Genomic DNA, 57,671 nt, shown 5'->3' with positions numbered 1-57,671 from the left:
CCATCTTGTCAGCAACGATCGCAACTTTACTAATAAAGCCAAAGGCTTCTACAAAATCACGAAACTTAAAGTTTTTTTGTAACTTGCCATTAACCACAGCCCAACCCGCTAGTTGAGCGATCGCTGACGAAATCTCGACTTCAGATAACTTGTTAATTGCCATAGTTAATTGCCATAGTTAATTGCCGTGAATTATAGATAAAGATGAGTGGCGGCGCGAAGCGCCGCCACTCATCTTTGGAGTTTTATGTCCTAAGCAAATTGTTAGGGTTTAGCTACTTAATTTATTAGTTTTTAATGGGTTGATCACGATACCACCAAGAGAGAATCTGCACCCAGTTCCAGCCATTTTCAGCCATCTGTTGCGTCATTTCTTGATCGAGGTGTTGCCCGTCAGAGACAGGCATATATCCACCACCCCAACTAATCCAGTTGCGGGGAAGACGGGCGCGGTAATAACCCTTAAATCCTGGGCGAAGCATATAGCCCGCCGTGGAAGCAACCGCCTGATCGCTACGACTGTGAATTAAGGCGATCGCTTGCCCTGTTTGGGGGTCGAAACGATAGAAGCCTTTATATACCTGATCGCGCGTATCGCTGACTAGATCGTAGGGAGCCTCGCCCCATTTGCGCTGCCTTTGGGTATTAACAGCATAACTACGAGCAGCCACTGCTTGCGCCATTAATGCGTCCATATGCCAACTGGCAGGCATTTCACTGGGAACCACGCTACGAAGATATTCCTCAAGGGAGAGTACGTTAACAGCGATCGCCTTATTATTCCAAGCACGAAGTTCAATTTCACCTGGATAAAGATTACTGCCAACCTGCACCAATCCGTTATTGCTAGGGGTAATGCGATATGCCGAGGTAAGCGGTAACGTATACCATTTACCAGGATCGAGACGACGGCTCGCTTGTCCTGAAGTTTGTAGAGTTGCTGGTTGGGTCACAGCTACAGACATTTTAGAGCCATTTTCCTCTCTGACCAAAACCCTCAATAAGTTTGCGGCAGCAGCTTGTGAAACTCCTGCAACAATTACCAACATCAAGGACAAAATCAGCGTGTACATCCCTTTGGAGAAGTGTTTCATCATTTAGTTAGTCACTCACACCTGTAATCAAAGAATGTAAAATTGTTTATATGAGTTGGGCATTCAATATTAAGGCTTTTTAAGATTAGCCCCGAATAACCAGATAGTTTAGCAAAACAACTTGATTTTGATAAACATTATTTCCGCATACTTATACCAGTTTTTGCATGAAATTATCGAAATTAATGTATTAATTTTTTGCATTAATTTTTTGCTAAGCACCTCAACACAATTAAAATCCAGACCTAAAATCTGCGGCGCACGCTGCGCGTGCGCCGCAGATTTTAGGTTTTTTAGATTTAATTAAGCCCACTTAAGTAGCTGGGCATAATTAAAAAACATAACTAAAACCTATAGCGCACGCTGCGCGTGCGCTATAGGTTTTAGAGTTTTATATTTAATTGTATCCAGTTGCTTACTTAATAATTTTTTGCAACCATCGCCCAACCCAAGAATACTAGAGAATACTAGAAGCCACACTTTGTACCGTAACGTCCTTTGGTACATAATGGTAATAAGGGAGAGCAAGCGAGTGGTTGCGAAATCTGACTCAAAAGTCATTGCAAAATGTTTTTGAGTATAGGTTTTGAGGAAAGTCCGGGCTTCCATGAAGATCAGGCTGCTGGATAATGCCCAGTGCGAGCGATCGTGAGGATAGTGCCACAGAAAGATACCGCCAGTTGAGAGATCAACTGGTAAGGGTGCAAAGGTGCGTTAAGAGCGCACCAGCAGAGTCGTGAGGCTCTGGCTCGGTAAACCCCAGTTGGAAGCAAGGCGAGAGGATATAGGTGTTGCGATCTTCAGTCGATCCTATGTCCGTTGCTTAATGCGATTATTTAGCGAAAGCTAGGCGATCGCCATTGAGTGTGTGCCGCATGAGGTGTTTGGTAACAAACATCCCAGATAGATAACCGCTAGGGTAGTTGATAAAACTCCCGAAACAGAACCCGGCTTATGTCTTACTCTCCCTATTCAAATTAACGATGAATTACAACGATAAATTATCTAGATCAAGAGGTCAGGGGCTATGGTATTTGCCTCGCCCTCTTGAGCGCAGATCTTAACCGCAGTTATGTCCATGATCTGTCCATGATCTTTTAAAACCCTAAAAACTGCGGCGCACGCGCAGAGTGCGCCGCAGTTTTTAGCTTAAGTTAACCATGGTCAGAATGCTTGATTTCTAAAGCCTTGCGCCAATCGACCTCAAAATAGTGACGAGATTTTGCGTTTATTGATTGAAATTAACCTTGAAAATCTGGTACATCTAGAAGTCTGAATGAGATCGCCAGATCGCCTGAATCATAAATTTAAGCTGCATTTGTTCTTACGAACCTTTTTAACTAGAGTAATCAAACTATGGGAATTGCTCCCAACCACTCATCTCTGCTCCCTAAAACGACCCATCGCATTTCCCGAAAGTGGTCTGGTAGAGCGGTTATAGGAATTACCTTTGTTTGCCTAATTTCCTCCCTCAGCATTCGCTTTTATTCTGAGCCGAGGTTAGACATTGGCACTTTTGTCGATCAAGATTTGCGATCGCCTAAAAGTATCGAAGCAACTGACATCGAAGCAACTAGACAGGCTAAGGAAATAGCCAAACAGCAAGTAATTCCTGTCTATCGCAGCAATCCTGAGTCGGATGCTAGTGCTGTTAAGCATCTTGAAGAACTATTGCAGGTAGGGGACAACTTACGCATATCATCAGGGAATTTACCCTATGTCGATCGCCAAATTCTTAGCGATGACGTACAGCGATATCTTAGGAGGATTTCCGAGCCTGAGTGGGTGCAGTTACAAGATAAAGCCAATAAACTTGCTACTAATGTTAGCAATCAGGGCTCGATATCAAGTGCGATTACCAGTGCAATCAATAGAGACAAAGAGTCACCTTCCGTAGCCTTAGCCGAGTTAACGACCTATAAACTCAATGCGCTCCCTCAAGACTACCAAAGGCTCCTCAATAAGATAACTGAGGTTCGTAGAGCCTATGCGATGACTCAGGATAAGGCGGCAAAAGGTCCCGAAATGTTTCGCGATCGCCTCTTAGAAATGTCCAATGAGGAATGGGAAAACTGCAAGAAACTAACGCGACAAGCCTTGCTTGAGGTACAGTCCGCAGGCATTGTCGCGGGATTGCCCGACGATATGCTCTTAAAACGCCTTACCAATCTGAGCAATCTGCCCACCAATGAAGATCATCGCATGATGGCGATCGCCCTAATTCGTTCCGCAGTTAAACCCAATCTAACCATTGACTATGTTGGTACAACCGAAAGAGCGATCAAAGCCTCCGAATCTGTCCAAACTCAGCGAGTGGCTCTGCAAGTTGGGGACTTGATCGTTAAAGGCGGCGAAAAAATTACGGAGCGACAGTTTGTCATTTTAGACGAACTCAAAATGACCCAAAGACAGGTCAATATTAAAAGGTTAGTTTTACTGACCTTAACCACAGCACTTGCTTTCGGCATCTTTGGCTATGCTAACCAGCGATGGCAATATTTACTAAAGGTCAAACTCCATGTCAAAGATCTGTTAGCGCTAGGCATAGTCTGTACGGGTAGCACCCTTGCCACCGTCATTATGGCTCCCAATATGCTCGTATTTGTGCCCTTAGCGAGTATGGGCTTAATTATTGGCAGCTTTTATAGTTCGCGGCTAGCACTCCTAATTACTTTGCTGATATCAGGTTTATTAGCGATCGCTATCAGTGCCAATCTATTATCCCTCGCGCCTGTATTAGTGGGCGCAATTGTTGCAGCCGCAATCACAAATCGCCCTTTAACGCGATCGCACCTTGCCGCCACGGGGCTCTTAGTCGGATTTTTGCAAGCATTAGTATATATTGCGATCGCGATTATCGCAGGATCGACTCCCCCCGTACTGATGGCGATTACTGCACTTCAGTACGCATCGGGAGGCATCATTGCCGCGATCGTTGCCCTCGGCGCAATTCCCTACCTTGAGCATATTGCCTACGCCTTAACTCCATTCCGTCTAGCGGAGCTAGCCAACCTCGATCGCCCCCTGCTGCGCCTCTTGGTAACGGAAACCCCTGGTACTTTTCAACATACATTATTTGTAGCTAATCTTGCCGAAGCTGCCGCCCGCGAACTGGGTGCAGATACTACTCTAGTCAGAACGGGTACGCTCTATCACGATATTGGTAAAACCCTGCGCCCAGAGTATTTTATTGAAAATCAAATGGGACAACCCAATCCCCATGACCTTCTGAACGATCCTTGGGAAAGCGCCCAAATTGTGAAAGAGCATGTTTCAGGCGGCATAAAACTCGCTCAGAAATATCACCTTCCTGAAATGCTGCAAGCCTTTATCCCCGAACATCAGGGAACGATCGCAATTACCTACTTTTATTGCCAAGCCCAAAAGCGATCGGATCGAGTCTATGAGTCAGATTTTCGTTATGTTGGTCCCATTCCCCAATCTCGCGAAACGGGAATTGTCATGCTGGCTGATGCCTGTGAAGCAGCTTTGCGATCGCTTGGAACAGACACCACCCTCGAAGCCGCCAAGAGCCTGCTTATGAGAATCTTTGAAACCCGCTGGAATGATGGTCAACTCAAAGACTGCTCCTTAACTTGGGAAGACTTAGACCGTATTGCCCCCGTATTTATTAAGGTCTGGCAAGAGCGCAATCATGGCAGGATTAAATATCCCAACCTAGCGAACAAACTCGATCCGTCGGGTTCTGCCTTGCCCGATCATCTTTGCGAAACCAATAATGTAGAAACATCGGCAAGTCAAACTACGGTTCCCAAAAAGATAGCCTTAAAATAATTAACCATCTAGCTATCTCTTATACCAATTCCCAAAATGGCGTTGCCATTTTGGGAATCTCAAAACCTTACTGGGTTTGATGTTTAATACCAAATCACAAAATGGCTACGCCATTTTGTGATTTTAAAACCCTTACTTGGTTTGGTTTTCAATTCCCAAAAGTGTAGCCATACTTTTGGGAATTGGCATAACTCACAAAAGTGTTGTCATACTTTCGTGAATTGGTATAGCGATCGCCAAATGTACTAGGATATAAACCCCAAGAATTGACTGGCGGCGCTTCGCGCCGCCAGTCAATTCTTGGGGTTTGATTTGTCCTAATTCAAGTGACTGTAGCTATATACCAAATCACAAAATGGCGTAGCCATTTTGTGATTTTAAAAGCCTTACTGGGTTTGGTTTTCAATTCCCAAAAGTGTAACCACACTTTTAGGAATTGGTATTAGCTGAACAGTGGCATGATTGCCAGCACAAATTTCCAGAAATCATCTTTTGGGGGTTAATTTACCCTAACTAACTCAAGCATTGATATAGCAATAAAAAAGATAATAGGACAAATCAAGCCCCTAAAAGACAAGTTACGGCGCGAAGCACCGTAACTTGTCTTTTAGGGGTTTACATTCTAAATAACTCTTTCGTTACGATAGATAAAAAAGAAATTATTTTTAAATACTAAATATAAATGCTGAATACAAATACTGCGTATAAATACCACACATAAATACCACACATAAATACTGCGTATAAATACTCACTTGGATACCAAGTAAAGCATTTTTATTGTTTTTTATATTTTCTTAATTATTAAAGCGTTTGATTTCCATTTGTAAATATCCTAAAAAGATTGTTAGCAAAGCATTACAGAAGTCAGTTAAGACATTATTAAATTCAAACGGGGATGGGGATCGCTGAAATAGCCTCTAACAATGAACTTGAGCGCAATTTATCCTCAATTATCAACCTGACATAATTTAATTATTAATAGATTTTTATATTAAGTTTGGCAAAGTCAGACTAAGACCTATGAACTCTTCAGACAATTCGGTTACAGCTTGTCGATTGTGTCAACATTACAGTCCTGAAGGTCGGAGAGGGGGATTTTGTGGAAAATTAGATGTTCCTGTAAGCCCATCGTGGGAGGCATGTAGCTTAGCAGCTCATCCCTTTGAACCGTCATGGCAATCGATGAACAATTTCAATGCACTTTTGCATGATTCATTACATGATTCATTGCATGAAAAGATTGAGATCAGCTGCGAAGAAATGACCGATCTCCAAAATATACAGGGTCAAATGCATGGTCAAGTGCATGGTCAAAATATTCACGAGCGATCGCTTAGCTTGTCAGACTATTAGGATCGGCAATTAAATCGATAATCATTTATCTTCTTGTTTACATTTTTGAGATCTTCAATCAAATCTTCACTACTAAATAAGTCAGGAATTAATATCTTTATCGTATAAATCTTTTAACTCTTTTTTAGAAATACCAAATATTAAATCCCAATATTCAATATTTAAAAGATGTAAAATTACTGATATGTAAAATTACTAAGTCAGTCGTGATACAGCAATCCTAAATGGTTTGTGGAAGCGTCCCCCAAAAAAGGGGGACGCTTCCACAAACCCAAAAATCTACAAATGATTTAGGACTGCTATATTGAGTATTCAGCTAATTAATACCAAAGCTCAAAATGGCTACGCCATTTTGAGCTTTGGTATTAATTAGCTAGGTTTGGTCTTTAATTCCCAAAAGTGTTGTCACACTTTCGTGAATTGTTATATAGCTTCCGCCAACTGTATCAGGACATAAAACCCCAAAGAGAGTTGCCGCGCTCTGCGCGGCAACTCTCTTTGGGGTTTTGATTTTGTCCTAACAAAACTGGCGGCAGCTATAAGTGGACTTGATTAAATATAAACACCTAAGCCCTGCGACGAACGCGCAGCGTTCGCCGCAGGGCTTAGATCTGGATTTTAATTAATGTGAGTTTGGGATAATTTGAAACAAGCTTTGAGAAAGGGTTTGCTCCGCAAACCCTTTCTCAAAGACCAAGAGTAAAAGCCTTGCTTAGCAAGGCTTTTACTCTTGGTCTTTGGTTAACCAGAGCATCCCGATTGCTAAGTCGCTCCCCAGTAAATTTACACTCGTAAATTTACTGTGATATTCTTTATTAACTAAGAATTTGTAAACCTAATTTTCACAGGTCAAACGTGTTAGCAAGGGTTTGGAGTGCAGCAATTTTAGGGATCGATGCCATCCAAGTGGGGGTGGAGGTAGATGTATCGGGAGGACTGCCTGGAATCACTTTAGTAGGATTACCAGATACCGCAGTTCAAGAAAGCCGCGAACGGGTAAAAGCAGCTATCAAAAATGCAGGTTTCGCCTTCCCAATGCGAAAGATTGTTATTAATTTAACCCCTGCCGATCTTCGCAAAGAGGGACCGATTTTCGATCTACCAATTAGTATTGGCATCCTTGCCGCTTCGGAACAGGTTAATCCCCAATTATTAGGTGATTATCTATTCTTGGGTGAGGTTTCCCTTGATGGCTCACTACGTCCAGTCTCAGGAGTCTTACCGATCGCTGCCGCCGCCCAACGTTTAGGGATGATGGGGATCGTCGTACCCAAGGAAAATGCCCAAGAAGCAGCCTTAGTTAAGGGACTAGCTGTATATGGCTTACAAAGTATTACTGAAGTTGGCGATTTCTTAGCTAATCCCAACAAATATGAGCCAGTGGTCATCGATTCTGAACTGAAATGGCATGACAGCGACTTTAAGCTCGATCTGAAAGATGTAAAGGGACAGCAACATGCCCGCCGCGCTCTCGAAATAGCTGCTGCTGGTGGACATAATCTCATTTTTGTCGGACCTCCGGGATCGGGAAAAACCCTTTTAGCAAGACGATTGCCCAGCATTCTGCCCAACATGAATTTTGATGAAGCCCTAGAAGTGACCAGAATTCACTCTGTTGCGGGACTATTAAAAGGTAAAGGACTTGTCAGCGATCGCCCCTTTCGTAGCCCCCACCATTCCGCCTCAGGTCCATCCCTAGTCGGTGGCGGTAGCTTTCCCCGTCCTGGAGAAATTACCCTTGCCACGAACGGAGTACTTTTTTTGGACGAGCTAACAGAATTTAAGCGGGATGTCCTAGAATTTTTGCGCCAGCCTCTAGAGGATGGATTTGTCAGTATTTCCCGCACCCGTCAATCGGTTACCTTTCCAGCGCAATTTACCTTGATCGCTAGTACAAACCCTTGCCAGTGCGGATATTATGGCGACTCGGTGCAGCCCTGTACTTGTACGCCACGACAGCGCGAACAATATTGGGCAAAGCTCTCTGGACCTCTAATGGATCGCATCGATCTACAGGTAACAGTTGCTCGGCTCAAACCCGAAGAAATGACGCGATCGCCTGAAGGGGAGGGCTCCAGTGCCGTTAAAGAGAGAGTACAAGCATCGCGAAAAATTCAACAGAGTCGGTTTCAGCAAGAAATAAAAATCAACTGTAACGCTCAGATGCAATCTAGACATCTACGCCAATGGTGCGTACTGGATCATTCTTCGCGGGAGCTTTTAGAAACCGCCATTAAGCGTTTGGGTTTATCAGCCAGAGCCACAGACAGGATCCTCAAAGTATCCCGAACGATCGCCGATCTCGCCCATGCCGAAAACATTCAGCTTGCCCATGTCGCGGAAGCGGTTCAATACCGCACCCTTGATCGAGTTACTTAAAAATTTTGAAACGGGCGTTGAGAAAGGGTTTGCTACGCAAACCCTTTCTCAACGCCCAAGAGTAAAAGCCTTGCGTAGCAAGGCTTTTACTCTTGGGCTTTTACAATTTGCTAGCTTAACCCGAACTGACGTTATACCAATTCACGAAAGTGTGACAACACTTTTGTGAATTAAAAACTAAACCCAGTAAGGTTTGGAGATTTCCAAAATGGCGTTGCCATTTTGGAAATTGGTATTAATACAGTTAATATCGATGGCGATCGGGAAAAGTCTGATTTCACAAGATGAATAAAAATTCTTTGGCTTTAATGAGGGCACAAAGCACTATACGTGCTATTTTGTGACTTGACTTTCGGCTCTAATCTAAATCTCTAGAAAGGAGAAGACTAAGATATGAACAGTTAGATAAAAAATTAACCGCTAACTTAAAATTAAGATGGGCAAAGCACAATGCCAATCATTTAACCCTAATATATTCGTTTGGTGAGTTGCTAGTGGAAGAATCCTATCGGGGCATTCATGTATGAGTACAGTTCTGGTGGTTGAAGACAGCGTGACACAGAGAGAAATGATTGAGGACTTACTTAAAGGCAGTGGTCTAAATGTTAAGACAGCAGGCGATGGTGTAGAGGCTCTTGAGCAAATGCAAGGTAGTTGCCCAGATATCGTCGTCATGGACATTGTCATGCCCCGCATGAATGGCTATGAGCTATGCCGTCGCATTAAAACCGATCCCAAAACCGAGCGCGTTCCTGTCGTGATGTGTTCGTCAAAGGGTGAAGAATTTGATCGCTATTGGGGAATGAAGCAAGGGGCTGATGCCTATATAGCTAAGCCCTTTCAGCCTCAAGAGTTAGTTGGCACTGTAAAACAGTTATTACGAAAAACTTAATAATTTCACGAAGAATGCTAAAACTATGAACAATTCTTGATTATTTAAGGGCTGTTGGTTAACATCAATACCTTAAGATTTTTTCAATATTTTTCGATGTTTTATTTCCAAGGTTTTATTTTCAAAGTTTTTTTCCAAATTTTGAAAATATGTAAGACTTCCTAGACTCGCTATTAAAAATTGCTATTTTGCAAGGTAGAGATCCTCAAATTATGGTAGGAAACCAAGAATTCTTCCCTGGCATCGGACAGGATCAAGCAACTGACTTCGATCAAGGTATTGAAGCTCCAGAGGGTGAGCTGCATTTAAGATTTTTTGTAGCTTCTGGAATTGAATTTGCTTTACCTGCAATTGGGGTCAGTCAAGTTTTAGAATATGCGCCAGATCGCATAAATCCGATGCCTAATGTCTCCCCCCTATTGCTAGGTACAGTGAATATTCGGGGTAGAGTAGTGTGGGTAGGCGATCTCGGTCAGTTCTTGGGAGAAACTCCTCCCGTGAATACGGATCGAGCCGAAATCTCGATTATTGCCATTGAGGATCAGGGCATGATGTTAGGCTTAGCAGTAGAGCAGATTGGTGTAATGGCTTGGCTTGATTCTTCAAAACTCAATGTATCTAGAAATAGCTCTGACAGTATGGCTCCGTTTATCAAAGGTGAGTGGATAATGGAAGACAGCGAGCCGTTAAAACTGCTAGATCAAGTCAATATTTTGAGATCGGCGCGGTGGGCATCCTAGGCAAAGTCGATGCACTATATGTAGATGCACTATATGTAAATGACATAAAGCATGGCTAGGCACAAAATATTAAGAAAGTAATTTCAAAATGATTTCGCACAAATGGCAGAGATTTTAGGGATTTTAGGAGAAAGCAAATGGCCTCTAGTACGCAATACCAAAAAGAATACGAAAAAGCTTCCTTAGCCTACATGCAGGGAGACTACAATCAAGCTGGGAAATTGACACAAGAGCTTGTTAAAGCTTGCCCTAGCGATCCGATGTATCGTTTACTCCATGCCCATATCAATCTCGCCCTAGAGCGCTATCAGGATTCAATTGGCGAATACCAAACGGTTTTGCAGCTAACTGACGACAATTCAATTTTGGAGTATGCCCATAGTGGTATTGCGGCGGCTAAAGAAAGATTAGATATCAATGATGATAGTTACAATCTTGGAGCCTTAGGAAGCGCTAACGATGATTTTAGTAGTAACCAGTACGGTTACGAAAGCAATCGATATAACCAGTCAAACCAATCCACCTATATGCAGGGTTCTTGGTCAAGTAATGACAGTGGTGGACAAAGTAGTGGTTCGGGGAGTTCAGAAGATTTTGATTTTGAGGATTTTAGCTCTAACTCTTCACTGAATGGCTCTAACCAGTATAGCTATGGTGCAGAAACTCAAATTACGGGTGACTCGGGATTTAGTTCTAGCTATAAACCCAGTAGCCCCTCGGGTAGCCTAAACGCCGATACCGATGTAGTCTTTATGGATGAATTTGATGACTTTGATGATATTAGTGAGTCATCTTTTTCAAGTTCTTTCGGCGAATCCGATGCAACTCAGATGGTGTCTGACCGATCGCTAAGTGATTTTGGCGGTCAGGACTTTACTACCTCTTCTAGTCGTAATACCACCTCGGTAGCCAGTCAGGACATCGCGACTGCAAGGTTTAACCAATCAGAAAATGAAGCAGAGCTATTTGGGCTGGGGAATATCAATACGCCCGTTGGAGCCAAGCGTGGTGGCGTGGATATTGTCACCGAAGCCTCCGACCAAGGTGGATTGTTTTCTCCCTTTGACAATATGCCCCTCAAAACTAAAGGGCTAGTCACCGCGATCGCCGCAGGCGTAGTGGCTATGGTCGCCGCAGGTGTGGTTACTAATTTTGCAACAGGCACGATCAAAGACCAAGGACAACGGGAACAGGTGCGCAATACTGGGTGGATGATGGCTGGAGCCGCCGCCCTAGCAAGTGGTGCGATCGCTTGGGGCTTGGGCAAACGTTCCACCCGACTAATTGACCAATCGACCACCAACTTGCAAGCGCAGTTTGAAGCCGTAATTCGCGGCGATATGAGCCCCCGTGCAGTGGTTTACAGCGAAGATGAGTTTGGTAGATTGGCAGCTAGCTTTAACCAAATGATTCAATCGATTGTATCTAACACCAATGAAGCGCAACGGAAAGCTGCCGAGCAAGAACAGGCTAAAGAAGATCTACAGCGTCAGGTAATTCGTTTACTTGATGACGTAGAAGGCGCGGCAAGAGGTGACTTGACCGTACAGGCTGAGGTAACCGCTGACGTACTCGGCGCGGTGGCGGACTCCTTTAACCTGACCATTCAAAACCTGCGCGAGATCGTTAACCAAGTAAAAATTGCGGCGCGTCAGGTAAACGAAAGCTCCCGCGAAAACGAAGCATTTGCCCGCAGTTTGTCATCGGACGCATTGCGGCAAGCCGAAGAATTGAGCGTGACCTTAAATTCAGTACAGATGATGACCGAATCCATTCAACGGGTAGCCGAGAGCGCCCGTGAAGCCGATCAGGTTGCTAAGCTCGCCTCTGAGACTGCGATTAAGGGCGGTGACGCGGTAGAACGTACCGTAGCAGGTATTCTGGACATTCGCGAAACGGTTGCCGAAACGACAAGAAAGGTAAAGCGTTTGGGCGAATCTTCGCAGGAAATTTCCAAGATCGTTGGTTTGATTTCCCAAATTGCTTCCCGTACCAACTTACTCGCGCTTAACGCTAGTATTGAAGCAGCACGGGCAGGTGACGCGGGAAGAGGCTTCGCGATCGTTGCGGATGAAGTACGCCAATTAGCGGATCGGGCGGCAAAAGCTTCTAAAGAAATCGAACAGATCGTATTGCAAATTCAGAGTGAAACCAGTAATGTGCAACAAGCGATGGAAGTTGGTACTCAACAGGTTATCGATGGTACAAAACGTGCTGAACAAGCCCGCCAGTCCCTTACCGATATTATCCAAGTTTCCCATCGCATCGAAACCCTCGTGCTATCAATTACCGAAGATACGGTCAAACAAACCGAGACATCAAGAACCGTATCGCAAGTTATGCAATCAGTTGAGTTGACTGCCCAAGAAACTTCGCAAGAGTCTCAGCGGGTGTCAGCCTCTCTACAAAATCTAGTAGGTGTTGCACGCAGTCTACAGGATTCAGTAGAACGATTCCGCGTTGATTCGGGTGATAAAACAACGGGAGGTCGTTAGGATTATTACCTCTAGCTCTAGCTACTCACACCCTAATCTTTGAGAGGATTCTGTCATGAACTCGGAACAACAACAGCAGCGCATCATGGGTTACTTCATCGAAGAAGCCCGAGAACATCTTCAAACAATTGAGCAAGGCGTTTTAAACTTGCAAGAAATCCTAGATGATTCCGAATCAATTAACGAACTTTTTCGGGCAGCGCATTCGATTAAGGGAGGAGCTGCCATGTTGGGTGTGGGGAGCATCCAGCATGTAGCCCACCGCTTAGAAGACTTTTTCAAGATCCTCAAGGAAAATTCACAGATAAATGTTGACGAGCGCTTAAAAAGCTTGCTACTGGCTGGTTTCGATCCTCTGTCAGAACTCCTTGAAGAATTGCAAGGGGGTTACAAAATATCCGACGAGCTAACTGCTGAAACCAATAATCGTGTTAAGCCTGTATTTGCCGAGTTAGAAGCCTATCTCAATCAGTTAGTCACCGAGGTAGATGGTGAAGTATCTACCCAAACACCTGCCCAAGCACCTACCCAAACGTCTAGTCAAAAAGTTCCAGAAAAAGCAGTTGCTCCCATAGAGCAACCCGATATTGTCTCCCAAAGGTCGATATTTCAAAAGGAAGTTACGACCAAAATGCGAGATATGTTGCAACTATTCCGCTCGGCGGATACGCCTGAAAGCCGATCGCAGTTACAAACGGTTTGCAATTATTTTCAAGAAGTTGGCAATAACTTTGATCTGCGAAATTGGACTAATTTGGTCATCCAGATTAAAAATGCGATCGCTCAGCCTAATAACTCCTACAGAACCCTCGCGCCAATTTTAATTAGAGAATTAAAGGAAGCTCAGGATTTAGTACTTGATAATCGCGAAGCAGAAATTGCGGTCTCCTCCCAGATTCAAAGTCTATTGCCCTATAGATTTTCTGAACCAGAAGATGACGAGGTCAGCACAATCTTCACGACTGCCTCTGGAGATATTGATTTTGATGACGAGCCCATAGCTGAGGATCGGTCGATTGCCGATCATGACAATATAGCTCGCGACCTCAATCCCATTGATATCGATCTGTTTGCCGATGATACTAGTGAAGTCAATGAAGAAATATTCGATCTGTCTGAGGTCAATGAAAGCCAAATCGATCAGATAGATTGGATGGATGGTGAATATGAGGTCGCCGAAAATCAACATATTGATGGACCAAAAGTAGGGGCTTCAGAGTTGAAGTCCTTGGCAATTCTCTTTGAAAACGACGACATTGACTTTGATGCTGCTTGGGAAGACATCGAATCCAATGAAACAAATATGTCAAACCAAGGAGTCACAAGCTCATCTGACAATCGCGATGATTTTGCTGACCTACTTGGCAATGCTTCTAGTAATGATGATGAGACAATCCCCAATTTAAATAATAAGGAATCTAGCATCGATCAATTGTTTGGTGATTTTTCCACGGAAGACTCAACTGCTGAAATTAGGGCTGAAGAATCTGAGGACTCCCTCTTCCCATCTGAAGACTCCCTCTTCCCAGACGATCTAGACGGTGCATTAAACCAAGTTACTGATAACTTCTCAGAATTTGAGACAGATGCTGAAGATGCTCGAACAAGTCAAGCGAGTATAGAGGAGCTATTTAGCAATGATTTTGGCAAGGCCACCGATCAAGATGAGCAGTTTGATAGGGACTTAGGGTTAGATCTTTTAGAGCAAAACGACAATCCTCAAATCGAGAATAACCTACCAACTAGCGATCGCCTTGACCAAATCGATCAGATTGACCTATTTGATGACATTAACATTAGTGAGATTAATACTGATGATATCGATTTTTACGATTTATCAGAATCATCTGCTGAGCAATTAGACGATCTTAGCGATAGCTATCTTAGCGATCATAATCTTATGATTGATGCTCAGGATGAATCCGACTCTCTCTCTAGTGAAGAATATTTTGCCGAGATTGCCAGACAGGAAAATGCCCTTGCGAATGGTAATGATGATGATGGTTCTATAGAGCCATTTGCTTTGACTTTTTCTGAAGAAGGGATGACCTTACTGGAGGATCCCTTTGCAATTGATGAAAATCTTGATGGAGTTTTGTTAGGTGATTCCACATCTGAGCCTCCTCAAGAGGCAAAATTGCAGAGCAATGACACTGATCCCCTCGATACTACTGGATTAAAGATATTTGACGAACTCGGCTTCGATAGTGATGAGTTGGATGAATCAGTAACATTCAAAGAAGATGTTAGAAGTCATGACTCTTCAACATCGATGGATGAAGAAACTAACGAAGATCTGGGTGGCTTCTTTGCAGGCATTTCCGATTTAGATGATACGAATCAAGCAATCACGAATTTAAGTGAAACTGTCAATGCTAACAATATCGATGCTACTAGTAACGATGATATTAGTAGTGAAGAGGGCTTAGAGAATTTCTTTGATGGTATTAGTACCGATAGTGCTGATGCTATAGACACTGATATTACCGATGATATTAGTAGTGAAGAGGGCTTAGAGAACTTCTTTGATGCTATTAATACCGATAGTGCTGATGCTATAGACACTGATGTTACCGATGATATTAGTAGCGAAGAGGGCCTAGAGGACTTCTTTATGGAATCAGCCAATAATGCTGATCATAATGAGATATCTAATCTTTCTGATGCCATTGATGAATTTAGCCAGTTGGATAGCGACGACAATTTAGATGATTTCTTTGCAGCTAACAACTCTTTCGATAGTTCTCTCGCCGCCGATCCTTTGGTAGATGATATTCCCACGGACGAGCCAGCACAAGATTTGGGTGATCGCACAGAAGATAACTTTAGTCAGCTAGATCAATCCGAGCAACTAGATGATGATTTCTTTGTTAATTCGGAACTCAGTTCCGAATCTATTAGCTCTGAATCTATTGGAGATCTTGGCGATATTACTGTCGATCGTGCTGAGCAAGAATTTAGTATTAATGGCGATCCTGATGAATTTCTGGATCGCTCTGAACAGCTCGAAGACATTACCTTCACCAGCAAGGAACTAAGTTATGAAGATGACGTAGCAGAGGAAATCAGTGATTCGGAATCCTTAGCTGATTTTTTTGCTGAATCCGAAAGCCCTGCAATTGCATCTAGTCACAATATTAATGATGAAATTAATGGTGAATTTAATGATGAAATTAACGATGAACTAGACGATCGCCATTTAGCTAGCTATGCTGAGAGCATCACCAGTACTGACGATCTTGGCGATTTCTTTGACGTAGCGGAAGAGCCTCAAGACTTAAATCAACAGGAATTTGTAGATTTTGGGGAATCTGAGGATGTCAATTTAGACTTCTTAGACATGGTAACGAATGAAGACGTACCTGTAGAAAGTCCTGTCGATTTAGCGATCGCGCCCTTTTCTGAAGAGTTAATCGCTGAAGAGTTAATCGCTGAAGAGTTAATCGCTGAAGAGTCACTTACAGACAGCTCTGACTTGGCAGATTTATTTGTTAATGCTAGAGAAGAAGACTTAACGGTATTGGAAAGTGACTTCGATTTCGATGACAATAGAGAACTGACACAAAGCGATGAATTTGCCGATTTAACAAATGCGCTGGATGGTGCATTAGATAGCGCGTTAGATAAGGAATTTCAAGACTTTGAATTAGAGTCCATAGAAGCCAACTTGACAACTCAAGAAGACATCGATCTCGAAGTTGACAGTCCAAGCACTGCCACTACCACCATTGACAACCTAGTAGATTTCTTTCAAGGTAATGATGAAATAGAAGATAATTCGCTATCCATTGAAGAAATCGTGAGTAGCGATTTGGCGATTGACGAGTCGATAGTTTTTGATGAGTCTGATCCTCTCTCTGATTTGAATCAAGATGATTTAGGCTTAGATTATCCTCTCACCCAAGATTCTCAGGCAAAGCCCATCTTAGAACCTGAGAATCAATTGCCACCAGAAGAACTCAATGGAATTGATGACAACTTTGACTTCGATGACTTAGAAGCCATGATTGGCAGTTCTATTAATATTGCAGATGAGGGCTTAAATAGTGAGCAGCCCGATCAATTCAGTAGTTCTATTAACTCTATTAATAGTAATGGTGCTAGTCAAGTAACTCCCTCTATCAATGTACCAAGGAGTCATCAAAATGTGGTCAGTCCCGACAGTCCTGACAATGATGATATGGATTTTGATGCCCTAGAAGCACTTCTGAGCGATGCGGATACCATCGATGCGGAAACAAACGGCGCTAACAATTTCACCTCCATACCTCCTGTACCTTCAAAGCCTGCCGATGACTTTGACGAATTGGAAAATATGCTTCAGTCAGCATTTGCGAAGGATGTTGGCCCAATCAAAACTAAAGCTCCCGTGCGACCTCCTACGACTACCCGTAAGCAGAGGTTGACCGATACGACTATGCGTGTTGATGTCAAGTATCTCGATAGTTTAAATAACCTAGTTGGGGAACTGGTTGTCAACCGTAATCTGTTGGAGCAGGATCAAGAGAGACTACAGCAGTTCATTACCAATTTGTTACATCAAGTGCAATTACTGAGCGACGTATCCCAAAGAATGCGGGATCAGTACGATCGCTCCTTACTTGAAGCTTCCTTAACTGCGGGAAGAGGTCGTTCTTACAGTAGTTTTGAGACTTCCTATGCCAATGACGGCGCAAACTCGAATAGTTCGGTTAGCAATGACTTTGAAGGCATTGAGTTCGATCGCTACAACACCTTCCACGTCCTCTCGCAGGAAATCATTGAGTTAATTGTCCGAGTTCGCGAATCTGCTTCCGACATTGAGTTCGTGGTGGGGGAAACGGATCAGGTAACCCGTCAGTTGGGAACGATTACCACCCAAGTCCAAGATGACCTCAAGCAATCACGCATGGTTCCCTTCGCGCAGATTGCCGATCGCCTACCAAGAGGTATTCGCGATCGCGCCCTTAAAACTGGCAAACAAGCCGAATTAGAGATCTTTGGGCGGGAAACCCTGATCGACAAAGCGATTTTAGAATCCTTGACCGACCCACTTACCCACCTTGTCAACAATGCGATCGACCATGGTTTAGAAGATCCCGCCACCCGTCAAGCGGCAGGGAAATCGGCAACTGGTCGATTAACGGTACGCGCCTATCACCAAGGTAACCAAACCGTCATTTCTATTAGCGACGATGGCGCGGGGATCAGTCCCGATCGGGTGAAGAAAAGTGCTGTTTCTAAGGGAGTGCGATCGCAAGCTGAAGTTGATCGCCTTAACGATACTGAGGTTTATGCGCTGCTGTTTGAAGCAGGCTTTAGTACGGCGGCTCAAGCCGATGAATTTAAAGGGCGCGGCGTTGGGCTGGACGTAGTCAAAACCTGTCTTGATGATATTCGGGGTGTCATTATCGTAGAATCGGTAATTGGCAAGGGAACCACCTTTACCATTCGCTTGCCGTTGACCTTAAGTATTTCCAAGGCGATGTTCTGCATTAGCGATCGCGCGAGGATTGCCTTCCCCGTTGACGGCTTTGAGGATATGGTGGAAGTACCACAAAGTCAAATCGTTCTTAACGAAAAAGGACAGCCCTGCTTACCTTGGCGCGATACGGTTTTGCCATTCCAGCATCTCTCGAACCTGCTCTCCTACAGCCGCCATCTCAGCCGCAGCAGCATCTATGGTAAGCAGGAAAACGACGAACTCTGCATTATCATTCTTCGCAACGATACGAGCTACCTCGCCCTACAGGTCGATCAATTCCTCGGTGAATACGAGATCGTAATTAAACAGTTAGAAGGTCCCATTCCCCAACCTGCGGGAATTGCAGGTGCAACGGTGCTTGGGGATGGTCGCGTTATGGCGATCGCTAACGTTTTAGAACTATTCGATATCGCTAGCGGTAGGTTGCGTCCTTCCACCTCTGGCGCAACAATTCAGCCAACCGTGGAAGAAGATGTTGCCGTCGATCCGACCGTACTCATTGTTGACGATTCGATTACGGTACGCGAACTACTGTCCTTAACGTTTGCGAAGGTGGGCTATCGCGTCGAACAGGCAAAAGACGGGCAAGACGCTTGGGAAAAACTCCGTGCTGGGCTGCCCTGCGATATGATCTTCTGTGATATTGAAATGCCACGGATGGATGGATTGGATCTGCTCTCAAGATTGCAGAAGGATTCCCGACTCAAGGAGATTCCTGTCGCGATGTTAACCTCGCGCGGAGCCGATCGCCACCGTCAGTCAGCCATTCAACTAGGAGCAAAGGGATACTTCACTAAGCCCTATCTCGAAGAAGAATTACTAAGTGCATCCAAACGTCTTTTAAATGGAGAAACCTTGCCGATCTAAAATACAGTCCTTCTCCCTATCCTATGCTGCGGAAGTGGGAAATCAAGTTTTCTCCTAGGCTTACGGGAAGGAAAACAAGGGTAAGGGCATGATAAGAAAAACCTATGTTGCTGAGTCTCAAAATCGAAAATTTTGCTCTGATTGATCGCCTCGAGCTAGAGCTATATGCGGGATTGAATATTCTCACTGGAGAAACAGGTGCGGGTAAATCAATCGTCTTAGATGCTCTAGATGCGGCGCTTGGAGGTAAGGTATCGGCGCGGATGCTTAGAACTGGCTCCGAGCGAGCCAATATCGAAGCAACTTTTTCTACAAATCAAGCGATCGCGCAATGGCTAGAGCTACAGGAAATTGATGCCCTAGATGCTGACACGCTCGTCTGTAGCCGCGAGATTACAGTCCGCAGCAATCGCACCCGTGTTAATGGCGTGGTTGTCAATAAGCAACAAATTCAAGAACTACGCGATCGCCTTGTCGAAATTACCGCGCAGGGGCAGACCATTTTGCTCAGTCAAGCTACACAACAGCGAGAATGGCTGGATAGCTTTGGTGATCGGATCTCCCAGCAGGCTTTATTTTCACAACGGCAAAAAGTTGCCAGACTATTTGAAATAAAAGAGCGATCGCGCAAAGCTTTATTAGAAAGACAACAAAACGAACGCAATCGTTTACAACACCTTGATATGTTGCAGTATCAGTTAAAGGAACTGGAAGCTGCAAATCTAGGAGATCCCGAAGAGTTAGAACAACTAGAAGGCGATCGCCAACGTCTCGCCCACAGCGTGGAATTACAAAAGCATGGCTATGCGGTCTATGAAGCCATCTATCAGAATGATCTTGGTAATGCCTGTGCCGACCTATTGGGGCAAGCGGAGTCAACCCTTACGGAAATGGTCGCCCTCGATCGCGAAGCAGTGGGAATCCTCGAATTAGTTTCGAGCGCCCTCGCCCAAGTAGAAGAGGCAGGACGGCAAATCAATAATTACACCAATCGTCTGGAATCAGATCCCGAACAATTGGAAATAATCGAACAGCGAATTAATCAGATCAAACATATTTGTCGCAAGTATGGCACGCTCCCTGAGGCGATCGCCTATACCCAAAAATTGCAAAATGAACTCGCCGAACTAACTGATCGCAGTATTTCCATAGAAGATTTAGAACGTAAAGCTGAAGCGGATTTGCAGGCTTTGCTCAAGGCTTGCAAAAAGCTCACGGATCTACGCAATCAAGCAGCCGTTGCTCTAGAAAAAGCCCAAATCGAAGCCTTAAAAATGTTGGCAATGGAAAAAGTTCGCTTTCAAGTGGGCATATATCCGAGCGAACCGACAGCTCTAGGTAGCGATCGCATTGTATTTGAGTTCAGTCCGAATCTTGGCGAACCCTTACAACCACTAGCAGAGACAGCCTCGGGTGGGGAAATGAGTCGATTTCTTTTAGCCCTCAAAACTTGTTTTGTGCGCCAGAAAAGCAACGATGCTCAATCCCTCCCCGATACCTTTGCCCATGCCCATGTCGGTACGATGGTATTTGACGAGATCGATGCAGGAGTATCGGGTCGGGTCGCTCAGGCGATCGCCACCCAACTATGGCAGTTGAGCCGCAGCGCTCAGATTCTCTGCGTTACCCACCAGCCGCTAATTGCGGCGATCGCCGATCGCCACTTTCATGTCAACAAACAAATCGTAGCCGATCGCACGCAAGTACAAATCCGCCTGTTGGAGTTGGAAGAGCGCAAACAGGAACTGGCGCAGATTGCTTCGGGTATGACGGTTGAAGAAAGTTCAGAGACGCAGGCAAGGAAAGAAATCAAGAAAAAAAACAACGGCAAAAGCCCTAGCAAAGAATTTGCCAACGCTGCGGCTCAAGCGATCGCCTTTGCCGAATCGTTGCTAGAACAGGCTGCCGCCATCAAATCTGAGCAATAGATTCCCCCCTTCCCTCTCGAAGACCAGATTAACCAAACGTGAATTCGGCATAATTTGAAACGGGCTTTGAGAAAGGGTTTGCTACGCAAACCCTTTCTCAAAACCAAAAGTAAAAGCCTTGCGGAGCAAGGCTTTTACTTTTGGGCTTTTAAAATTTGCCAGCTTATACCAATTTCCAAAAGTGTGGCTACACTTTTGGAAATTAAAAACCAAACCCAGTAAGGTTTTTCAAATCACAAAATGGCGTAGCCATTTTGTGATTTGGTATTAACTCGAACTGACGTTGATCAAATATTAGTGCGCGGCGAAGCCGCGCACTAATATTTGATTAGGACTATGCGTTAGCTTCGAGAATAGCTTTATCGCGAATGCGACAGGAATCACATACCCCACAGGGAACTTCACCACCCTGATAACAAGACCAAGTCAGGTTGATTGGTACGCCCAAACGTTTCGCCCGTCGCACGATATCGGTTTTAGAATCCATCACCAATGGTGCAACCAACTTAGGGGCATTTCCTTCCACACCGATCTTAGAAGAGAGTTCGGCTAACTTTTGAAATGCCTTCAAATAATTGGGACGGCAATCGGGATAACCCGAATAGTCAACCGCATTAATTCCCAAATAGATAACCTCCGCGCCTTTTGCCTCAGCCAAGGATAGAGCGATCGCGATGAACACCGTATTCCGTCCTGGCACATAGGTAATCGGTATTTCACCCGCCTGCACGCCCTCCGTCGGCACGTCAATATTTCCATCAGTCAAAGCCGATCCTCCCCACTGCGATAGGTTCACATCGACAATAAAATGTTCGCGAATTTGTAATGCGGCAGCAACTTCCCTTGCGGCAAGCAATTCTCGCTCGTGGCGTTGACCATAGCGAAAGGATAGGGCAATCGGTTCGTAGCCATCGGCGATCGCTTGAGCTGCCGATGTGGCTGAATCGAGCCCACCTGACAATAAAATAATCGCTTTCCGTTGAGGGGATTCTAAGCTTGCCATCTCAATTACCTTACTCCTAATAACTTGTGGGTTTGGATACTCACACACCAGTTAGCATGACTTAATACATATTGCAGTACCAGATCCTTACTACTAGCAGTTTCCCACTCAGCCTGTAAATATTTCATCACATTTATCGCAACTTTTTCCGCATTCTGTTCCGCCCATATTAAATCCGACGCATCCTTAACGACGATCTTCAGCTCATTCACCCGTTCGTAAATGCTGGCATGGGGAGGTTTAAATCGTTTGGGCGAAAAGGTGACCCAATCAAAATTACCGCTAAAGGGATGCGATCCCGATGTCTCAAGATGCACTCGCAATCCCTGAGCCTTTAGCTCGGCAGTCAATTCCGTGAGATCATGCATCAAGGGTTCACCGCCAGTAATGACCACGATCGCAGGTTTCACTGCGATCGCTTGCTTAACCAGATCGGCGATCCCTATTTGAGGATGTCTTTTCATATTCCAAGATATCTTGGTATCGCACCAAGGGCAGCCAACATCACATCCTGCCAACCTAATAAAAAACGCATTCGTTCCCATCCATGCGCCTTCTCCTTGTAAGGAATGGAAAGTCTCTACAATGGGTAAACTATTTGCCAAATTAACTCGATTCACTCTGATTCCGAAGCGCTAGGCGCTACTATAAACAACAAATATGGCGTAGCCATTTCTTAACTTGGGCTTAGGGTCACCTTCTAAGTAACTGGGCATAATTAAAACCCAGAATCAAAACCTGTAGCGCACGCGCAGCGTGCGCTACAGGTTTTTGGATTTTATATTTAATTGCACCTAGCTACTTAATCTTTAACATTACCTCGCAAAGCTTTAACTTCTCCCCTTCTAGTTTTATCGTCAATACGTCGATTTTGAGCAGTACGGGATGGTTTGGTGGGCTTACGTTTGGTGGGAGTCACCGTCACACTTTGGATCAATTGCTGAAGACGACTGAGCGCATCATCACGATTTTGGTCTTGAGTCCGATGCTGCTGCGCCTTGATGATGATAATTCCATCTTTGGTAATGCGGCGATCGCTTAAGTTAAGTAGCCGCTCCTTATATATCGGTGATAGAGAAGATGTATTGATATCAAAACGGAGATGGATCGCAGTCGATACCTTATTTACGTTCTGACCACCTGCACCTTGGGAGCGAATCGCGGTAATACTAATTTCGTCGAGCGCTAGAGATGTATATTTGGTAATTTGGAGCATGGAATTGTCTAAAGCGGTTCGAGCAAGCCTATTCTACCAAGCCTATTCTATAGTATAGCTGCCGCCAGTTTTGTTAGGACAAAATTAAAACCCTAAAGAGAGTTGCCGCGAGGAGCGCAGCAACTCTCTTTGGGGTTTTATGTCCTGATACAGTTGACAGCAGCTATACCTAAAAAATCACCTCAAAAATTCATCCCTTTCTGTCACAGTGTAAGTTTTGCTAAGGACATCCAGCACTTTGCGCTCAAACCCAAAATATGAGTGGTGGCGCGAAGCGCCACCACTCATATTTTGGGTTTTATAGCGCTTTAACAAAATAACAATTCTTCTTCAGGGCAATCGCGATGTCCGCGAGGTTCGAGCGGCACACCATAGGCACTTTGGATATTGTCAGGGGTGAGAACTTGACGGGGCGTACCACTGGCGACTAGGTGGCGATTGAGCAGGAGCAAACTATCGTAGCGATCGAGGGTATTACCCCATTCATGGCAACTAATCAGTAAGGTCTTTCCCTCCTGCTTTAGTTCGCCATAGATCTGCCACATCAGCGCTTCTGTCTTTTTGTCAACGGCAGTCATCGGTTCGTCTAATAACAAAATATCCGCCTGTTGCGCCAAGGCTCGTGCTAAAAATACGCGCTGCTGCTGTCCCCCTGAAAGCTGTTTGATCGGGCGATCGCGCAATTCGTAGAGTTCCACCCGCTCTAGTACTTGGCGAACGATTTCTTGGGATTGACGGCTAATTTTGCCAAACCAACCACTATACATAGTCCGCGCCATCATCACCACATTCCAGACAGTGACGGGATAGTCCCAATCAATCTGCGATCGCTGTGGTAGATAAGCAACCTTTTGCCTCTGCTGCTTCAGTGGTTCGCCGTTATAAAAAATTTGCCCTTTCTGAGCGGGAATCAAATCGAGCATCGCTTTGAGTAAGGTACTTTTACCCGCCCCATTCGCACCAATGAGTCCCACTAACGAGCCCGATTCAATGCTAAAGGAAATATCCGACAGAGCCGAAACTTCGCGATATCGAACGGACAGGTTTTGTACTTCAAGCATAATGCTCAAAAAATGATAATCGTTTTCAAAAATTATACTCCTAAATGAACGTCAGTTTGGGGTAAGCTGGCAAATTTTAAAAGTCCAAAAGTAAAAGCCTTGCTAAGCAAGGCTTTTACTTTTGGGCTTAGAGAAAGGGTTTGCGTAGCAAACCCTTTCTCTAAGCCCATTTCAAATTATCTCGAACTCATGCTAAATGATGATTAAAATGATGATTAAGTAGCTGTGCAAAAAAAATATTAAAACCTGTAAGGTTGCGCCCCTGAGGGACGCAACTTTACAGGTTTGGATCTGTTCGTAAGTAATCACGAATAATTTTAACGAATAATTTTAGTTAGAATTCTGCGTCGCTTTCACAGCGTAATAACCAAGTAATGTCGCCACAGTGAAACCCGTGAAAAATAAGGCAAACAGAACACTGATACCGCCAGTGATGCCAACTTGAGCAAGAATGCCTTTACCAGTCAAAACTTCATTGGCAAAGCCTGCAACCAGTCCAATCATCGCCATCCGACCATTCCAAGTTTCAGCAAAATTACTAAAGCCAAATACGCCTGCCCCTGTAGGATTGACATTAAGATCAAAGTTTTTGCTAGCTGCCTTAGATTTATCGCTATTAGAGCTATTAGAAGCATCGTTTGCTGCAATCTTGTTGGGTGTAGTTGGTGTAGTTACCATGACTGATTACTTTCCTGCAAAAGTTTTTATATTAATTAATTAAAATTTACATTTAATGTAAACAAATGTAAATCTATCGACAGAAATATGCCCTATTGCTTGAACCCCAGTTGCCAAAAGCCAAACAACCCTGAAGGGAGCAAGTTTTGTATGAATTGCGGTAAAAATTTGCAACTTAAAGGGTTGTATGAGGCGATCGCCTTAATTGGGCAAGGAGGGATGGGGCGTACATTTCAGGCTAAGAACTTAGGTCGCTTGGGACAAGCCTGTGCGATTAAGCAATTTCTACCTCAGTTTTACGAACCAGAATTAAGGCAAAAGGCGATCGCGCTCTTTGACCGCGAAGCCAACCAACTTAAAGAGCTTGGTTCCCACCCCCAAATTCCCGAACTGATCGCCTATTTTGAAGAAGAAGGATATTTATACTTAGTGCAAGAACTGATCGAGGGAGTAAACCTCTACATAGAATTGCAGCGTGACGGAATTTTCAGCGAAGCGCAAGTTTGCCAACTCCTAATCAATATTCTGCCCGTTCTGCAATTCATCCACGACCGTCAAGTCATCCACCGCGATATCAAGCCTGAAAACATCATTCGTCGAACTGGAGATCGTCACAATAATTTTGTCCTCGTTGATTTTGGAGCGGCTAAAGCCTTTACCTCTAGTTCAAATCGTACGGGCACATTGATCGGTAGTGCGGAATATATTGCTCCCGAACAAGCAAGGGGCAAAGCCTCTCCCCAAAGCGATCTCTATAGTTTAGGAGTAACCTGCATTTATTTATTAACGGGAGTTTCCCCCTTCGATCTTTATGATGATGCAAGCGATCGCTGGATTTGGCAAGAAAAGCTACCAACTTCTATTTCTCGCCATGTAGTCATGATTCTCAATCGTCTTCTGGAAAGAGCGACATCAAATCGTTATGGCTCAGCCAGAGAGGTTTTACAGGATCTACAGGCTTTGGGAACTTACCCGAAACCTAATACTGAGAGTTTAGAGGGAAGCGATGCCCCCCTAAGCATTAACCCGAAAAACTATCCACAAATCGCAACCTTAATAGAATTACTAAATCTAGGTCAATGGCAAGAAAGCGATCGACTCACCAATGAGATTATTTTGGAACTGGGAAACAAAGATAGAATTTCTCGATTAACTGCTAAGGACATCGATCGCATTGACTGCGAGATCTGGCTAGCGATCGATCGGGCATGGATGCAAGCTAGCAATAATCGTTTTGGTTGGAGTATTCAGCAACAAATCTGGGTAAACTTGGGCGGCAAATTGATTTATACCGAAGATAATTATTGGGAATTTGCTGCTATTTATGAGAAGTTTGCCGATCGCCTTGGATGGCGCAGACCAAGTTGGTTCAATCTCGAGTTTTCGCCAAGGATTTGGCGTACCTATGAGAATTTGATCTTTGCGATCGACGCTCCGCTCGGACATTTACCCAGCTTGTTTTTTTGGGAAGGATTTAATTTAGTCGATCCCGTTTTCTATCGCTTGGAAGTCTGCCGTCAAAGCAGGAACCATGCATGAATTGTCCCTACTTTGATAGACTAAGTAGCTAAGCATAAGTAAACTTAAAACCCAGAAGAGAGTACCGTCCGCTACGCGGGCGGTACTCTCTGGTTTTGTTTTTATTATGCTGAACTACTTACTTTGATAGACTTACTTTGATAGACGACTGTAACAAATATTTTATATAAGGCTTCTACATCTATAGTTATGAAAAAATTTTTTGGCTATGCGATCGCGGCTTTGATGTCCTGTCTACTGATAGTAGCTTGCGGACAAACAAACCCCACGACCACCAATACGCCTAATAGCCCAAGCAATAGTCAAAACTCAATCCCCATCGGAATCGCTCTCGCCCAGACTAGTAATGTTGCATTGCTAGGGCAGGAAGAAGTTACAGGTGCAAAGATTGCAGAAACCTATTTCAACAAGCAGGGTGGCATCAATGGCACACCAATCCGTTTAATTTTCCAAGATACCGCAGGCGATGAACAGGGCGCAATTAATGCTTTTAACACGCTAATTTCCCAAGATAAAGTGGTCGGTATCGTGGGACCTACCTTATCGCAACAGGCTTTTAGCGCCGATCCGATCGCTGAACGAGCAGGCGTTCCCGTCATTGCCCCGTCAAATACCGCTAAGGGTATTCCGCAGATCGGTAAATACATTTCGCGGGTATCTGCTCCTGTCGCAGTAGTTGCACCTAATGCGATCGATGCGGCTCTCAAAATCAATCCTCAAATTAAGAAGGTCGCTGTCTTCTATGCCCAAAATGATGCTTTTAGTAAATCGGAAACAGGAACTTTCCAAGAGACCGTAAAACAAAAGGGCTTAGAACTAGCAACCGTACAAACCTTCCAAACCACCGATACCGATTTCCAATCCCAAGTAACCAATGCCATCAATATCAAACCTGATTTAATCATCATTTCGGGGCTTTCGGCTGATGGTGGCAACCTCGTCAAACAACTGCGAGAACTGGGTTATAAGGGTTTAATCATCGGTGGTAATGGGTTAAATACTTCCAATATTTTGCCTGTATGTAAGGCTCTCTGTGACGGTATTATTATCGCTCAAGCCTATAGTCCCGAACTAAAAAATGAGGTAAATCAAGCATTCCGCCAAATCTATACCGAGCAGAATAAGAAAGAACCACCGCAGTTTACCGCTCAAACCTTTACAGGCGTACAGGTATTTGTGGAAGCTTTACGAACTCTTGACAAGACCACGAAGTTGAGTACCCTAGCCTTACCTCAACTACGCACTCAGCTCAATGACACCCTATTAGCGGGTAAATATGTCACTCCTATTGGAGAGATTTCTTTCACTCCCGAAGGTGAGATCGTGCAGAAGCAATTTTTTGTCGCCCAGATCAAAATGGATGCTGATGGCAACAGAGGCAAGTTCACTTTCATTCAATAATTTGAGCGCAAAGCGCTGTATCTTCTGTATCTATAGCTGCCACCAGTCTTGTTAAGACAAAAAACAAAACAGTGTTGCCGCGCTCCGCGCGGCAACACTGTTTTGTTTTTCCTGATACATTTGGCGGCAGCTATAAAAACCAAACCCAGTCAGGGTTTTCCAAGCTCAAAATGGCGTAGCCATTTTGAGCTTTGGTATTACTAATTAGCGGTCACGTTTAGAGTCAATCTGACTGTGCCGCTTGCGGTTGCAGGGAGTACGACATTTTGCAGCGATCGCTGAAGCAACTCCACAAATTTTCGATCCTTTAGCGTCGAAGCTCCATCATCCAATACAAACCTTGTCAGTCTGCCATTCTGAATGGTGATCTCTAAAATCACAATTCCCTTAAGCCCAGCAGGTACATTAATGGATCGCAACTGTTGAGCGATCGCCTGTTGAGCAGTTGCGATATCAGCACCTACCAGCCCTGTGATACTTACTAACTGTACAGGAGGAATAGATGCTGGCTCGTTGGCAGTCTTATCGCTCACAGTACCAGAGGCAACTTGTTTGCTGATTTTTGCATCAGTACTGGGAACAGCGGGTAGAGGGGAGGGTAAACCTGTTCTCAATGCACCCTGCGTTGGCGAAGGGGCATTATAGGATTGAGATGGAGAGAGCATGGGAGCAGGTTTAGACAGAGCATTGGTTTCGCCCCCAAAAACACCATCATAGCTAACTCCTTCGGGCAGTTCGACAGGTACTTGTACGGTCACCTTACCCCCGTCTGGGTTAACCCGCACTTCGGCACTGACCGCAACAAAGGCGGTGTACTGGGAAAGTAATCGGTAGTCCAGCGCCGTTTGCGTGACAGCCTCAACCAAAGACTTTACTTCTCCAGCAAACATCTGATTCATTAAGTCTTTGATCCGAGCGCGTCCCCAGAGTTGAGCAATACCAAGATTACTATTGCGATCGCCAAAATTGACATTAATGGTTTGCTCGTAGCGTTCGCCACCTGCGGCGATGCCTGTAATTTTGAGCTTGCCATTGGCGCGATCGCCTTTTTTACCAAAGATAGTTAAAGGCTGTTCGGCAAAGAGATCGGGAGGATTACTGGGATACATTTCAGGAGCTGTTCCTTCGCCTTCCCACTGCACTTGAATATTGGTCAGGACAGGGTTATTAATCTGACGGAAGAACTTCTCGGCAACTTCTTGAGTTGGCTCATCCTGTCGCACTACCCTCGATGTCCCACGCCCCATTTCCGCAATCCTTTCTAAAAGATAGCGATTTACCGAACTACCTACACCAAAACTATAGAGACGATTCCCTGGTTTGAGATTTTTTTGGACAGCAGCAATCACTTCATTGTCATTGCCAATATAACCATCCGTAATCAGCACCACACTCCGCAATCGACCATCGCTAGCGGCAGGAAAATTGGTTACGGCATTAATTCCATTCATTAATTCAGTGCCACCGTTAGCATCCACTTGATCGATATAATTCATTGCCTTTTGGCGATTGGCAACAGTATTTTTTAATGGGTAGGACGAAAGCTGGCGGGTAGTGGTAGAAAAATCAATAATCGTGAAGGTATCGTTAGGATTTAACCCATTGATAAAACGGCGCATTAGTTCGCGGGACTTCAGGATCGGATCGCCCGATTGCGAGCCTGATGTATCCATCAAAAATACAACATCCTTCGGCACGATTTGATCAGAGCGATAGGCGATCGCAGGAATTAAATAGGTCGCAAAATGAGCTCCTTGCTCAGTGGTCGTCGTAAGCACCGCAGGCGCAGTGCGATCGCCGCTAACTTTATAACGCACGATGAGATCTTTATTCGGAATAGTGTCTCCATCCGCCAGTTTGATCTGCACCGTTTCGCCATTATTTTTCACATCTAGACGATGGGAAGTAGAGTAAAGATTGTGAATGGGAACCCCTGCATCAATTTGCAGATTGACCATAACATCGGCGGCTAAGATTGTTTCGGGATTAGCGACAGGGGGGGTAATGCGCGAAGCATCGGGAACCTTAGTCGTGTTACCCCGCTCGTCGATCGCCTGTCCAGGAATATAGCGGGGACCAACCACCAAGGGGAACACAAATTCGTAATCACCACGCTCAAATTTTAGGCTTTCGGTATAGCGAATTGTGACTTTAATTTCCTCTCCTGGTTTGATATTGGCGAGTGACTGGGTGAAAATATTATCCCGTTCTTGTTCTAGCAATCCTGCGGTACGTCCCTCTTGGCGAGCGCGATTGTAAATTGCCTTAGCTTCTTCCCTCTTCTTAATATCTCCTTTAATCGTGCGATCGCCAATCTTTATTTCCATATCATCGACAGCGGCTTGGTCGGGTAGCGGAAATACATAAATCGCTTCTAGGGGCTTATCATAGGGATTTTGAAAGGTTTGGGTAACTTCTACACGTGAGATATTGCCCGATATCTTGCCGCGAACATCGGTATGGGTCAGGGTAAATGAGGCTTCATTGCGCGGACGAGTGGTCAAAGCATATAGCCCACCAACTGAGCGATCTTTGCTTGGCTCAGTTCTAGAATTGCGATCGCTAATAGGTTCGATAATTCCCGATTTAATCATAGTGCCAGAAGATGTTTGAGGTTTAGCGATCGGACTTGTCTGAGCAAGGGTACGATGGGCGATCGCTCCCATCAAAAGCATTGCCATAGGGAGGACAATATAAATCGGCTTAATAGATTGAATCTGTTTCAAGGTAATTTCACTCCTAGCCACCATCGGCATTTTCAAATTAAAGTAAACTTAAAATCTAGAAGAACGTACCGCCCGCGTAGCGGGCGGTACGTTCTTTGATTTTGGGTTTTAATTATGCTGAACTACTCAATATTCCAAGATATTCCAAAAAATATTTCCTAAGATTGAGTCTCCCATCAATCCCAAAGGGTTACTAACCAGTTGCATTTTTGGTAACGAAAAACTTCGCCCAAGCAAAATGGGACGAAGCAAAGCATTGCTCTTAGGAAAGCGCGATCGTCCAATCACTCAACTCACCCAAAATGCGATCGCCCCATCATCCCCGAAAATACGATCGCCTAATTCACAAATCGTTAATAGGTTCGCTATTAATTTGCAGCCAATTTGCTAGTCTATTCATATCTTCTTCTTGTTTTCCAAAACTTGCGGCTAACTCTAGAAAAAAGTCTGCCGCATCAGTCTCTGATGCTATAAGTTCAATTCCATTAATTGCTAAAAATGTATAAACAGCGATCAGGGCAATTCTCTTATTACCATCAATAAAACAATGATTTTTTACTAGTCCATAGCCGTAAGATGCAGCTAGTTTGTATAAAGTTACATCTTCTTCGTAATGATACAGATTTCTGGGCTTGAATAAAGTTGATTCCAAAGCGCCTTCATTCAAAATTCCCGCAGTGCCACCCGACTCGGCGATAATTTCATTATGTATAGCGCAAACGTCATGAGTTTCGAGCCAATAAGGTTCGATCATTTAGCCAACTCAATCAATGCGTTGCGATATTTTTTCATCCCCCGTCGGGCTACTTCCATCTTTTTTGCGAAATCAGGATCGTATGCTGAAATCTCATATCCAGAGGGAGTTTTAGTTGCAAAGAGATTATCACCATCATCAACATTCATGCTGGCTGCCATTTCTTTTGGAATGATAACGCTTAGGGAGTTCCCTCTTTTTTTGATATTTAGAAGCATATCTCTTTCCTCAATTAGATTACGTTTAAGCGTCATGTGTTTTAAATGTTACTACAAATGTTACAACATTCGACTTCTTTAAATCTCTTGTTGCAGTAATTCAGTAATCATCAACACGATCACCCAACCACCCCCTCAAAAAACGCGATCGCCCAACCACTCCTCAAAAACGCGATCGCCTAACCAATCACGAGCTAAAAATAAATAACACCAATAAATTTGATAACAGTTATTGCTATTTACTGTTATTGCAGCGAGAATATTGATATCAAGATTATTAGAGGACTAAACTTATGAATGTGTCTCTAACACCTGAGCTAGAGAGCTTTATACAAGGAAAGGTTAATACTGGCTTGTACTATTCTGCTAGTGAGGTTGTGCGTGAGGGGCTGAGATTGTTACAGGAACGAGATCAACTTCAGCAGTTGCGTTTGCAGGAGTTGCGTCAAGATATTCAGGCGGGTTTAGATAGTGGTGATGCTACGCCCCTTGATATACAGGCAGTGAAGGCAAAGGCACGGCAACGCAAGCAACAGAAGTAGGTGTAATAATGGCAATCATTCTGAAGCGTCCGCTTGCTGAGATGGATTTGCTGGATATTTGGGATTATATTGCGGATGATAGTCCAGATAGAGCGGATGATTTTTTAGATCGAATAGAAAGTAAGTTGTTGACCTTGGCTCAGAATTCGGGTTTGGGGAGAAAAAGACCAGATTTATTGCCAGATTTACGGAGCTTTCCTATTGGTAATTATGTGGTGTTTTATCAGCAGATTGAGGGTGGTATTGATGTGATTCGGTTGCTTCATGGTTCAAGAGATATTGAGCAAGTATTTAAACAGAATTAATGTATGGCGATCGCCCAATCATCCACCCAAAACGCGATCGCCTAATAGTGGTAACGAGCTTGAAGAAACTCAATGCGATCATCTTTAATGCGATAGACCATTCGATGTTCTTGAGTTAATCTTCTTGACCATGTGTTTTCGCTAACATATTTGAGAGGTTCAGGTTTACCAATTCCCTTAAATGGATCATCAAGAACAGATTCAACTAATTCCATCGCTCGAATAGCAATTTTACGATCCGTATTTACCCAATACACTAGATCTTGCCTGAATTGTGACACAAAAACTGCATCACGCGGTTTCTTTGGCACTACCAAGTCCCACCTCCTGACTGAGTTGATTCAAAGTTTTCGGCAAAACTGTTCTCGAATCCGCTTCTTCTAAAGCTTCAAATAAACGAATTGCATTTTTAGGAGATTTAAGTAAATGTAAAGTCTCAAGCAAACTCGATAGCTCTTTAGCAGAGATCACTGCAACATTTTCGCGATCCCCACGTTCCAAAATCACAAAGTTGTTTTCTGCAACCACGTGATCGCAAATCTCTGAAAACTGATTAAGTGCTTGCTCGTAATTGATTGTAAGACTCATACGCCATCACAAAATGTACAAATTTATCTTCAAACATATTATATCGCTGGTTTTTGAGAAAAAAGTACAATGCGATCGCCCAATCACTCACCTTAAAATGCGATCGCCCAACCTCGCTCCAAAAATGCGATCGCCCAACCACATTATCCTGTAACAACAGTAACTTGACCTTTAATTGCTGAACCTAGAGAAGCTAAAAGATTTGATGCTAAAGGCTTTAGAGCCGCCAAACTATTTGATGGTGCTTGTAAGACCACTACCGCGATATCGAATTGAGGTATATTTTGCTGAAAAGATAAATTTCGATCAACTGTTACAAAGACATCAAACTCTTCTACGGCGAGAGCTAGAAGCTTACCATTTTTGACTCCTGCCCAGCCCATTTGCGGAACTATTTTTACTACATAGCCAACAATTTCTCTAGCGAATCGGCGATCAATACATTCATCCAAAAGAATTCTCATATTATGCCGTCGCACTGAAAAATGTTCTTCCTAACTCTTCCAAAAAGTAAATAACTTGTTCTTTAGTCACAGTTGGAAAACCATCCAAAAAATCATCAATGGACTCTCCTGCTTTGAGATAATCCAAAAGTGTTTGCACTGGAACTCTTGTATTTGAGAATACAGTCGTACCACCCATAACATCGAGAGATCTGCTAATAAACTTTGAATCTCTAAACATAAATTTATGATATTTAACTGTATTTAATATTTTAGCAAATATTGATAGGCGATCGCCCAACCACTCTCCCAAAACACGATCGCCTAATCATTCCTCTCCCAAAACACGATCGCCTAATCATCCCCTCACAAAAATGCGATCGCCTAACCACTTCACAAAAACGCGATCGCCTAACCACTCACCAAAAACGCGATCGCCTAAATATTCCCTAACAAAACACGATCGCCCAACCATCCACCCAAAACATGATCGCCCAATCATCCACTCACAAAAACGCGATCGCCAAACCACTTACCAAAAAACGCGATCGCCAAACCACTCACCCAAAACACGATCGCCAAACTAACCAAAAACACGATCGCTCAATCACTCAGACAAAACGCGATCAAATTAATCTATGCTAATATATCAAATATGGTATAGAGCGATATGGGAAATCAAAGTAAACCTTTAGTTTGGCTGCATGGTGAGGTTAAAACTCCACCTTTCAGTCAAGAAATACGAGTGGAAACAGGTGTTCTGCTCAGGCAATTGCAGCAAGGTTTATCTATTGGATTGCCCCATTCTCGCCCGATGCCAAGTATAGGAGAGCGCTGTCATGAGTTACGAATTCGGGATGCAGAAAAAAACTGGAGAATCATTTATCGAATTGATGATGATGCAATTTTGATCGTGGAGGTTTTTAATAAATCAACGAGAACGACACCTAAAAATGTGATTGATATTTGTAGAAAGCGACTTAGTAGATATGATGCTGATTAGGTAGGAGAATATGATGGATCAAGCTAAAAGAGCGCGTTTAGAAGCTAAAGGTTGGAAGGTTGGATCGGTTTCAGATTTTTTGGAGTTAACGGCTGAAGAGTCTGTTTTAGTTGAGATTAAGCTGGCGCTTAGCCAAAATCTCAAGGAACGTCGGCAAAAGCTGATGACTCAAAGTGAACTTGCTTCTAAAATGAGTTCCAGTCAGCCTCGAATTGCTAAGGCTGAGAATGGTGATGCTTCTGTTTCTATTGAGTTGTTGATTAGAGCTATGTTGGCGACTGGTGCTACGCCTCAAGATATTGGTCAGGTTATTGCTAGGGTAAAGTAAGGCGATCGCCCAATCACCTCACCCAAAACGCGATCGCCCAACCACTCACAAAAAAGCGATCACCCAACCACTCACCTAAAACACGATCGCCCAATCACCCACAAAAAACGCGATCGCCAAATCACCCACCTCACCCAAAACGCGATCGCCAAATCAATCTCACAAGAAAGATTTTAATTTGATTGACTTTGAGTAAGTTCCTCCCGCAATACTCTACGCAATATACTCTCTAGCGGTTCTTGTGATTGTTGATGGATATGTTGACGTAAGGCTTCGTTGATTGATGTCTGATAATTATCGCCGCCTTTGTTGTTAGCTTCTGAGCGAAACCATTCTAAAATGTCATCGTCTAGCCGAATTGTAATACGAGTTTTACCTTTAGCGACTGGCTCGATCGCACCACGTTTACCTTTACTGAAGTCGTATTCTGGTTCCATATTTTTAGTCCTCTTCATATTGTTTACGTTCGCGGCGCTCTGCTAATCGTGCTGAAATTAAACGGATGTCTTCACCTCGCCATGTGAAAACAACGACTAAGATTCTGCCAAAGGCATCCATGCCAATAGTGACAAATCGGTCTTCGTCAAATCTGTTGTCTGGAATTGTAATGGCAAGATCGTCTGAAAATGCGGATACTGCATCGGCGAATTCAATGCCATGTTTTTGAAGGTTTGATGCGGCTTTGTTTTTGTCCCATTGATACTTCATCTAATTATAGTATGCACAAGTGTGCATACAACTCTGCCATAAATTTGTATCAAAGCGATCGCCAAATCACCCATCCAAAACGCGATCGCAAAATCATCCCCTCAAAAAACGCGATCGCCCAATCACTCACCCTAAAAATACGATCGCCCAATCAACCACAAAAAACACGATCGCCCAACCACCCACCTTAAAACGCGATCGCAAAATCATCCCCTCAAAAAACGCGATCGCCCAATCACTCACCCTAAAAATACGATCGCCCAATCAGCCATCTCACAAAAACGCGATCGCCCAACCACTCACAAAAAACGCGATCACCCATCCAAAAAATTCGCATACGAGAAATCTAGTGCGATCCGATTTTGTGTAAAAAATTTTATCTTTCAATTATTAAAGATATCAGTCGAAGCTTTTAACTAAATTCACCTATTTACCTAGATGAGCGAAAATACCTATTACACTATTGTCCAGCCATCGCCATAAAAATCACTATAGCTGTAATAATTAAAGCCCAAGGAATACCTATCCAAGGATTGCTCATAGCGACAGTCCATAACCCACCAAATCCCTGAGTGGCAATTATAAAAAATCCGTAAAATACAGAAATAATAATGAAGCCTATAACCGCAAGGACTGCAACCGTAGTTAACCACTCGGTCAGAACGTTCTTACTGTCTTTTTTTATAGGATTTTTAGCCAATTTGATTTACTCTCAATTAACATTAGGGATTTTAAGATAAACTTCTATCTATTAGATAACTTTGACTAAGACATAAAAGCTCCTTATTCAACAATGTAATGGTTTCAAATTTAGCTTAAAGTCTTGAAACTCATTGTAATCTAATTATCCAATTAAGGTAAGTAGGCAAGAGTATAGCTTAGTCGGTTATAGTAGGATTAGACTAAAATCAAAATATTGAATTTTTATAACTTGTCTTATGAGTGACGGAAAAGACTTTTTGAAGGTAGCAGATAGCTTAATATTTGCTGAACGGGGTAAACATTTAACTGATGTTGAAGCAGCGATAATTATTGGAGTTTTGAACAATTGTACTTATTCGGAAATTGCCCATCATCAAGAATTTACTGAAGGACACATTAAAGATGTGAGTTCTAGATTATGGCAATCTTTCTCAAAGTTGTTAGGTGAAGAAGTGACTAAAAAGAACTTAAAATCTACGCTACTTCGGCGAGGTATTGTTAACTTCAGTACTTACGGAACGACAAATAATGGTGTTATTACAGTATCAAGCCAAACTACAAACATAACAATATATCCACCAGAATCTATAACTAATGCTTTTTTGAAGGGTCAGCAAACAGCAAAGAGAGAAACGGCAGTAAAGATGATGCAAATAGGAATGAATATTGAGCAAATCTGTCAAGTTCTCGATCTATCAATTGAAGAGATAAACCTATTGATAGGGGAAGCTGAGTAGTTACGGTTGATTTAGCGAGTCAATTTTAGCGATCGCCATACTCACAAATCTTTTAATAAATAAGGGTATTTAGAATCATCTCAAACACCCTGTACTATTAAATTAAGCAATATATGTTTATTTCAACCTCTCAATTAACCGATCGCCTACTCTTAGAGCATTAGCAATAATCGTCAAAGCAGGACTCACCGCCGCATTAGACGGAAAGAAACTTCCATCGACAACATAGAGATTATCGAGATCGTGGGCGCGGCAATCGCGATCTAAAACGGAAGTTAAGGGATCGTCACCAAAGCGACAGGTTCCGCATTGATTGGCGACCACTTGCAAAGGTGACTCAGCGCGGGGATGCAGAAAACCAGTACGGAACCCATCTAGGGACTTTTCGATATTTTTTAAAACATCAGTCCAGCGATAAATTAGGCGATCATGAGCCTCAGTATTGTTGGGATTGTAATCGATATGGATTTTATTATTTTCAAGGCGCACTCGATTACTTGAGTCTGGCAAATCCTCCGTTTGCGCCCACCAACCGATGGAATGCGTCGCTAACTGCTTCAGTCCGAAGTTGGGCATGAGCTTCGCAACAATGGAAAATACGGGGGGAGATTCGGCAAAAATGATATCGGTGAGCAGTCCGCCAGAGTTCTGAATATGTCCCATTGGATAAGGAAAATCCGCATCACCCCAATAGAAATCATTCACATAAATCGATTTTTGGAAGGATCCATTATTGGGCTTCGTGCTGAGTTGGACTACCGATGACAAGAGGCTTTTCATCAGATTCCGTCCCACTTGATCGGAGCTATTGGCAAGCCCTTTGGGATGGGAGTCATTAGCCGATCGCAACAGCAACGCCGCCGAATTGATCGCACCACAGGCAAGCACGACGATATCACCTAAGAAGAGATAGGACTGTCCGCCCACTTCTGCTTCTACTCCCTTCACCGATCGCCCCGATGGATTGGTATGTAAACTGATGACTTTGGCTTGGGTTTTCAAGGTGACATTTGCCGACTTTAAGGCAGGGACGAGGCAACTTTCTTCAGAATCGCTAGTGGGGTCATCCTCTTGACGGGTCAAACCAAGGGGAATTGTCAATGGATGCAAACCTTGATTAGCGATCGCCTCATAGATCTTCTGCATCTCTGGCTCATGACTCACCGCAGGATAGGGATAATCAGCGCTATGAGTTGGTTCGGTACTGTCAGTTTGAGACTCGCCATGCACTTTATACAGCTTTTCGGCTTCGGTGTAATAAGGCTCAAATTCATCATACTTCACGCACCATTCTGGGGAAATTCCCGCTTGATGGGTAACGGATTCAAAGTCCTTCTCGCGTCGCCGCAATAGAGCCGCACCATAGATTTTGGTATTCCCACCGATCGCATAGTTAGTCTGCGGCGAGAATGGCTCGCCTGTGTGGTCATACCATTGTTCAGGGGCATGATAGCGATCGCGCTGAAAGATATCGATATTGCTGCGATTCTGTTCTTCGAGGGGCATAAAATCACCTCGTTCCAGAATCAGAATTTTCTTACCTGTGGAAGCCAGTTTATAGGCAAGGGTTCCACCCCCCGCACCAGTTCCCACAATAATCACATCGTAATAATGGTCATCAATAATCATTGGTTTTCCTCACTTATTAAAGATGGTTCAAACTGAGCATAAATCAATGCATATCTACTTCTATCCGTAACTTCTACAAAACCTCCAAATTTATTTTCAGTTATTTGAAAAACTTCGGTTTCATAGCACTCAGTGATAAAACTAATGAAGTTAGACAACGTGTTGTACTTGAGTGTTGCACTGCAATCTTCAGCAAAGATTTCAACTACAGGAGTTGTTGCTGTTGCTTCTTTATCTATCTTTATAATGATTGGATCTATAGAATAAAATATGGTGAAGTAAGAATAACTCCACTCACAATGAATGGATAAATCGAACCCATCAATTACCTGTCCACCTCCATCGATAGTATCGTCAATCATTTCATAATAGTACGCAATAGCTTCTTCAAGTGGAAGAAATCGATAATGAGGAAAGAATTCTATACTCCAGTTTTTTGGAGTTCCATTACGCCACATATAAAGGACAACGATTTCATCAGGCAACTTTAATTGAAGATTTGCAGTTAGAGCCGTTATCTCCGCACTTGATAGACCTAAATTGAATTTTGAGTAAAATTCTGGCTTATTAGCTAGAAACCATCTATCCAGTTTATGCAGGCATTCAGTGATTTTATTTTTGTTCATAGGATTAACCTACTGTATTTAGATCGAAAATGGCTCTAACTACTATTAGACGAAGATCCATATATTGAATGAGACTCCAAACTTTTATACTCGCAAGGTTATTGCCAGATATAAATTAGGGTAAACAACGCAATCCAGATTACATCGACAAAATGCCAGAATAGTGAAGTGGATTCGACTCCAAATCCTCCTTTTGAGTAATTATCAGGAATGAACGATCGCACTAACATGATTAGCTGCAACAGCACACCAGTTAAAACGTGTAGACCGTGAAAACCAGTGAGCAAATAGAACGTACCGCCAAATACGCCATCGCCGAAGCCAAAGGCTAAACCGCTCCATTCCACCGCTTGACCGTAGAGGAAGTAACTACCCATCGCGATCGTCAGCAGCCAGAAGGCGCGAAAGCCCCAAAGATTATTCTTATGGAGGAATTTCTCGGCGATATAGATCGTGAAACTACTGGAAACGAGAATGATCGTATTAATCGTCGGTTCTTTAATTTCTAAACCTGTGACACCATCGGGAAGCCAATTGAGAGAAGTAGTCTTATAAACGATATATCCAGCAAAGAAACTCAGGAAGATTACGCTTTCGGAAAGTAGGAAGACTACAAACCCGAACATACGATTGTCTGAATGTTCGTGATGTGCGGCTTCATGGGTAACTTCTAAAATGGGATTGGCACTATCAACAGAACTATTAACTGGTTGCATGAGCGACCTCCAATTTGTCAGGATTAGAAACTAAGGGTTCATCTTTGCCATAGCCGTAGGGTTCCGAAATCACAATCGGCAACTCCTCAAAGTTCTCATGGGATGGCGGCGAAGAAACCAGCCATTCCAAACCGATCGCCCGCCAAGGATTTTTGGGAGCTTTTTCACCCTGTACCCAAGAGCCAATCATATTCAAAATGAAAGGAATAGTCGAGACTCCTAATAAAAAACCACCTAAACTAGCGATAACATTCCAGAAGGCAAATTCGGGATCGTAGGAGGCAACGCGGCGGGGCATTCCCTGCAAACCGAGGGGATGCATCGGAAAGAAACAGGCATTTGTACCGATAAAGGTGAGGATAAAATGGAGTTTCCCTAAACCTTCGGAATACATTCTTCCCGTCATTTTTGGAAACCAATGATAGAGCGCTGCATAGATACCGAGAACCGTCGCACCATAAATTACATAGTGGAAATGTCCAACCACAAAGTAAGTATTATTTACGTGAATATCGACAGGAACCGAAGCGAGCATGATTCCCGTAATTCCTGCAAATACAAACATCACCAGCGCTCCTAATCCGAAGAGCATCGCTGTAGTTAACTTGATCTTGCCGCCCCAGATCGTCGCCACCCAAGCAAATACTTTAATTCCCGTCGGCACTGAAATCAGCATTGTCGTCGCCATAAATAGCATCCGCATCCAATCAGGCGTTCCACTGGCAAACATGTGATGCACCCAAACCACCGCGCTCAATCCCGTGATAATCAACGAAGATACTGCCACGACTTTGTATCCAAAGAGCGGCTTACGGGCATAGACAGGAAAAATCTCCGAGAAAATCCCAAATACGGGCAGGATAATTACATAGACAGCAGGATGGGAATAGAACCAGAAAAAATGTTGAAAGAGAACGGGATCTCCACCCTTGGCTGGGTCAAAAAAGCTTGTCCCAAAAGTTAAGTCAGACAAAAGCATTACGGCTCCTGCGGTCAAGGCTGGCAATCCAAATAGTTGGATAATCTGCGCGGCAAGAACCGTCCACACAAACACTGGCATTCGGAACCAAGTCATGCCTGTAGTTCGCATTCGGAAAATGGTGGTCACGAAGTTAATCGCGCCCATAATCGAAGCAATACCAGAAATTGCTACGGCAAGCAACCAAAGGAACTGACCGTTCACAATATTCCCCGTAGGATTCTGCAAACTTACGGGTGGATAAGCCCACCAGCCCGACTGAGCCGAACCTCCTGGCACGAAAAAGCTCGCCATCAGGATAATTCCAAATACGGGAACCATCCAAAAGGCAACGGCATTTAACTTCGGAAAAGCCATATCACGAGCGCCGATCATCAATGGTACTAGATAATTAGATATTCCTAGAAGTACGGGAAATGTCCAGAGAAACAGCATGATCGTGCCATGCATCGTGAACATGGAATTATAAACGGTGCGATCGACCAGATCCGATTCAGGGGTAATCAGTTCGCCCCTTATCACCATCGCTAAAACGCCACCAATGAGAAAAAAGATAAAAGAAGTAACGATATACTGAATCCCAATCACTTTATGATCGGTACTAAATCCAAAAAATCGCCGCCAGTCTTCGGGTTTTTCTGGGGGTCGGATATCAGCGATCGCATCAATAGAAATATTTGCCATAAAGAATAAACTTGATTAAGAATTTTGGGAACGGATGATATATTGAGTTAATTGAAGCCTGATCGCTATCTACCTACAAATCCACTTGGACAGGTAAATTTCTCGCCATTAAAAACAGGTTTAGGTGACTTATCAAAAGTACTTCCTTCAGATATACATAGAACTGAATTAGTAGCTTTCCGTTTCTCGTCATAGGCAACTGCACCAACAAGACTAGATATCTCTGCTTTAGTGAGTCCTAAACGGAATAAGTCAGTGGGGATTTTTCTGGGAGTTGCATAAATATATGCGCGATCGCTAGTTACTTCTGTAGAGAAGAGATAAAGATTCGTTTGTTGAGGAATTGGTGGAATATTCAAGGACTCAGAAGATTTACCAAAACGCTGATATTCATAATAGTAAGCTTGTTGAGATCTAACATAAGAACCAGTTATATCTAGGGCGATATTCCCACAAGCACAACTACTAGGAATAGGAACTTGAATAAAACAAATTCCAACACCCAAAGGAATTGCACCAATAGCAATCAATGGAATGATTCGTTTAGGATCTTTTTTACTAGAACGTCCTTCTAGCTTTTTTTCTAATAGATTAGACATAGGTTAACCTCCATAGTCAATTGGCATAATTCACCACAGGCGGAGCCGCAGGGATAACCGTTGCCCAATTGGCATTAGCTCGTTTAGCATATTCATTAGATGCACGATTATAGGCAGCTACAGGCGTAGCGATAGAAGCATCCGCTAACCATTTCTGATAGGCTTCTGTTGATTCCACTACCACATCCGTTTGCATCGCCGCAAAATAAGTACCACTATATTGCGAATCCCGCAGGCGATATTTCCCTTCACGAATAGGTGTAAATTCAAAATCAATATCACGTCCAGGAATCACATCCTGCTTTACCCGAAAAGCGGGAATATACAAGCCATGTAGCACATCTTCCGAATGGAGAACCAGCTTAATCCTACGATTATTGGGTAAATGTAATTCTGTACTGCTGACTTCACCTGTTCCATTACTATAATGAAACTCCCATGACCATTGCCGCGCTAGTACTTGAATTTGCTCAACCTCTTCCGATTTAGCTTCGCTAACTTCATCAGCATGAGCCTCTGCCATCATCGAGCCATGATGAGCATGTTCCATTGGTCCTAAAATCGACATCTGATCATAGATTTGATAGCTATAGGCGGCAATCCAAATCACCAAGGCAAAGGGAATCGCTGTCCAGATGATTTCTAACTTGACATTACCTTCGATATGAGGACCATCGCTATAGTCATATTTCCCTGCGCGTTGAAACAAAATGGAATAGCTCAAAGTGCCAACAACACCAAGAAAAATGAAAGTTCCTAAGGTCACCAAAAAGCTAAAGAGGTTATCCACCAAAATCGATTCTGCGGAAGCTTGTGGCGGGAACCATGTATAGGCAGCTTGTCCCATCCAGAGACTGATGAGGGCGATCGCGATCGCCACACCCACCAAAGTTAAAATCGTGCGTAGTTTCATAAAAATAATTGATCTCCCTATTTCAGTAACTGATTGAGATCGACATTCTTGCTCAAGCGTAACAGGCGATCGGCGGTGATATGCACCCCAAACTCTGAGGCAAGCTGTGCGCCTAAAGTCCCATGGGCGAACATGATTGCAAAGATTACCAATCCTGCCAGCAAATAGCTCCATTGCACTTGCTGACCCATATCCTTGCGCCAAAGAAACCGCTGAAATCCTCTCCAGACCGTCATACCCACAATCAGCGCCAACAAAAGCACACCACCGACACCATGCCAAATCATCGTCTCCATCGCCTGTAAACCCCAAGCGCTTTTGACATTCTCATCGGGGGTAGCGAGCAGGATTTCGTAAAAACCTGCGCCGACAGTGAAGAAAGTGATAATTGAGGCGGCGACCATGTTGTACCAACCGACATCAAAAAAGTTCGACCTCGCCGCAGGAATCGCCATAAACTTGAATAAAGGCTTTTCTAGAACAAAAAATACACCCACAAAATCAAACCCGATCGCTACAATAAATAAGCCAAGGGTCATGTGAACTAGATTGGGATGGATGGGAATGCTATAGGGCAAACCATTTAAGCCCAATTGACCATGTAATTGATCGATTAAAGTCGCAATCATTTCAAACCAGCCTCCTTTAAAGCTTCTACCACTGGTACGGTATGTAGTCCATAGACCCAAACCAGTAGATCGCCTAAATAAACTTGAAAAAGAACTATTCCTGTGAGGAACAAACCCGCACCGAGAAAGGAAACAGGTAACACCTTAGGGTCGCGAACTCGCAGTACATAGCGCCATCCAGTCATCGCCGCAATTACTCCTGAGAGCGACCAGCCAATAATGGTATGTAAATTTAAGGTTGGCTCCACAGCCGCGTATGCCTCCGCTAATCCCGCTTCCACCTGTCCAAAGATAATGGCAATGAAGATCGAAATTGTGGCAAAAAATAGATTCCACCAGCTCACTTCGTAGAGTCGAGGATTACGGGTGAAATAGCCGATCGCATCGCATACCACTGCAAACAACACCATTGCGATCACAAAATGAACCACAATCGGATGAATCGTATCGGGATAGGGCAAGTTATGGTCATTTAACGGTGGCAGATATTCCAGCATAGGTATTTGTCAACACTCAACGAAATAAAACGAAGTAAAACGAAGCAAAACGAAATAACTAGTCGATCAATTGCGTTATACCAAATCACAAAATGGCTACGCCATTTTGTGATTTTAAAACCCTTACTGGGTTTGGTTTTCAATTCTCAAAAGTGTAGCCACACTTTTGAGAATTGGTATTACTTAAGTAAGTGGGCTTAATTAAATATAAATCCCTAAAACCTGCGGCGAATGCGCAGCGTTCGCCGCAGGTTTTAGATCTGGATTTTAATTATGCTGAGGTACTTAAGTAGTTCAGCATAATTAAAATCCAAAATCAGAGAGCGTACCTTCCGCTATCTGGGCGGTACGCTCTTCTGGGTTTTAAGTTTGCTTAGGTACTCATTTGATAATTAACTTTTGATAATTAACTTTTGATAATTATTAGCTTAATCCTTAAGTTGTGGTTGTAGTTGTTTTAGATATTCTCTGAAAATCAAGGTTATACAGGAATACAAGCTTTGCTTAGTACCTAAAAACCAACATATAAGTGGCAGATAAGTGGCAGATAAGCGGCGGCTCTCGGTATCGCCATTCGTCTTTTTTTTGATTTGTCCGAACTAAATCAAGCATTGCCATAGCTCGTTCCCATAAGTATCCCGATAAATTTTCCCATAAGCTTCCCAATAATTCTTTAATACCAAGTTAAGAAATGGCTACGCCATTCCTTAACTTGAAAACCCTTACTAGGTTTAGCTTTTAATTCACAAAGGTGTTGTCACACTTTCGTTGATTGGTATAACGTATCGCTTGTAAAGAGAACAAGCAAAAGACATCATGTCAAACTAGGCGATGCAAATATATAGCTGTCGCCAATTGTACTAGGACATAAACCCCAAGAATTGACTGGCGGCGCAAAGCGCCGCCAGTCAATTCTTGGGGTTTGATTTTTCCTAAGTCAAGTGACTGTAGCTATAGCAACGTAAGATTTGCTTAGGGCATAAAACCCCAAAGATGGGAGGCGGCGCGAAGCGCCGCCTCCCATCTTTGGGGTTTTGATTTGTCCTAGCCATATAGAAAGGGTGGCGTTTCCGCCACCCTTTCTATTTAATCGCAGATTCCAATTTGTGCTGATTCCAAAGCTTTTGATAAAGATGGGACTCAGCCAGTAATTCATTATGGGTTCCTACTTGTGCGATTTTGCCTGCATCCATAAGAATAATCCGATCGCAGGTTGAAGCTGCTGATAGGTTGTGGGTGATAAATAACACCGTTTTATTTTGGGGTAGATTTCCCAAAATGCTTGTGGCAGTTTGATTGTCCACACTAGAAAGCGCATCATCCAAGACTAAAATCGGTGTATCGACGAGTAAAGCTCTCGCTAAAGCCGTACGCTGTCGCTGCCCACCTGATAGGGTAATGCCCCGTTCGCCAACAAGGGTGTCATATTGTTTGGGAAATTTGAGAATTTCTTGCTCGATGCGGGCTTTATTGGCGAAGTCTTCTACTTCATGATCAAAAGCTTGGGGCTTGCCATAACGAATATTGTCACGCATCGTGGCACTAAAGAGGAAGCTATCCTGAGGAACAAAGGAGATAATTGACCGTAGATCTTCAATTCTCATTTTAGTAATGTCGAGCCCATCGATAAAAATGCGATCGGCAGGCGTTTCCACTAGGCGCATCAAGGCACTGGCAAGCGTAGATTTTCCCGAACCAACCGTTCCTAAGATGGCAACGGTTTCGCTCGGATAAATCGTGAAACTAACATGATTGAGGGCAGGTTGAAGACAACCTTTGTAGGTAAAAGTGAGATCTCGCGCTTCAATTTTGCCTGTGACCTTTGATTTGCTTAAGGCGATCGCATCGGGGGCATCGGTAATGGCTGGGGGTATTTCCAGAATTCCCTGAATCCGATTGATACTGACAATTCCCCTTTGATAGGTGACCATCACAAATCCCAAAATTGCCGTTGGGAAAATCAATCGCTCGACATAGATAATTAGGGTCAGTAAATCACCAATTTTAAAGGTTGTATTGGCTGGATTGGCTAACTTTTCGCCACCAAACCAAATTAGTACTAAAAAACTAATACTGGCAATACCACCCAATAGCGGAAATAAAATATTGCGGCTACGAGCCATTTTGAGATTGGCATCTAGGAGGCGGTCATTAAGTTTACCAAAAGCATCGCGTTCGCTTTGCTCTTGGGCATAGGTCTTGATCAGAGCCATGCCGTTGAGGTCTTCTTGCAAAAGCGTGCTTACCTGTGATAATTCCTCCTGAACCTGAAGTTGTTCGTCACGCAATTGACCGCTAAATCTCTGGACGATCGCTAGCATGATCGGATATACCGAGATTGATAGCAAGGTTAACAAGGGGTCAATCGCGATCATTGCAGGTAGCGTTAGCCCATAAACAAAGACCGAATTGATGATGCTGAGCAGGGCAAAGCCCATCAAGCGACGGATATTCTCGACATCGCTAGTCACGATGCTGATCGTTTCCCCTGCGGAGTTGTTGGCAAAATAACTGGGGGGCAGCTTGAGTAGATGCTCGAAAATTTCCTGTTTGAGACTATATTCTATTTTCCGCCCAATCCCAAAAATCCAGACGCGGGATGCCATCCGAATCACCCACATGAGTGAAGATAAGCCGATGATCAGCCAAACATATTGCAGTAAATGATGAAAATCAATCGATTGATTTTTGCCAAGGTCGTCAACGGATATCTTGATCAACCAAGGGATATATGTGCCAAGCATGTTTGCCAGTAGAAGGGCAACAGTGCCAATAGCTAAGTCACTCCAGTAAGGACGGAGATATTCTTGGAGGGTTTGAAATTGCGATCGCGCCATAATATATCCATACTACTTTATTTTGGCAAAGGCTTGCTAGGCAAGCTTTTGCTAAAAAATTAGTGTTTCATTCTAGAGAAGGTAGTCATCGCGATCGGCTAATAAGGCTAATAAAATATTGCCTCGAATTTTGAGCTTTCAAAACCCTAAAGATGATTGGCGGCGCAAAGCGCCGCAACGTCTAATTCTTTACTGGGAAGGGAGTAGCCAAAGAGAGAGGGTCGCTTTGCGACCCTCTCTCTTTGACATTAGACTGCTAGGGCAGGTTCTTTAGAACTGATTGTTGGATATTCCAATTCGGGATAGAGAGGGAAGCGATCGCATAGAGCTTGAACTCTAGCGATGCAATCGGCTTGGACAGTATCGCTATCAGGACTGAGAAGGCGATCGGCAATGATATTAGCGATTTCGCGGAAATCATCTTCTTTCAATCCGCGAGAAGTCATCGCAGGGGAACCGAGACGCAAACCACTAGTTACGAAAGGAGATTCAGGATCAAAGGGAACCGTATTCTTGTTGGCAGTGATATTAATACCGCTCACCAAAAGATCCGCCACCTTACCAGTCATCCCAATAGAACGGAGGTCAACCAATAACAAGTGGTTATCAGTACCATTAGAAACCAATTTCAGACCGCGTTCTTGCAATTGCGCCGCGAGGGCTTGGGAGTTAGCAATTACCTGTCCCGAATAAGCCTTGAACTCAGGACGCAGCGCTTCACCAAAAGCAACAGCTTTCGCAGCGATTACATGTTCGAGGGGACCACCTTGAGAACCCGGGAAAACCGACTTATCAAATTTCTTGCCAAGAGCCGCATCGCGAGTCATGATCAAACCACCGCGAGGACCACGGAGCGTTTTGTGAGTAGTGGTAGTGACCACATCGCAGTAGGGAATGGGATTAGGGTGATGTCCAGATGCAACTAGTCCTGCAATATGGGCAATGTCAGCCATCAGATACGCACCAACTTCATCAGCGATCGCCCTAAATTTTGCAAAATCAATAATTCTAGGATAGGCAGAGTAGCCGCAAATGATTAATTTTGGTTTGTGCTGTAGGGCGAGATCGCGAATCAGATCGAAATCAAGCTGCTCGGTTTCCTTATTCAAACCGTAATGGACTTTGTTGAACCACAATCCCGATACATTCACAGGAGAGCCGTGGGTCAAATGTCCGCCGTGGGACAAGTCCATACCCAAAAAGGTATCTCCGGGTTTGAGCAGCGTGAGAAATACCGCAAAGTTAGCCTGTGCGCCAGAGTGAGGCTGGACGTTGGCATGGGCTGCACCAAATAATTCTTTGATGCGTTCGATCGCGATCGATTCGATCTCATCCACAAATTCACAACCGCCGTAATAGCGCTTGGAGGGAAGCCCTTCAGCATATTTATTGGTCAACACCGACCCCTGCGCAGCCATGACTGCAAGGGAAGTAAAATTTTCACTAGCAATTAATTCAATATTATTGCGCTGTCTCTCGATTTCTTGACCGATAAAGCCTGCGACTAGGGGATCGGATGCGGCGAGGATGGGAAACAAGTTGGTCATTTTTTCTGAGCTTCTGAGCTGAATGTCTGAAATTAGTTTGGTCTAAAGCGAGACTGGGTTAGCATGAACGAAAATACCCGTAAAATTATGCTAGCACGCGGCGATAGATAGCGCTTTGCCCTGAGTTAAAATCCATTAGCTCGAGCCAAATATCAAACCGAATATCGAACTAAATATCGAACTAAATATCGAACCAAATAATCCATATGCCCAAGCCCAAGACAAATCTCATCCTCAATAACAAACCTCAATCGCAAATTACTCTCAGTGAATATGTCACCGCGATCGCATGGTCAGCAAATAGTAAATACCTTGCAGTTGCCACTGCTGCGGGCGAACTAGCCCTCTTTGATGATGAGATTGCAGGCAGCCAGATTGCCCAAAAACAAAGAGAATTGCAACCACCAACGGAAATATCCTTAGACTGTTTGGGCTTTTCGGCAGATAGTCGCTGGCTAGCGGCGGGAGGACAAGATGGAAAGGTAAGGGTATGGTCATTGGCAGGCGAGATCCCTGCGATCGCCGCCACCCTCGAACTAGGCAATAAATGGATCGAGCATTTGGCTTGGCATCCTACTCGTAACGAATTCGCCTTTAGCTTTGGTAAATATGTGCAGATCTGGAGCGCGGAGACTCTAGATATCATCACGACGCTCAATTTTGAAAACTCAACCATATTAGCGATCGCTTGGCATCCCATCGCCTCCTATTTTACGGTTGGCGGTGATGGCGGAGTTATGACTTGGAATGCCCAAGACTGGTATGAAGACCCTGTCCTATTTGAGATGCCCACCGCAGTGTCTCAAATAGCATGGAGCAAAACAGGGGAATACTTAGTTGCGAGCACCCTTGATAACTTGGTCATCGTCATGCATTGGCTCGGACATAAGTTCGATCCTTCACCTTGGCGAATGCAGGGTTTCCCAGGCAAGATTCGCTCCTTTGATTGGTCAGAAAGCAAAAAATCGCCCCTACTATCCTCCTCAAGTGGCTCCGATGTGGTGGTGTGGTCAAATCATGCCGACCCAAATATTGGCTGGGAAGGAGAATTGCTCAAAGGACATAACAGCATTGTCGGTTCAGTCGCCTTTAAACCAAAATCCGAAACCCTTGCTTCCGCCGATGAAAATGGCAGAATTACGATTTGGAAAAATGCCAAGGATTGGGTACAGGCTTTAGATACCCCGATGGGCAAAATTACCGCTTTGCAATGGCAGCCACAGGGCAAAAAATTAGTGGCAGCGAATGCCGATGGTGAGCTAATGATTTGGACGGAATCTTCACAGGGCAAAGGTTTCCGATAAATAATACCCAGATAAGAAATGGCTACGCCATTTCTTATCTGGGTATTATTTGGCGCTGTTTTTATTTTGCTTGCTTCAAAATTACTTACTATGATATTATTGCTAATGCTTTGCTAGCCAAAGAAACTGCAAAATATATTTGGAGAGGTGGCAGAGTGGTTGAATGCGTCTGACTCGAAATCAGATTTAGGGTCACACCTAACGGGAGTTCGAATCTCCCCCTCTCCGTCCTATAAAAACTGCATAAATCGAAATAGATTGCTGATTTTAGGCAGTCTATTTTGTTTGGGAAACTCGTATCTCACACCCATTCCCTTGTTGAAGGTATGGGGAAATGTAATAATACCAAGTCACAAAATGGCGTAGCCATTTTGTGACTTAAAAACCCCTACTGGGTTTGGTTTTCAATTCCCAAAAGTGTAGCCGCGCTTTTGGGAATTGGTATAAAACGTCAATTCGGGTTAAACTGAAAAATCCTCAAATCCCACAGGAAAAAGCCTTGCTAAGCAAGGCTTTTTCCTGTGGGATTTGAGTAAGGGGTTTCCAGTTAAGAAATGGTTACGCCATTTCTTAATTTTGTATTACGCCTAACCGATCGCCAAAAGGAAAGAATCTAATGGTCGCTTTGCCGATAATATTCTCTTTGGGCAAAAATCCCCAAATGTGAGAATCATTGCTGTGGTTGCGATTGTCGCCCATCATCCAGTAATAACCTTTAGGAACGACCACTTCACGCATGGCGTATTTCGGAGCTTCCGCAATATAGGACTCATCAAGGGCTTCCCCATTACGATAGACCTTGCCATTTTTGACGGCAATGCGATCGCCTTCCATACCAATCAAGCGCTTGATGTAAGCCTTGCTCGTATCACCGATCGCAGGAGAAGCAGGTGGATAAAAAATTAAAATATCACCGTATTTCGGTTGTTGCCATTGCTGCGAAATCTTATCGACTAAAATGCGATCGCCCACCTGTAAAGTTGGTTCCATTGAGCCAGAGGGAATGAAGCGGGGTTCAACGATAAAAGTACGCAAGAAAATAGCGATCGCAAGGGCAACAGCAAAAATACGAATGGTTTCACCATGACGTTGCCACCAAGGTTGAACAGGAGCTTGCGGATCTAGCTTAATTTCTGTGGACATGATTGAGATTATGAAGATTGTTTTTTATTTTCAAATGAGCTTAAGTAGCTAGGCATAAGTAAACTTAAAACCTAGAAGAGCGTACCGCCCGCTAAGCGGGCGGTACGCTCTCTGGTTTTGGTTTTTAATTATGCTTAACTGCTTACAACGCTTTGCGGTCAAACCCAAACCAAGGAAATTTTTGAAAGCGTTGCTTTGCAACGCTTTCAAAAATTTCCTTGTGGTTCGTTTGATCGATAATTGCTGTAGGCTCATTTAAAAACATTCTAAAAATATGATCTGAAAGAGACTGGGGGAGATCTGCTCTAGTATTTAGGCACATTTAAATTGCCAGCCCGTTTGTCAAAGGGCCAGTAACGGAACATGGCTCGTCCGACCAGATTCTCTTCGGGCATAAATCCCCAAGCATGGGAATCCAAACTATTATTGCGATTATCGCCCATCACCCAATATTTACCATTAGGTACGGTGAAATAGGGGTAATTATCCCTCCCATTTTGGACATTGTCAGGACGAAAACAGTTAGGACAGAGAGCATCATCTTGGGTTGGCAAAGTGTAGCTAGGTGGTGAAGCAATGTAAGGCTCATTTAGAGGTACATCATTGACAAATACCTTGCCATCGTGAATGCTAAGGCGATCGCCAGGCAAACCAATCACCCGTTTGATATAGACCTTAGAGGCATCGGGGACAACTGGATTGTTGGGCGGATTGAAGACGACTATTTCGCCACGTTCAGGTTTACGCCAGCGGAAAGAGAGCTTATCGATAATTAGGCGATCGTCGATTAATAGGGTTGGCTCCATAGAGCTAGAGGGAATGAAGCGTGGTTCCGCAACAAATATTCTCACACCGACCGCCAACAGAATAGCAACTGTCACCGTGGGCAAATTATCCGTCAAGAAGTTCTTAACTGAGTTTTCCTTGGGTGCAATGGGAGCTTGTTTGGGATCGGTCGGAGGCGTGACTGGAGAATTATTAGTGCGATCGCTAGAATTATCAGATGACATAGAAATGCTCGCGGGATATGTGTTTATCTTAAAGCGGATTTAGTAAGTGTGGCGATTAGCAACCTACTTACTACTTTTTCAGTATGCTGGGGACTTCGATAGCAAGATCTCCCGACAGATTAAATTCTTGATGAATCACCTTGAGTGCTTTTTCGGCATGGCGATCGCGCACCACACAGCTAACTTTAATCTCAGAAGTAGCAATCATCTCAATATTAATGTCTGAATCAGCAAGGGCGCTAAACATTCGCGCCGCAATTCCTGACTGATGGATCATATTTGCACCCACAATACTAACCTTGCTAATGTCGCCATCACAGGTAACTTCACCATAGCCTAGCACTGGCGCGAATTGCTTTAGGGCAGTTTCAGCTTTAGCCAGATCGGCGATCGCAACGGTAAAGGCAATTTCGTTAACATCGCGATCGGATTGAGACTGCACGATCATGTCCAGACTAATATTTTGTTCCACCAACTGCTCAAGAATTTTCGCCGCCATGCCAGGTCGATCGGGTACTTGCTGTACGGCAATTCTGGCTCGATTGCGATCTAGAGCCACCCCTCTTACGGGAGAAATATCAAGATTATTGTCAGAAATAATTTCACAGGCTTGATGCGATCGCACGGGCACATCGAAAGCAGCTTGAATGGCCGCGATCGCTTTTTCGCCATCGGCGGCGGCGATCACACAACTTATTTTGATCTCCGAAGTAGAGATCATTTGAATATTTACACCCACATCCGCAAGCGCGGTAAACATCTGGGCCGCAACTCCAGGTCGCCCGATCATGCCAACACCGATAATGCTAATTTTGGCAATGGCGGAATCAACCGTTACAAGGCTTGCGCCAATTTCCAAGCCTCGCGTGACGACTTCCGCTAACTGCAATTGATTTTGGGGAATTGTAAAGGCAATATCGTTTACACCTTCTTGCTCTTGTACGGCTTGAATGATCAAATCAACATTTATGCCCTGCTCGGCAAGAGATTTAAATAATTGTGAGGCGATGCCTGGGCGATCGGGGATTTGGAGAAGGGCGATTTTAACCTGATCGTAGTCAATCGAGACCGTTTCCACAAAACGATTCACCTCAAGGGACTGGAGATTCCCAGTGCCAATCCTTGGCGAAGTGATGACCGTACCCGCATCATCTAACCAGCTCGATCGCACGCACATTTTTACGCCAAAATTACGGGCAATTTCCACCGATCGCGGATGCAATACCTTTGCCCCTAGGCTAGCTAGCTCTAGCATTTCATCGCAGGTAATTTCCGAGAGCATTTGCGCCTTGGGGACAATGCGCGGATCGGTGGTCAAAATTCCAGGCACATCGGTATAAATTTCACAAATATCGGCTTCAATCGCCGCCGCGATGGCTACTGCGGAAGTATCGGAGCCACCGCGCCCTAAAGTCGTGATCTCGCTGCTAGGTAAACCTGTAACTGGATCGATCGCCACACCTTGAAAACCTGCGATGACTACGACTTTACCCAGAGCAAGGGCAGATCTAATCCGATCCGATTCAACGTATAAAATTCTGGCACGAGTATGGTTTGGTTCGGTAACTACCCTCACCTGCGAACCATTCATGGCGATCGCAGGTTGCCCCACTGCTTGCAAAGCCATACTGAGCGTAGCGATCGTTACCTGTTCACCCGTAGCTAAGAGTAGATCCATCTCGCGCTCTTTCGCTGCGATTTCTTCGAGGGTAGGGTTATCGGTTAGGGCTACAGACTCGGCAAGAGCTACTAAACCATCCGTGGTTTTACCCATTGCGGAAACTACAACCACGACTTGATTGCCAGCATCAACTGTCCGCTTAATGCGATCGCGTACTGCTTTAATGCGATCGGCATCGGCTACGGAGGAGCCACCATATTTCTGAACTATTAACGCCATTCGTTAGGGAAATTTTTAAACCGATGAAAGAATTTATTGCAATATTTTGCTAACTTGCTTAAGTTAACTGGCTTAAGTCAAGACAAAGCACTACAGACTATCCATCATACAATCGTTCATACCTTCGTTTAGTAACTGGACACAATTAAAAACCAGAGCTAAAATTTGTAGCGCACGCTACAAATTTTCAGGATTTTATATTTAGTAGAGATCATGATATTGCTGCCGCCAGTCTTGTTAGGACAAAATTAAACCCCAAAAGAGAATTGCCGCGCTCCGCGCGGCAATTCTCTTTTGGGGTTTTGAGATTCCAAAAATGGCAACGCCATTTTTGGAATCTCAAAACCTTACTGGGCTTGTTTTTTAATTCACTGAAGTGTTGGCTCACTTCAGTGAATTGGTATTATGTCCTTGATACAGTTGACGGCAGCTATATAAAGTAAGAATAAAGTAAGAGATCGCTCCACCCATTACTTTATGGGATCAAGAAAGCGAGCAGCTAGTAAAACGAATGGCTAACTCAGGGGCAATTTAAATTGTTCTTGAGTTAGGCTGTAGCAAAACTATGCAATTTTGGGCATTATTAAAAGTTTTTTATGATATATTGCGATCTCGCTAATTGCCAAGTATTGTTAAGATAATCCGTAGATTTACTCCAGTGGTATGATTACCAACTTAGGAGTGATCGTGTACTCAATAAGGAACTGTCTTTTATGCAAACGGGGTCTGTTTCTCCACTGGTTCTGATAATTTTAGACGGCTGGGGATATAGGGAAGAAACCGAGGGCAATGCGATCGCCGCAGCAAATACTCCCGTTATGGATAGTCTGTGGAGTACTTACCCCAAAACTCTCCTCCAAGCCTCTGGCAAAGATGTCGGTCTACCAAAAGGTCAAATGGGCAACTCAGAAGTTGGTCATTTGAATATTGGGGCTGGTCGGGTTGTCCCCCAAGAATTAGTTAGAATTTCCGATGCTGTAGATGATGGCTCCCTGCTGTCAAATCCTGTACTGGTTACAGTTTGTGAGAAAGTCAAAGCCAACAAAAGTAAATTACACCTTTTAGGGCTGTGCTCTGATGGTGGCGTGCATTCCCATATCGATCACCTATTGGGACTGCTAGATTTAGCCAAGGCTCAGCAAATTGAAGATGTCTGTATACATGTAATCACTGATGGTCGCGACACCCTGTCGCATTCTGGGATCAACTTTATTAAGCTTTTACAGGCTCATATCAATAAGATTGGTGTTGGTCGCATTGTTACCATTATCGGTCGTTACTTTGCGATGGATCGTGACAAACGTTGGGATCGCGTCCAAAAAGCCTATGAGGTCATGACCGACGATCGCATCACCACCGAGCTAACTTCGCCGACAGATTTTCTGGAAGCCGCTTACAAAGAAAAAATTACCGACGAATTTTTGCCTCCGACGCGGATCGCCCATGGCGCGATCGCCTCGGGTGATGGTGTCATTTGCTTTAATTTTCGTCCTGACCGATCCCGCGAGATCAGCCAAGCCCTAGTTGCGGAAAACTTTACGGGGTTTGAGCGCAAGCGGATCGAACATCTCGCCTATGCCACCTTTACCCAGTATGATAGTGCCCTGCCTGTGCCTGTCGCCTTTCTCCCCCAAAACCTAACTAATTTGTTGGGACCAGTGGTCGCAAAGCATGGCATGAAACAGCTACGTCTCGCCGAAACTGAGAAGTATGCCCATGTCACCTACTTCTTTGATGGTGGGATGGAGGAAGCCAGCGAAGGCGACGATCGCATTTTGGTAAATAGCCCAAGGGTGTCAACTTACGATCAGCAACCAGAGATGTCCGCTGCCGAAGTGACGCGCATTGCCTCAGAGGCGATCGCCAAACGAATTTACTCGCTGATCGTCATTAACTATGCCAACCCCGACATGGTCGGACATACGGGTAATTTTGAAGCTACCGTCAAGGCTCTCGAACATGTCGATCGATGTTTGGGCAAATTATTATCCAGCATCGGCAATGCGGGCGGTACTGCTTTAATTACTGCCGATCACGGTAATGCTGAGTATATGTGGGACGAACATGGCAATCCTTGGACAGCCCATTCCAGCAATCCCGTGCCCTTTATTTTAGTCGAAGGTGAAGTTCTCAAGATCTACGGGCATGGAGCTGATGTCAAGCTCAAACCGACAGGCGGTCGTCTAGCGGATATTGCCCCAACGATTTTAGAAATCCTCCAAATCGAACAGCCAGAAGAAATGACAGGGGTTTCTTTGCTAGAAAAAGCCATCTACGAGATTCAAGCCGTCAAAACTCCTGTCAAAATTGGCTAAAACCAATTAAGGGACTTGCAATTTAATGAAGTACAAAATATAAAACCAGAATCGGTGGCACGGCTCCGCCGCGCCACCGATTCTGGTAAATCTGGATTGGCATCTTATTTTCTCGCAAGTCCCTAAGTAATACCAATTCCCAAAATGGCGTTGCCATTTTGGGAATCTCAAAACCTTACTGGGTTTGGTGTTTAATTCACAAAAGTGTTGTCACACTTTCGTGAATTGGTATAAGTCGGCTTAATTAAATATAAAACCCTAGAACCTGCGGCGATCGCCGCAGGTTTTAGGGTTTTAATTATGCTGAAGTACTTACATGGGTTCTGGCAAAGACAAACATTATCTTTTTGGTTGATGCAAAATATATAGGGCAGTCAAGCTTGCTTACTGCCCTATATATTTTGAGTATTTTGAGATGTTTTGAGGAATAACTTGCATGGCAAAACTGACCAGACGGAAATTCATTGCGGTTAGTAGCTTGACGGCAGGTTTTGCGATCGCCGTACAACCCATTTCCGCGAAAACAATTACCACCGATCCCAAAGGACTCATCGCTGGCGAAGTCAAAATTCCCGTAGCCGATGGGACAATTCCTGCCTTCAGAGCGATGCCTGACTCTGGCGAAAATTTTCCCGTAATTCTAGTGATTCAGGAAATTTTTGGCGTTCATGCCTATATCCAAGATGTCTGCTGTCGCCTTGCCAAATTAGGCTATGTAGCGATCGCCCCAGAAATGTTTTACCGTCAAGGAGATGTCTCTAAGCTTTCTGATATCGCGGAAATTCGCAAAGTGGTTAGCAAAGTCCCTGACGCACAGGTAATGTCCGATCTCGATGCGACGGTAGCATGGGCCGCAAGCTCGGCAAAGGGCAATAGCGATCGGCTAGGAATTACGGGTTTTTGTTGGGGTGGGCGCATTACATGGCTCTACGCCGCCCATAATCCTCAAGTAAAAGCTGGAGTAGCTTGGTATGGCAAATTGGTGGGCGAAGCTTCAGCACTAACTCCAAAACACCCTATTGACATCGCCAAAGTTTTACAAGTGCCAGTTTTAGGGCTTTACGGTGGCAAGGATACGGGCATTCCCTTAGACACCGTCGAGCAAATGCGCGAACAACTAAAAGGCTGCAATACCAATGCGGAGATAGTTGTTTATCCCGATGCTCCCCATGCTTTCCATGCCGATTATCGTCCCTCTTATCGGCAAAAAGAAGCCCAAGATGGCTGGAATCGATTGAAAGCTTGGTTTAAGCAAAACGGAGTTTAAGTTTACACAAAAAAGAGCGCGATGCGCTCTTTTTTATTTGATTTACCAAATTAGTTTTTAATAGCTATATTCAGTAATGTTAGGACAAAAATCAAACCCAATAGAGAGTTGCGG

51 protein-coding genes, 1 tRNA gene and 1 other RNA gene (1 of these 53 running past the window's edge) are annotated in these 57,671 nt (G+C 44.0%); 23 read left to right on the top strand and 30 right to left on the bottom strand.

Features of this window, described 5'->3' with window-relative positions:
* Both PseudUWO310_RS01325 and PseudUWO310_RS01320 read right to left on the bottom strand, forming a co-directional pair.
* Positions 1-163, bottom strand: the 5' portion of a protein-coding gene (locus PseudUWO310_RS01325; RefSeq protein ID WP_009628057.1) for a 4a-hydroxytetrahydrobiopterin dehydratase. The gene continues 122 nt to the left of window position 1, outside the view; 163 of the gene's 285 nt are visible here — the first part of the coding sequence; it begins with the start codon at positions 161-163; its stop codon lies off the left edge, out of view.
* 124 nt (positions 164-287) lie between these two features.
* A complete protein-coding gene (locus PseudUWO310_RS01320) occupies positions 288-1,097 on the bottom strand; it encodes a SpoIID/LytB domain-containing protein (RefSeq protein WP_055075293.1) in 810 nt (269 codons plus the stop codon).
* 517 nt (positions 1,098-1,614) lie between these two features.
* Between PseudUWO310_RS01320 and rnpB the strand changes: the two genes are divergently transcribed.
* The 9 genes from rnpB to recN all read left to right on the top strand — a co-directional run bounded on the left by rnpB (position 1,615) and on the right by recN (position 21,010).
* An RNA gene (gene rnpB / locus PseudUWO310_RS01315) (RNase P RNA component class A) lies at positions 1,615-2,065 on the top strand.
* 385 nt (positions 2,066-2,450) lie between these two features.
* Complete coding sequence (locus tag PseudUWO310_RS01310; protein WP_142598376.1) at positions 2,451-4,889, top strand: HD family phosphohydrolase; 2,439 nt, start codon at positions 2,451-2,453, stop codon at positions 4,887-4,889.
* A 1,023-nt stretch (positions 4,890-5,912) separates the two neighbouring features.
* Positions 5,913-6,245, top strand: a complete 333-nt coding sequence (locus PseudUWO310_RS01305; protein WP_142598375.1) for a hypothetical protein — start codon at positions 5,913-5,915, stop codon at positions 6,243-6,245.
* An 855-nt stretch (positions 6,246-7,100) separates the two neighbouring features.
* A complete protein-coding gene (locus tag PseudUWO310_RS01300) occupies positions 7,101-8,624 on the top strand; it encodes a YifB family Mg chelatase-like AAA ATPase (RefSeq protein WP_142598374.1) in 1,524 nt (507 codons plus the stop codon).
* 523 nt (positions 8,625-9,147) lie between these two features.
* A complete protein-coding gene (locus tag PseudUWO310_RS01295) occupies positions 9,148-9,516 on the top strand; it encodes a response regulator transcription factor (RefSeq protein WP_009625282.1) in 369 nt (122 codons plus the stop codon).
* 212 nt (positions 9,517-9,728) lie between these two features.
* Positions 9,729-10,256, top strand: coding sequence for a chemotaxis protein CheW (locus tag PseudUWO310_RS01290; RefSeq protein ID WP_009625281.1), 528 nt, complete (start codon positions 9,729-9,731; stop codon positions 10,254-10,256).
* Positions 10,257-10,393: 137 nt separating this feature from the next.
* Positions 10,394-12,751, top strand: a complete 2,358-nt coding sequence (locus PseudUWO310_RS01285; RefSeq protein ID WP_142598373.1) for a methyl-accepting chemotaxis protein — start codon at positions 10,394-10,396, stop codon at positions 12,749-12,751.
* Between the two features lie 55 nt (positions 12,752-12,806).
* Positions 12,807-19,082 carry a response regulator gene (locus PseudUWO310_RS01280; RefSeq protein WP_142598372.1) on the top strand — a complete coding sequence of 2,092 codons (6,276 nt, stop codon included), beginning with the start codon at positions 12,807-12,809 and terminating at the stop codon, positions 19,080-19,082.
* 104 nt (positions 19,083-19,186) lie between these two features.
* A complete protein-coding gene (gene recN, locus PseudUWO310_RS01275; RefSeq protein WP_142598371.1) occupies positions 19,187-21,010 on the top strand; it encodes a DNA repair protein RecN in 1,824 nt (607 codons plus the stop codon).
* Positions 21,011-21,344: 334 nt separating this feature from the next.
* On the opposite strand, the gene queC is transcribed toward recN, so the two are convergent.
* From queC to PseudUWO310_RS23750, 5 genes are all read right to left on the bottom strand, one after another.
* Positions 21,345-22,013, bottom strand: coding sequence for a 7-cyano-7-deazaguanine synthase QueC (gene queC, locus PseudUWO310_RS01270; RefSeq protein ID WP_142598370.1), 669 nt, complete (start codon positions 22,011-22,013; stop codon positions 21,345-21,347).
* A gap of 5 nt (positions 22,014-22,018) precedes the next feature.
* Positions 22,019-22,558: a 7-carboxy-7-deazaguanine synthase QueE gene (locus tag PseudUWO310_RS01265; protein ID WP_411729010.1), complete on the bottom strand. Its 540-nt coding sequence runs from the start codon at positions 22,556-22,558 to the stop codon at positions 22,019-22,021.
* 257 nt (positions 22,559-22,815) lie between these two features.
* On the bottom strand, positions 22,816-23,229 hold the full coding sequence (arfB, locus tag PseudUWO310_RS01260) for an alternative ribosome rescue aminoacyl-tRNA hydrolase ArfB (RefSeq protein ID WP_142598368.1): 414 nt from the start codon (positions 23,227-23,229) through the stop codon (positions 22,816-22,818).
* A gap of 308 nt (positions 23,230-23,537) precedes the next feature.
* Entirely contained in the window at positions 23,538-24,290 is a 753-nt protein-coding gene (locus PseudUWO310_RS01255) for a metal ABC transporter ATP-binding protein (RefSeq protein WP_142598367.1), read from the bottom strand.
* Between the two features lie 330 nt (positions 24,291-24,620).
* Positions 24,621-24,968, bottom strand: coding sequence for a chlorophyll A-B binding protein (locus PseudUWO310_RS23750; RefSeq protein ID WP_317845535.1), 348 nt, complete (start codon positions 24,966-24,968; stop codon positions 24,621-24,623).
* 87 nt (positions 24,969-25,055) lie between these two features.
* Here PseudUWO310_RS23750 and PseudUWO310_RS01245 point away from each other — a divergent pair, with 87 nt between their 5' ends.
* Both PseudUWO310_RS01245 and PseudUWO310_RS01240 read left to right on the top strand, forming a co-directional pair.
* A complete protein-coding gene (locus tag PseudUWO310_RS01245; protein WP_142598366.1) occupies positions 25,056-26,507 on the top strand; it encodes a protein kinase domain-containing protein in 1,452 nt (483 codons plus the stop codon).
* A gap of 189 nt (positions 26,508-26,696) precedes the next feature.
* Positions 26,697-27,908, top strand: a complete 1,212-nt coding sequence (locus PseudUWO310_RS01240) for an ABC transporter substrate-binding protein (protein ID WP_142598365.1) — start codon at positions 26,697-26,699, stop codon at positions 27,906-27,908.
* Between the two features lie 200 nt (positions 27,909-28,108).
* Here PseudUWO310_RS01240 and PseudUWO310_RS01235 read toward each other — a convergent pair whose 3' ends face one another.
* The 3 genes from PseudUWO310_RS01235 to PseudUWO310_RS01225 form a co-directional block, all read right to left on the bottom strand.
* The gene (locus PseudUWO310_RS01235) at positions 28,109-30,658 is read right to left on the bottom strand and encodes a VIT domain-containing protein (protein WP_142598364.1); all 2,550 of its coding nucleotides are present in this window, start codon (positions 30,656-30,658) and stop codon (positions 28,109-28,111) included.
* A 319-nt stretch (positions 30,659-30,977) separates the two neighbouring features.
* Positions 30,978-31,388 (bottom strand): type II toxin-antitoxin system death-on-curing family toxin, encoded by a 411-nt coding sequence (locus PseudUWO310_RS01230; RefSeq protein ID WP_142598363.1) that lies wholly within the window; start codon positions 31,386-31,388, stop codon positions 30,978-30,980.
* On the bottom strand, positions 31,385-31,606 hold the full coding sequence (locus tag PseudUWO310_RS01225) for an AbrB/MazE/SpoVT family DNA-binding domain-containing protein (RefSeq protein ID WP_142598477.1): 222 nt from the start codon (positions 31,604-31,606) through the stop codon (positions 31,385-31,387). Before PseudUWO310_RS01225 ends, PseudUWO310_RS01230 begins: the two co-directional genes overlap by 4 nt.
* Positions 31,607-31,899: 293 nt before the next feature.
* On the opposite strand from PseudUWO310_RS01225, the gene PseudUWO310_RS01220 reads away from it, so the two are divergent.
* Entirely contained in the window at positions 31,900-32,148 is a 249-nt protein-coding gene (locus PseudUWO310_RS01220; protein WP_142598362.1) for a type II toxin-antitoxin system ParD family antitoxin, read from the top strand.
* An 8-nt stretch (positions 32,149-32,156) separates the two neighbouring features.
* On the top strand, positions 32,157-32,453 hold the full coding sequence (locus PseudUWO310_RS01215) for a type II toxin-antitoxin system RelE/ParE family toxin (RefSeq protein WP_142598361.1): 297 nt from the start codon (positions 32,157-32,159) through the stop codon (positions 32,451-32,453).
* Positions 32,454-32,494: 41 nt separating this feature from the next.
* Here the strand turns inward: PseudUWO310_RS01215 and PseudUWO310_RS01210 are convergent, their stop codons facing one another.
* From PseudUWO310_RS01210 to PseudUWO310_RS01195, 4 genes are all read right to left on the bottom strand, one after another.
* The gene (locus PseudUWO310_RS01210) at positions 32,495-32,764 is read right to left on the bottom strand and encodes a Txe/YoeB family addiction module toxin (RefSeq protein WP_142598359.1); all 270 of its coding nucleotides are present in this window, start codon (positions 32,762-32,764) and stop codon (positions 32,495-32,497) included.
* Entirely contained in the window at positions 32,745-33,041 is a 297-nt protein-coding gene (locus PseudUWO310_RS01205; RefSeq protein WP_142598357.1) for a type II toxin-antitoxin system Phd/YefM family antitoxin, read from the bottom strand. The genes PseudUWO310_RS01210 and PseudUWO310_RS01205 overlap by 20 nt, the downstream gene beginning before the upstream one ends.
* A 143-nt stretch (positions 33,042-33,184) precedes the next feature.
* Positions 33,185-33,505: a DUF5615 family PIN-like protein gene (locus tag PseudUWO310_RS01200; protein ID WP_142598355.1), complete on the bottom strand. Its 321-nt coding sequence runs from the start codon at positions 33,503-33,505 to the stop codon at positions 33,185-33,187.
* Position 33,506: 1 nt separating this feature from the next.
* Positions 33,507-33,725, bottom strand: a complete 219-nt coding sequence (locus tag PseudUWO310_RS01195; RefSeq protein WP_142598353.1) for a DUF433 domain-containing protein — start codon at positions 33,723-33,725, stop codon at positions 33,507-33,509.
* 41 nt (positions 33,726-33,766) lie between these two features.
* Here PseudUWO310_RS01195 and PseudUWO310_RS22670 point away from each other — a divergent pair, with 41 nt between their 5' ends.
* Genes PseudUWO310_RS22670 through PseudUWO310_RS01185 form a run of 4 tightly spaced genes read left to right on the top strand, consistent with a single transcriptional unit; the run spans position 33,767 to position 34,815 of the window.
* The gene (locus PseudUWO310_RS22670; RefSeq protein WP_190315867.1) at positions 33,767-33,937 is read left to right on the top strand and encodes a hypothetical protein; all 171 of its coding nucleotides are present in this window, start codon (positions 33,767-33,769) and stop codon (positions 33,935-33,937) included.
* 33 nt (positions 33,938-33,970) lie between these two features.
* Entirely contained in the window at positions 33,971-34,129 is a 159-nt protein-coding gene (locus tag PseudUWO310_RS22665) for a hypothetical protein (RefSeq protein ID WP_190315866.1), read from the top strand.
* A gap of 25 nt (positions 34,130-34,154) precedes the next feature.
* Entirely contained in the window at positions 34,155-34,487 is a 333-nt protein-coding gene (locus PseudUWO310_RS01190; protein ID WP_142598351.1) for a type II toxin-antitoxin system RelE/ParE family toxin, read from the top strand.
* A gap of 13 nt (positions 34,488-34,500) precedes the next feature.
* Entirely contained in the window at positions 34,501-34,815 is a 315-nt protein-coding gene (locus PseudUWO310_RS01185; protein ID WP_142598475.1) for a helix-turn-helix domain-containing protein, read from the top strand.
* A 173-nt stretch (positions 34,816-34,988) separates the two neighbouring features.
* Here PseudUWO310_RS01185 and PseudUWO310_RS01180 read toward each other — a convergent pair whose 3' ends face one another.
* Together PseudUWO310_RS01180 and PseudUWO310_RS01175 are read right to left on the bottom strand one after the other, a co-directional pair.
* Complete coding sequence (locus PseudUWO310_RS01180) at positions 34,989-35,252, bottom strand: BrnA antitoxin family protein (protein WP_142598349.1); 264 nt, start codon at positions 35,250-35,252, stop codon at positions 34,989-34,991.
* A gap of 4 nt (positions 35,253-35,256) precedes the next feature.
* On the bottom strand, positions 35,257-35,523 hold the full coding sequence (locus tag PseudUWO310_RS01175; RefSeq protein WP_142598347.1) for a BrnT family toxin: 267 nt from the start codon (positions 35,521-35,523) through the stop codon (positions 35,257-35,259).
* Positions 35,524-35,542: 19 nt separating this feature from the next.
* Between PseudUWO310_RS01175 and PseudUWO310_RS01170 the strand changes: the two genes are divergently transcribed.
* Entirely contained in the window at positions 35,543-35,893 is a 351-nt protein-coding gene (locus tag PseudUWO310_RS01170) for a hypothetical protein (RefSeq protein ID WP_142598345.1), read from the top strand.
* Between the two features lie 90 nt (positions 35,894-35,983).
* Here the strand turns inward: PseudUWO310_RS01170 and PseudUWO310_RS01165 are convergent, their stop codons facing one another.
* Positions 35,984-36,223: a hypothetical protein gene (locus tag PseudUWO310_RS01165; protein WP_142598343.1), complete on the bottom strand. Its 240-nt coding sequence runs from the start codon at positions 36,221-36,223 to the stop codon at positions 35,984-35,986.
* Between the two features lie 238 nt (positions 36,224-36,461).
* Between PseudUWO310_RS01165 and PseudUWO310_RS01160 the strand changes: the two genes are divergently transcribed.
* The gene (locus PseudUWO310_RS01160) at positions 36,462-36,962 is read left to right on the top strand and encodes a hypothetical protein (protein ID WP_142598341.1); all 501 of its coding nucleotides are present in this window, start codon (positions 36,462-36,464) and stop codon (positions 36,960-36,962) included.
* A gap of 117 nt (positions 36,963-37,079) precedes the next feature.
* Here the strand turns inward: PseudUWO310_RS01160 and PseudUWO310_RS01155 are convergent, their stop codons facing one another.
* The 10 genes from PseudUWO310_RS01155 to glyA all read right to left on the bottom strand — a co-directional run bounded on the left by PseudUWO310_RS01155 (position 37,080) and on the right by glyA (position 48,618).
* The gene (locus PseudUWO310_RS01155) at positions 37,080-38,591 is read right to left on the bottom strand and encodes a GMC oxidoreductase (RefSeq protein WP_142598339.1); all 1,512 of its coding nucleotides are present in this window, start codon (positions 38,589-38,591) and stop codon (positions 37,080-37,082) included.
* Positions 38,588-39,217: an SMI1/KNR4 family protein gene (locus PseudUWO310_RS01150; protein ID WP_142598337.1), complete on the bottom strand. Its 630-nt coding sequence runs from the start codon at positions 39,215-39,217 to the stop codon at positions 38,588-38,590. Before PseudUWO310_RS01150 ends, PseudUWO310_RS01155 begins: the two co-directional genes overlap by 4 nt.
* Positions 39,218-39,315: 98 nt before the next feature.
* Positions 39,316-39,933, bottom strand: a complete 618-nt coding sequence (locus tag PseudUWO310_RS01145) for a heme-copper oxidase subunit III (protein WP_142598335.1) — start codon at positions 39,931-39,933, stop codon at positions 39,316-39,318.
* A complete protein-coding gene (gene ctaD, locus PseudUWO310_RS01140) occupies positions 39,920-41,596 on the bottom strand; it encodes a cytochrome c oxidase subunit I (RefSeq protein WP_142598333.1) in 1,677 nt (558 codons plus the stop codon). The genes PseudUWO310_RS01145 and ctaD overlap by 14 nt, the downstream gene beginning before the upstream one ends.
* A 65-nt stretch (positions 41,597-41,661) precedes the next feature.
* Positions 41,662-42,195, bottom strand: coding sequence for a type IV pilin-like G/H family protein (locus PseudUWO310_RS01135; RefSeq protein WP_142598331.1), 534 nt, complete (start codon positions 42,193-42,195; stop codon positions 41,662-41,664).
* Positions 42,196-42,211: 16 nt separating this feature from the next.
* Positions 42,212-43,108 carry a cytochrome c oxidase subunit II gene (locus tag PseudUWO310_RS01130; protein ID WP_142598329.1) on the bottom strand — a complete coding sequence of 299 codons (897 nt, stop codon included), beginning with the start codon at positions 43,106-43,108 and terminating at the stop codon, positions 42,212-42,214.
* Positions 43,109-43,125: 17 nt separating this feature from the next.
* Positions 43,126-43,737 (bottom strand): DUF2231 domain-containing protein, encoded by a 612-nt coding sequence (locus PseudUWO310_RS01125; protein ID WP_142598327.1) that lies wholly within the window; start codon positions 43,735-43,737, stop codon positions 43,126-43,128.
* Positions 43,734-44,234: a DUF2231 domain-containing protein gene (locus PseudUWO310_RS01120; protein WP_055073917.1), complete on the bottom strand. Its 501-nt coding sequence runs from the start codon at positions 44,232-44,234 to the stop codon at positions 43,734-43,736. The genes PseudUWO310_RS01125 and PseudUWO310_RS01120 overlap by 4 nt, the downstream gene beginning before the upstream one ends.
* A gap of 1,082 nt (positions 44,235-45,316) precedes the next feature.
* A complete protein-coding gene (locus PseudUWO310_RS01115; RefSeq protein ID WP_142598325.1) occupies positions 45,317-47,071 on the bottom strand; it encodes an ABC transporter ATP-binding protein in 1,755 nt (584 codons plus the stop codon).
* 248 nt (positions 47,072-47,319) lie between these two features.
* The gene (gene glyA / locus PseudUWO310_RS01110; RefSeq protein ID WP_142598323.1) at positions 47,320-48,618 is read right to left on the bottom strand and encodes a serine hydroxymethyltransferase; all 1,299 of its coding nucleotides are present in this window, start codon (positions 48,616-48,618) and stop codon (positions 47,320-47,322) included.
* A 206-nt stretch (positions 48,619-48,824) separates the two neighbouring features.
* On the opposite strand from glyA, the gene PseudUWO310_RS01105 reads away from it, so the two are divergent.
* Together PseudUWO310_RS01105 and PseudUWO310_RS01100 are read left to right on the top strand one after the other, a co-directional pair.
* The gene (locus tag PseudUWO310_RS01105; protein WP_142598321.1) at positions 48,825-49,922 is read left to right on the top strand and encodes a WD40 repeat domain-containing protein; all 1,098 of its coding nucleotides are present in this window, start codon (positions 48,825-48,827) and stop codon (positions 49,920-49,922) included.
* 141 nt (positions 49,923-50,063) lie between these two features.
* Positions 50,064-50,150 (top strand) — tRNA-Ser (locus PseudUWO310_RS01100).
* A gap of 342 nt (positions 50,151-50,492) precedes the next feature.
* On the opposite strand, the gene lepB (PseudUWO310_RS01095) is transcribed toward PseudUWO310_RS01100, so the two are convergent.
* From lepB (PseudUWO310_RS01095) to PseudUWO310_RS01085, 3 genes are all read right to left on the bottom strand, one after another.
* The gene (lepB, locus tag PseudUWO310_RS01095; RefSeq protein WP_142598319.1) at positions 50,493-51,065 is read right to left on the bottom strand and encodes a signal peptidase I; all 573 of its coding nucleotides are present in this window, start codon (positions 51,063-51,065) and stop codon (positions 50,493-50,495) included.
* A 305-nt stretch (positions 51,066-51,370) separates the two neighbouring features.
* Entirely contained in the window at positions 51,371-52,075 is a 705-nt protein-coding gene (gene lepB / locus PseudUWO310_RS01090) for a signal peptidase I (protein WP_009627556.1), read from the bottom strand.
* Positions 52,076-52,145: 70 nt separating this feature from the next.
* The gene (locus PseudUWO310_RS01085) at positions 52,146-53,975 is read right to left on the bottom strand and encodes an aspartate kinase (protein ID WP_142598317.1); all 1,830 of its coding nucleotides are present in this window, start codon (positions 53,973-53,975) and stop codon (positions 52,146-52,148) included.
* Between the two features lie 713 nt (positions 53,976-54,688).
* Here PseudUWO310_RS01085 and gpmI point away from each other — a divergent pair.
* Entirely contained in the window at positions 54,689-56,290 is a 1,602-nt protein-coding gene (gpmI, locus tag PseudUWO310_RS01080) for a 2,3-bisphosphoglycerate-independent phosphoglycerate mutase (protein WP_142598315.1), read from the top strand.
* Between the two features lie 436 nt (positions 56,291-56,726).
* Positions 56,727-57,557, top strand: coding sequence for a dienelactone hydrolase family protein (locus PseudUWO310_RS01075; RefSeq protein ID WP_142598313.1), 831 nt, complete (start codon positions 56,727-56,729; stop codon positions 57,555-57,557).
* Positions 57,558-57,671: the final 114 nt, after the last annotated feature.

Origin of the sequence: Pseudanabaena sp. UWO310 (genome assembly GCF_006861605.1) — a bacterium.
GTDB lineage: Bacteria > Cyanobacteriota > Cyanobacteriia > Pseudanabaenales > Pseudanabaenaceae > Pseudanabaena.
This window is presented reverse-complemented; position numbering and strand designations above follow the sequence as displayed.

Bases quoted from the DNA above. Each gene is read 5' to 3' on its own strand.
- lepB (WP_009627556.1), bottom strand. From the start codon at position 52,075: ATGTCATCTGATAATTCTAGCGATCGCACTAATAATTCTCCAGTCACG.
- PseudUWO310_RS01215 (WP_142598361.1), top strand. From the start codon at position 32,157: ATGGCAATCATTCTGAAGCGTCCGCTTGCTGAGATGGATTTGCTGGAT.
- PseudUWO310_RS01185 (WP_142598475.1), top strand. From the start codon at position 34,501: ATGGATCAAGCTAAAAGAGCGCGTTTAGAAGCTAAAGGTTGGAAGGTT.
- PseudUWO310_RS01115 (WP_142598325.1), bottom strand. From the start codon at position 47,071: ATGGCGCGATCGCAATTTCAAACCCTCCAAGAATATCTCCGTCCTTAC.
- PseudUWO310_RS01125 (WP_142598327.1), bottom strand. From the start codon at position 43,737: ATGATTGCGACTTTAATCGATCAATTACATGGTCAATTGGGCTTAAAT.
- queC (WP_142598370.1), bottom strand. From the start codon at position 22,013: ATGGCAAGCTTAGAATCCCCTCAACGGAAAGCGATTATTTTATTGTCA.
- PseudUWO310_RS01230 (WP_142598363.1), bottom strand. From the start codon at position 31,388: ATGATCGAACCTTATTGGCTCGAAACTCATGACGTTTGCGCTATACAT.
- PseudUWO310_RS01120 (WP_055073917.1), bottom strand. From the start codon at position 44,234: ATGCTGGAATATCTGCCACCGTTAAATGACCATAACTTGCCCTATCCC.
- PseudUWO310_RS01240 (WP_142598365.1), top strand. From the start codon at position 26,697: ATGAAAAAATTTTTTGGCTATGCGATCGCGGCTTTGATGTCCTGTCTA.
- PseudUWO310_RS01155 (WP_142598339.1), bottom strand. From the start codon at position 38,591: ATGATTATTGATGACCATTATTACGATGTGATTATTGTGGGAACTGGT.
- arfB (WP_142598368.1), bottom strand. From the start codon at position 23,229: ATGCTCCAAATTACCAAATATACATCTCTAGCGCTCGACGAAATTAGT.
- PseudUWO310_RS01105 (WP_142598321.1), top strand. From the start codon at position 48,825: ATGCCCAAGCCCAAGACAAATCTCATCCTCAATAACAAACCTCAATCG.
- PseudUWO310_RS01160 (WP_142598341.1), top strand. From the start codon at position 36,462: ATGAGTGACGGAAAAGACTTTTTGAAGGTAGCAGATAGCTTAATATTT.
- PseudUWO310_RS01310 (WP_142598376.1), top strand. From the start codon at position 2,451: ATGGGAATTGCTCCCAACCACTCATCTCTGCTCCCTAAAACGACCCAT.
- PseudUWO310_RS01265 (WP_411729010.1), bottom strand. From the start codon at position 22,558: ATGGGAACGAATGCGTTTTTTATTAGGTTGGCAGGATGTGATGTTGGC.
- PseudUWO310_RS01180 (WP_142598349.1), bottom strand. From the start codon at position 35,252: ATGGAACCAGAATACGACTTCAGTAAAGGTAAACGTGGTGCGATCGAG.
- PseudUWO310_RS01190 (WP_142598351.1), top strand. From the start codon at position 34,155: ATGGGAAATCAAAGTAAACCTTTAGTTTGGCTGCATGGTGAGGTTAAA.
- PseudUWO310_RS01290 (WP_009625281.1), top strand. From the start codon at position 9,729: ATGGTAGGAAACCAAGAATTCTTCCCTGGCATCGGACAGGATCAAGCA.
- PseudUWO310_RS01175 (WP_142598347.1), bottom strand. From the start codon at position 35,523: ATGAAGTATCAATGGGACAAAAACAAAGCCGCATCAAACCTTCAAAAA.
- PseudUWO310_RS01075 (WP_142598313.1), top strand. From the start codon at position 56,727: ATGGCAAAACTGACCAGACGGAAATTCATTGCGGTTAGTAGCTTGACG.
- PseudUWO310_RS01235 (WP_142598364.1), bottom strand. From the start codon at position 30,658: ATGGTGGCTAGGAGTGAAATTACCTTGAAACAGATTCAATCTATTAAG.
- PseudUWO310_RS01305 (WP_142598375.1), top strand. From the start codon at position 5,913: ATGAACTCTTCAGACAATTCGGTTACAGCTTGTCGATTGTGTCAACAT.
- PseudUWO310_RS01130 (WP_142598329.1), bottom strand. From the start codon at position 43,108: ATGAAACTACGCACGATTTTAACTTTGGTGGGTGTGGCGATCGCGATC.
- lepB (WP_142598319.1), bottom strand. From the start codon at position 51,065: ATGTCCACAGAAATTAAGCTAGATCCGCAAGCTCCTGTTCAACCTTGG.
- PseudUWO310_RS01150 (WP_142598337.1), bottom strand. From the start codon at position 39,217: ATGAACAAAAATAAAATCACTGAATGCCTGCATAAACTGGATAGATGG.
- PseudUWO310_RS01220 (WP_142598362.1), top strand. From the start codon at position 31,900: ATGAATGTGTCTCTAACACCTGAGCTAGAGAGCTTTATACAAGGAAAG.
- PseudUWO310_RS22665 (WP_190315866.1), top strand. From the start codon at position 33,971: ATGATCGCCCAATCATCCACTCACAAAAACGCGATCGCCAAACCACTT.
- PseudUWO310_RS01205 (WP_142598357.1), bottom strand. From the start codon at position 33,041: ATGAGTCTTACAATCAATTACGAGCAAGCACTTAATCAGTTTTCAGAG.
- PseudUWO310_RS01085 (WP_142598317.1), bottom strand. From the start codon at position 53,975: ATGGCGTTAATAGTTCAGAAATATGGTGGCTCCTCCGTAGCCGATGCC.
- PseudUWO310_RS01280 (WP_142598372.1), top strand. From the start codon at position 12,807: ATGAACTCGGAACAACAACAGCAGCGCATCATGGGTTACTTCATCGAA.
- PseudUWO310_RS23750 (WP_317845535.1), bottom strand. From the start codon at position 24,968: ATGGTAACTACACCAACTACACCCAACAAGATTGCAGCAAACGATGCT.
- gpmI (WP_142598315.1), top strand. From the start codon at position 54,689: ATGCAAACGGGGTCTGTTTCTCCACTGGTTCTGATAATTTTAGACGGC.
- PseudUWO310_RS01200 (WP_142598355.1), bottom strand. From the start codon at position 33,505: ATGAGAATTCTTTTGGATGAATGTATTGATCGCCGATTCGCTAGAGAA.
- PseudUWO310_RS01195 (WP_142598353.1), bottom strand. From the start codon at position 33,725: ATGTTTAGAGATTCAAAGTTTATTAGCAGATCTCTCGATGTTATGGGT.
- PseudUWO310_RS01285 (WP_142598373.1), top strand. From the start codon at position 10,394: ATGGCCTCTAGTACGCAATACCAAAAAGAATACGAAAAAGCTTCCTTA.
- PseudUWO310_RS01295 (WP_009625282.1), top strand. From the start codon at position 9,148: ATGAGTACAGTTCTGGTGGTTGAAGACAGCGTGACACAGAGAGAAATG.
- PseudUWO310_RS01245 (WP_142598366.1), top strand. From the start codon at position 25,056: ATGCCCTATTGCTTGAACCCCAGTTGCCAAAAGCCAAACAACCCTGAA.
- PseudUWO310_RS01135 (WP_142598331.1), bottom strand. From the start codon at position 42,195: ATGTCTAATCTATTAGAAAAAAAGCTAGAAGGACGTTCTAGTAAAAAA.
- PseudUWO310_RS01255 (WP_142598367.1), bottom strand. From the start codon at position 24,290: ATGCTTGAAGTACAAAACCTGTCCGTTCGATATCGCGAAGTTTCGGCT.
- recN (WP_142598371.1), top strand. From the start codon at position 19,187: ATGTTGCTGAGTCTCAAAATCGAAAATTTTGCTCTGATTGATCGCCTC.
- PseudUWO310_RS01320 (WP_055075293.1), bottom strand. From the start codon at position 1,097: ATGATGAAACACTTCTCCAAAGGGATGTACACGCTGATTTTGTCCTTG.
- ctaD (WP_142598333.1), bottom strand. From the start codon at position 41,596: ATGGCAAATATTTCTATTGATGCGATCGCTGATATCCGACCCCCAGAA.
- PseudUWO310_RS01145 (WP_142598335.1), bottom strand. From the start codon at position 39,933: ATGCAACCAGTTAATAGTTCTGTTGATAGTGCCAATCCCATTTTAGAA.
- glyA (WP_142598323.1), bottom strand. From the start codon at position 48,618: ATGACCAACTTGTTTCCCATCCTCGCCGCATCCGATCCCCTAGTCGCA.
- PseudUWO310_RS01225 (WP_142598477.1), bottom strand. From the start codon at position 31,606: ATGCTTCTAAATATCAAAAAAAGAGGGAACTCCCTAAGCGTTATCATT.